This window comes from uncultured Virgibacillus sp. (assembly GCF_947495635.1).
Classification (GTDB): Bacteria; Bacillota; Bacilli; order Bacillales; family Amphibacillaceae; genus Virgibacillus; species Virgibacillus salarius.
The window spans coordinates 1-57,671 of record NZ_CANMAB010000013.1; the positions used below are offsets into that span (position 1 = coordinate 1).

A 57,671-nucleotide genomic window follows, 5' to 3' on the forward strand; every position below is an offset into this window, starting at 1 on the left:
AATATACATCAAACATTTCAAAATAACTACTTGGCTTAACGCAGTCATTGCACTGATTTTATACTTTCTTAACTTAGTACAAAAACAATTCAATTAGGCTATCAATTTAGTAAGGGGGTAAATTCCTTTTGCTTTTCATGAAATAGGAACTCTAACGCATTGTCTTTTTTAAAGGTGGCAGGAGCCTCATTCATGGAACGAATTCTATGACACAAGCACAAAATTTCTATAAGAAACTAGTAGTTTAGGAGGTTACAATAATGGTTGAACGTCGAAAATCAATTAAAGTGAACGAAGCATTAAAACGTGTAATCAAATATGCTCCCCAGGGAAGTATCCATTACATCCCTATCCATCAAAGCTACGGACATTTCCTTGGAGACGATTTGGTAGCTGATCATCCCATCCCTCCTTTTGATCGCTCGCCCTATGATGGGTTTGCAGTTCGTTCTAAGGATACAGAAGCTGCTGCTAGTACCCATCCTCAAAACTATGAAGTTATTGCAGAAATTGGTGCAGGGAGCGTATTTACTGGGAAGGTTGGCAAAATGCAAGCCGTACGAATCATGACAGGTGCGCAAGTCCCCAATGGTTGCGATGCCGTTATTATGTTTGAATCTGTAAAAGAGTATGAAGCTTGTGGAAAACGATACATCCAAATTAAACGAAGGCTACAACAAGGAGAGAATATTTCCTTTACCGGTGAGGATGCCAAATCTGGAGAGGTTCTAGCTAAAAAAGGCACCTATATCAGTCCAGGAATAGTTGCCTTATTAGCCACCTTCGGTTATAAGCAGGTTCCCACAAGCAAAAAACCGACTGTCGGAATTATTGCAACTGGTAGTGAACTATTAGAGTTAGATGAAGAAATACAGCCAGGTAAAATTAGAAATAGTAATGCTTATATGGTTCAATCACAAGTAATACGAGCAGGAGGGGAACCCTATTATTTTGGTCAGTTCAGTGATCATTTCACAGCCTGCTTTGAGCAAGTGAAACAGGCATTGGATCAGGTCGATATTTTAATAACTACCGGTGGTGTTTCAGTCGGAGATTACGATTATATGCAGGATATCTATAAAGAACTGGGAGCAGAAATTCTATTTAATAAAGTGGGAATGCGTCCTGGCAGTGTCACAACTGTTGCAAAAAAAACAGGCAAGCTGTTATTTGGTTTATCAGGGAATCCATCTGCCTGTTTTGTAGGTTTTGAACTTTTTACAAGGCCGGCAATTCGAAAATTCCTCCATGCTTTTCATCCACTTTTAAAAAAGGAAACGGCAATATTGGGTGCTGATTTCTCCAAACCAAATCCGTTTGACAGATTTGTCAGGGGCCGTCTAACTTTTCATCAAGGAAAGTTAGTCGCGACCCCAATTGGGTTGGATAAATCCAACGTTGTCTCCTCGCTTGGGGCTGCCAATGTATTTATCGAATTTCCTGCTGGTACAAGGGGATACAAACAGGGTAGTGAAATTTCGGTAATTTTATTAGATGATATGTAAGTATTATTTTAATATTGTAGAATAACCAATTCAGGTCGATGCCTTAGTTAAAAGGAAAGCTGATGCAATAACAACATTTATTGGTACTGTCCGAGAATGGGCAGAGGGAACGTACCCTTTATTTGGAATATCAAGTTTACGGTTAGACAAATAACAATTACAGATTTTAAAGAAAAACTAAAGAACATGCATCCTCTCGGATTAGATCAAACAATGTAGCGATTAACGAAGGATATGCTAGAAACGAAGGCGTAGTAAAATCTGGGATACGGTTGCTTTCATCCCATCTGTAAGCAGTGGTTGAGGAGGATTCATATGAAAATTATTCAAGTTGTCGGATATAAAAACAGCGGAAAAACAACCCTTGTATCCAGAATGATTAAAACGTTCTCCAAACAAGGATTCCGAGTAGCCTCCTTAAAACATCACGGCCATGGTGGTTATCCATTGGGAATGGAGAACAAAGATAGTGAAAAACACGTAAAGGCAGGCGCAATTATCTCAGGAGTGGAAGGAGATGGTATGCTTCAATTATCTTATCAAAATCCTGTATATGTAGATCAAATAGTGAAAATCTATCAAATGATGGGGATAGAGCTGTTGATCATAGAAGGATACAAGCAAGCGAACTATAGCAAAATTGTCTTCATTAGGAGTGAACAAGACCTTCACCTCTTGGATCAAATGACAAACATTCAGGCAGTCATAACATCACTACCATTACAGCAACGCTCCGATCCGTATCCAATATTTAATCATATCGAGGCGTTCATGAGGTGGCTTCTTAATAACTTTGATTAAAGAATAGCACAGTGTGATCGCCAATACAGGCAATAGGCATGCCATTCTTCATCAGCCTGTACTAGCGTAATACTGTGCTATATAATTTCCCAGAAGCGACTCGGTGTTGTCCTCACTTACCATAAACGTTCCTATACGTACGCTTAAAAACACTCATCTATTTAGTTAATGTTGCATATTTCAATCGGACAATCCTCACAGCCAATTTCATCTCTTAGGAACTGAATATCCTTTATGAGAATTTTTCCGCTACTATTAATGGATATGATGTCCATTTTCCTAAGTCTACTAAGCATCCGATTGACGCTTTCCCTACTTGCTGCGCAAAACAAAGCCATCTCTTGATTAGTAAAAGCCATGTCAATAAGAATACCATTAGAACAAGTTACACCATAGCTGTTTGATAAACGAATAAGCGTAGAGTATAATGCACCTTTTTTGCCATTCAAGAGCAGATCTCTAATTTTAGATTGGAATTTCCGCATATGGTTTCCCGACCACTTCATAAATTCAAGTGTTAAGGCAGCATTAGAGAGGAGTTCTTTTTCCAATTTATCCTTATTAATGATTACGACCTCACCAGACTCCACAACCTTCGCGCTGAGAAAGTATCTGGCATTCTCACTAAATAATGTAAGCTCACCTACAATATCGTCATGATTACATATACGAAGAGATAATTCCTTGCCGTCTGCAGTAAGCTTATTAATTTGAATCAGACCAGACTTAATCAGGTAAATTTCATGAGCTTCCATTCCTTCATGAAAAAGATGGGAGTCCTTATACATTTTTTTCTTTGAACCAATTTCTTCTAGTAGGGCATACAGCTCATGGGATATACGCTCTCTACCATGAGGTGATTTTTCAAGCAAACTGGTTTGCATATATATCAGCCCCTTTCAATAGTATCAAAGGTTTTACATATATCATTTTATCATGAACATTTATGATGTAGAGACGTAATAATTTACAATATATTGAATGAACTCCGTTATCGTTTTATGTGATCATGCAAAAGACGGAAAGTGTGGGACTAGCCAGATGGCATTGCCAAGAAGTATATGACCAACTTCGTGGAACAACGGGTTTATTTGATTTTATGATGAATGCAATTAGCTAGTAGGAGGCTTTGGTTAATCCCCCACTGATTGCTAGTACCACAAGGATATGATCTAAGGCCTTTAAATCCATCGGACATTTACTGGCAATTTACCCTATTGCTTGAAATGAGGTCTTACTGCTAGTTTATATGCGGGTTACATAAACGCCTTACCCTTCCTTTATCCATATGTTCATCGAATAAACGTTGGATATACTCTGATAACACCCAAAAAATTTTATTTTGCTCATGATAGCAAATCCATTTTTTCACTAGAGCTGATTCGTTGCTCATGCTCCAATAGCCATTCCTTCCGCCATAAACCACCAGCATAGCCTGTTAGCTTCCCATTTGCTCCAATAATTCGATGACATGGGATGGCAATACTAATTTTATTTTTACCATTGGCACTTCCAACTGCGCGAACAGCCTTTTCTCTACCGATAGTCCGTGCAATATCACGATAACTAGCCGTTTTTGCATATGGAATGGTCGTCAATGCCTGCCATACCTCTCTTTGAAACGCTGTTCCGCTCACTTCATAAGGAAACGTGAATTCCAATCGTTTTCCAGCAAAGTACTCCTCTAGCTGCTGATAGCAAATTTCAATAGCCTGTGGCGTATTCGAAGTTTGAGCATATTCAACAATTTCACGATCAGCAAATAACACAGAATAAACAGTGTCTTTTGTTCCAGCAATCTCTATTACACCAATCGGTGATGGAAAATCAACTTTATACAGGTTCATCATATAAAGACCTCCAAAGATAGAAGGTAGCATAAGCCTGCCAGCCTTCCCAATTCGTTGCTATTACTTCAATTTCCTTTATTGATGGCTTTTTATCTAAGCCTAGCTGAATTTTTAGAGCATTGTGCAAGCCGACATCGGCGATTGGTAATGCATTGGCTCTCCGAAAACATTTCATCAACACATAGTCGGCTGTCCAGTTCCCAATACCTCTAATAGCTACTAGCGCCTGCTTTATCGTATCGTAATCCTTTCCCTGTAAGTCATCCTTGGTTACATAACCATCACGTATTAACCTAGCAACTCCGATAACATATTCTGCCTTTCTAGTAGAAAATTGCAGGGCTCTTAGCTCTTTGACAGTTAGTATAGCAATCTTTTCTGGCTGTGGAAACAGCCAGAACGTTTTTCCCTTAAATGTCATATATTCCCCATACTTCTCTGTAAATCGCCTTTTTAATTTGTAAGCAAAGGTTAAATTAATTTGCTGACCAATAATTGCCCAGATTAATGCTTCAAAGAGATCGGGAATACCAATCATGCGTAAGCCCCGATACGTTAATGTAAGTCGGCTGAGCAACTGATCCTGTTCTGCAGCTTGATAAAACAATTCTACGTTCCTATCTAAATCAAACCATTCACAAATAAAGCGCACTACCTCTCGCTTTTCTTCGGTAGAAGGAACCTCTATTGGAAAATGGACGGCTAATACCTGATCATTATAAACAATGCGACATAGTATTATAGAATCGTTTATTTTTAACAGCTTATATACACCTTCCTCATGAATAACATGTACAATCTCTTGATCTGACCTGTTAAGGAATAGCAAACATTCATGAAAATTAAAATGTTCCGGAGGGGTTATTTCTATATATGTTTGGCAATCGCACCATTTCATTCTTATTGTTCCCCTCCTTGCTGAATTAGGCCATCTCGATATTCACTAGGTGAACAATGCTGATGTTTACGAAAGACTTTATAAAAATTAGATGGGCTATGAAACCCTACTCGATAACAAATTTCCAAATTCTTCAAATCAGTATTTTTTAATAAATACGCCGCCTTATCCATCCGAATTTTTTCTAAATACGTGCGAGGTGTTTCCGATGTTTCCTCTTTGAACACTCGTTCTAAATAATAGGAGCTCATACCAATGTGATCAGCAATATCCTGCAAGACAATTCGTTGCCTATAATGCTGTAGCAAATACGAGATAACGCTCTGCACAAGTGCCACATGCGGGGAGTGCTCTACCTCTGGCTGACATCTTTTACATGGCCTATATCCCGCCGCTTCTACTTGATCCATTCGATCATAAAATTCTACATTACATTTTTTGGGCTTACGCGATCTACAAGATGGGCGACAATAAATCTTTGTGGTCTTGACAGCTGTGTAAAATTGTCCATCATATATTCGATCACAAGCGACGATCCGCTCCCACATTTCTTCAAAGGAAAGATCGATCATGGAAAGCTCACTCCCTTCACGTTTCTACCTTATTCCTAGTTTAACAAAAAATTCACTTGCTTATCGTCCTCAATCTTGCGGTTACCGTCTTTCGCAAATCTATTGAAACAAATCGAACATCATATTCGTAATAAAAGACAAGCAATTTTATTATTTCGATGATAGAAGGTGACAAACATATGTATGCAAACATGAAAGAACCTGATCAACACATTTCCAAAGACGCCATTCGCGTCTGGCGGATCTCTAATTGCATTATCCATATAAGCTTTATACTGATGGCAATAATCCTACTTATACTTGATAATCATTTTGACTGGTATAATTGGGTCACTTATGTCCTATGGATTGTTCTTACTTTAGATATTATCACTGCGATCTGGTCCATCTTTTTCGAGCCTGTATTGCTACAAAAATATTGGCGATACGGGGTAGACGAAGCGTATGTAAAATTACGGCACGGTAAATGGCACATTCATAATCAAGTGATTCCGATGACCAAAGTACAGTATGTCGGATTGGAACAAGGTCCATTATTACGAAAATACAATTTGTATACGATTTCTATCGGGACGATGGCGTCCACCCACCAGATTCCTGCACTATCCGAACAAGAGGCAATATCGCTAAGAAATCAAATTGCAACACTAGCGCGGATAAAGGAAGTGGAATACTAATGGATTTAAGCAAGCGAATGCATCCACTGATGATACCCGTTTCCTATATTAAATCTCTAAAGAATACATTCTTCATATTCTTTATTTTATTTATTATTAACTTATCTAATGATGCTATGTGGGTGAAAATAGGCAGAATTCTATTTATCGTTTATTTGGTTTACGCATTATTTTCTATCATTCTAAAATGGTGGAAAACAACCTATACGCTAAAAAAGGATGCTGTTGAAATAGAGGAAGGCGTATTTACCAAAAAACACCACACTATTCCATACCAACGTATCCAAAATGTCCAATCACATACGCCATTTTATTTACGCATGTTTCAATTAACGTCCTTAACGTTAGAAACTGGGGCTGAAAGTAATGATGCTTCATTTACATTTACCGCTCTAGCAATAAAAGAAGCACAACGTATGGAAGATACGTTGGATCAATTTAAACAACAAGATGCAGAAAAAGATTGTGTGAGAACAGAGTCCTCTGAGGACTTGGTTAATCATGAAAAAAGAACGATCCATTTTAATCCAAGCAAGAATGATATTTTGAAGGCCTCCGTGTTGTCCTTTAGTTATTTATTGCTTATTCCTTTACTCATTTCCGTCTTTCAGAATATCAATGAGGTTTACGATCTGACAGACTTCGCTGAGGGGACCTTCGACTTCCTCATCCATTCTTGGCTATTGTTAACAATCGTTATTATGTTGGTTATTCTTGCTGCGGTAGTCTTTGGATTAGTACGAACCTACCTTCAGTATGGAAAATATGAAATAGCTTCTGATGAAAACCGTATTTATATTAGAAAGGGCATACTCAATGAACAGCATTTTTCGATACGAAAACAAAACGTGCAAGCTGTCCATATCGAACAATCCTTATTTAAACGAATACTACATCTAGCAGAAGTTAAGCTCATTAGCGCAGGTGGAGTTGATTTTTCCGGGGATGAGGTTAATTCCTTGTATCCATTCTTGCCAACTAAACGAGCGATTACACTAATCGAAGAGCTGCTTCCTGATTTTGAAATGAAAACAGAAATGGAACGTTTACCGAAGAAGTCACTTATCGTACGATTATGTCGCATTCCGTGGCTTTGGTTAATTGTTACAGCAATACTAATGATTTGGAAGCCTGAGTGGTGGATTATTTCGCCGATTCTCTTTGTATTAACATATACTTCTCGTATATTAGATTTCTATTTTACACGCTTTTTGATTCATGACGAATTTCTACAGATTCGTTCCGGTGGCTTTTCGTTAACTACTGTCATAACAACTCGTGAAAAAATTATCGAATTTGACTTATCTCAATCACTACTAAAAAAACGTTTAGGACTTGCCACCATTACAACAACAAACCGAGGGAAACCGATCCATGTGGAGACATTAGATGATCTATCCTATGATCAGGCAAAGGGAGCGTTTATTTGGTATACCGGACGTAAACCAGCATTAGATATGGAAGGTGACAGCTATGGAGAACAATAATGTTTTTATTTCCGATAACTTTTTATCATTCGGCTACACTACTATGAAGAATAAGCATAATGAGAAGATAGGCTATCTTGATTTAAAGACTGCTTTCTCCTCTGGAGCTGCCGTATATGATGACAAGCAGGTCAAACAAGCCTCAGGAAAGCTTGCGTCCTTTTCTAATCAATGGACGGTATATGATCACAATGCGAAGTGCTTGGTGTAGTGAGCTACTCCCACCACTTACCACCCTTACCGTTGGGCTACGCCCTTCACACGCTTGAAGATGGAGACTTCTTTCGGAATTGTATTAAAAACAAGCTGGTTCTCATTCTCAAAAAAATATAGCTACAAAACTACTGGCAGGGGGACTTATACGATAACTTCTCCTACCTTCTCAAAAGCATTCACTGTTGTCGATACGAAGGGTAATGAAATTGCTATGTTTAAGCGAATGAATCATTTCTTTTCTTCCCCTGCTTATGAACTAGTTAAACACACGAACCATATAAGCATGGCAGAACTCGTCATTGTAGTCATGGGAGTGAATGCAATTGAAAAAAGGAAACAGTCAAGCTCCACAAACAGTGCGGGTGGAAGTATATAATGTATTTCCATCCATAAGAAGCTAAACCATGGAAAAGTTATAACCATCCATCCTATTGGTTAATAAAGTGAAGATTCAATCCGTAAGGGTTTTGTTGACCCCAACGGATTGTTTGTACCACAAGGGTATGACCTAAAGGCCTTTAAACAAATCGGACATTTACTGTCGATTCCCCACTTATCCATATTAGCTTCACTTGCATGAAGTGTGGTTCTTCTTGCCAGTTATATGTGGGATAAATCCTTGTACAACAGACTTATCTAAACGGGCGGGTGTTATATCACCATTCGTTCAGGAGGGTATGTGCTACGACTATTTTACAACCTCAAAAAAATCAGTATAACTAGTAAGGTAGAAATCAGCTGAAATATATTGATTTTGGAAGCTGCATGTTTTTATTCCTAGTTTCTTTGCTGGGATCAGATCAATTTCGCGATCACCTACAGCTAAATCAAGCAGATATTTCTCATGTAAATAAACATATGAGGAAGTATCCGGCTTACGAGGAAAACCATCATCGATCGTCACCACATCCGTGAAATATGACGCTAAACCATGGTAGTTTAATACACGTAGCAAATTTTTACGATCCTTATGCGTCATAATGACATTGGTATCAGCAAATTGCAAGACATGTTCTAACCCCTCAAAAGGATTTACTTCTTCGGGCGAGATATGATCTATGAGACGTCTCACCTCTTCTTCTTGTTCTCTTGTCATCCTAAAATAGGTAATAGCATGACCAAACGAAATCTTTAATTGTTGATAAATTTCGTGTTCATCCGCTTTGTCCTGTAAAACCTCCTTAAAACATTCCGTATAACGAGGGTATGTATCTATTAATGTACCATCAAAATCCCATAATATATTCAATTAAATCATTCCTTTGCTTCTTAATCGGCTGCTAAACGATGGCGACATTAATACCCTTTTTCCAGGTTAACAACATTCATATTTGGTAATTCTCCCTTAGCATAGCGCTGTAAGTTGGGCAAAAAAATATCATCGATGACGCGCTTAGCATAATGCTCAGTAGAACCAGCTGTATGTGGTGTTATAATGACGTTTTCCATATCCCAAAGTGGGCTTTCTGATGGTAATGGCTCCGTTGTAAATACATCCAGCCCCGCTCCAGCAATTTGCTTTTGTTGCAGAGCATGGACAAGATCCTGCTCATTAATAATTGGACCACGTCCAATATTAATTAATATGGCGGTTTCCTTCATTTGTTGGAATTGCTGAGCTGCAAACATCTGCTTCGTCTCCTCGGTTAACGGTAAGGTTATTACGACAAAATCACATTGCGGAAGTACTTCAGCTAATTGATCAGCTCGATACATCTGTTCCACATCATCTGTCGGCTTTCCGGAATGTCGTACACCAAGTACACGCATCCCAAATGCCTTCGCAATTTTAGCTGTTTCTAAACCGATTGCTCCAACGCCGATGATTCCAATGGTCTTGCCATGGATCTCTTGGTTGAGGTGAGCATGATGCCATAGCTTTGCTTGCTGCTGACGAACATACGTATGAATTTTACGAGTAAGTCCAAGCATTAAAGCAAATATAGTCTCTGAAATTGGATAAGCATGCACACCATTCGCACTTGTTACTACAATATTCCTTTCTTTTAAAGTAGCAAGCGGAAGACTGTTCACCCCTGCACTCCATGTTTGTACCCATTGCAAATTCGTATTTTGCTCCAGTATGGTTGGGGCAATCGCTTTCTTCCAATGCAGAATCACTTCCGCCTCTGATAATTGCTCCAATACGTTCTCAGAATGTTTATCTGCAATTACCCTCCATTCTGGAATTATTTCTTTTATTGTGTTTATCTGTGTTTCGTCCAAATCAAGATTTATCACTAAGGTTCGCTTCTTCATCATTTCCTCCTATATGAAGTGGCTAGCCGGCCCCTCTAGTTTAAAGAAATAGTTACTTTAGTTCCGTTCTCTTACATAACCAGACTCTAATTCAGGCTCTTGTTGTATCGTAGACTTAGGAAAAATAAATGTCCACGGCATACTGCATCTAGGCTCAAGCGTTAACCTTGCATCTGAAAAGGTATGGGTAGCAATTGCATAACCTTTTTCATCGTAGGTCAAACGCACACCATCCAATGTCAGAATATCGTCCGTTAGATTTTGAATGATTACTGTAATAAGAAGGTCATCACGGTGATTACGCGCTTGCCAAAATGGAATAAACCGTTCCGGATGATCTGCTTGATTTGCTTTTTCAAATGCTTTCACGAGGTCCTGTCTATCCTGTGAATCAATTGTCTTGTCCCACGCCTTTTCAAAGACTAAACGTTGCATGTTAACCACCTCATCCTTTCTTCCCTTAGTATACCATTTACATGAAAATTACTCTTCCACTGGCTACTGTGTAATGCACTTTTCCATTATTTTTTAACGACAAAAACAAATACCTTGCATTACAAGGTAAATAATCGTATACTTGCATTACCTTGTAATGCAAGGCAAAGAAAGAGGTGTTACTCCATTGTCTACAACTCAAATGATGAAAGGTATTCTCGATGGTTGTCTGCTAGCAATTATTAAGGATACAGAGGTATATGGATATGAGCTAGCTGAAAAGCTTGAAGACTACGGCTTCCATTCATTTAGCGAAGGAACGATCTATCCATTACTTATGCGCATGCAAAAAGAAGAGCTAGTAACTTCAACCTTAAAAAAATCAACTGCTGGACCAAGAAGAAAATATTACTCACTGACAGAAAAAGGTGAAAGCGAATTACAACATTTTATGGAGCGGTGGCAAACGTTGCAAGCAAACGTAAACCGTGTACTGAGCGATGAGACAAAATAAAGCCTATTTACATAAAGGGGATGTTGAAATGAATACAAATCGTATTGTACTTTCGAAAAAGAGTAAACGATTCTTAGAAGATTTACGCATCTATTTATTCTCAAGTGGAAAAAATGCAGATGAAATTGAGGATATCGTAGAGGAATTACAAGTGCACCTCATCGAGGCAGAGCGAGATGGCAAGTCAATTGATAACATTGTTGGGCAATCGCCTAAGGCATATATGGATCAAATCTCTGATGAAATGCTAACAGACTATCAGGAATGGTTTACGTATATTGTTATTATTGTTTTTGGCTCCTTTGGTTTTATTATCATGAATGACCTGTTTCAGGGGAGCGTGTCCTATTCTCTATTAGAAATCATTGGTTACTTAAGTATTGCTACTGTTTTTATCATTTGTGTATTTCAAGCATTTAAATATATTGCTGCACATAATCTTTCCAAAATAGTCGAATATGTCATTTTTTACGTACTTGGCCTATTGCCAATTAGTTTGTACATAGGTTTAATCTTTTTAAACGAAGTAATAGAAACACCCGTTATCCATCTAGAAATGCTTGGTATGATAATTACTGCAATCCTTACACTCGCCTTACTACTAGCTATTTCATATTGGGCAAAAACGTGGGCCATGTTGATTATTCTAGCATTACTAATCTTACCAGATACCGTTTTGCATTCCTTTCATATTTCTGAAACGCTTCACCTCCTTTTAGGAACATCCATCAGCTTCGTTGGTATTGCCATTTACCTTGTTATTCATAGCAAATTAAGCCGCGCTCATTCATAATGGGTACGGCTTCATTTCACACATACCCAGCACGCACATTCTATTAATACGCTCTCTATTTAGTCCAAAACCGCCGTTATTATTAGCCACCGTCACCATCTTTCATACTATTCAATCCTATTTCAACATAGTAAGTATGATAGAGTCCATGTTATAATCTATAATGGAAATTAAGCGATTATTATCAAATAAAGTGAAACTTCAATGCGTGGGGGGTTTTGTTTATCCCTCACCGATTGTTTGTACCACAGAAGTATGATCTAAAGGCCTTGGAACCAATCGGACATTTACGGGCAGTTGATCCATACTTATCCATTTTGGTTTCACTTTATTGCATAACCGGGGCTTACTACCAGTTATATGTGGGATAAATAGACAGATAGACAGCTAATGAATTGAAACAGCCAATAGAGATGGAGGATGGACATGTCAGACTTAGGGAGCTTTGTTGCACATTACGGTTATATAGGGATCTTTATTGTTCTTATCTTAGGTATTATTGGGTTACCAATACCTGATGAGTTTTTACTCACTTACGTTGGTTACAGCGTATTTGCAGGACGTATGTCACTATCCTTATCACTTCTTGTAGCAATATTAGGGTCTGTCATAGGTATCTCGATTAGTTATTTTCTTGGGCAAAAACTAGGGCTACCGTTTATTAAACGATTTGGTCCTAAAGTACATATAACGGAAAAAAATATTACATGGGTGCAACATAGCTTTAGAAAATTTGGTGGATTTTTTCTTTTAACCGGCTATTTCATCCCTGGGGTTAGACATATTACCGCCTATATGGCAGGTATAACAAGCTACCGCTATTTATATTTTTCTATTTTTGCTTATATTGGTGCAATGATATGGGTATCGACATTTATTTTTTTAGGAATGATTTTAGGTAATAACTGGGAAGTTATCAAGCACGTCTTTCTTCATAGCACCAAAATATTCTGGATCATGCTTTTTATCATTATTCTTTATATTTATGGGAAAAGATGGGCGAAAAAAAGGGAGAAAGCTAGTTAGCAATAACCCCAAGACTTTCTCCATATTTTATTTCACGCCATGCTGATACATCTTCTGCAAACTGAAAGTTGTCGTTTTCTATTAATAATATGACGGTGGACCCAAATGAGAAATAAGCTAACTCTTCTCCCGGTTCTACTTGTTCATGTTGATTGGTAAGATGGATACTATTTACATTTAGAGCGCCAACCTTAACAACTGCAATATTTTTCTTGTTACTTTCTATTTCTGTAATGGTGCGGTAATTTGTAGATAATGGGCGATTTCCATATTTTATACCAATCCTATTTACTGGATAGGATTTACCTCCAAGTGTCCAGTTCCCTTTAATATGCCCTTTGATTGGACTATGAATTCTGTGATAATGCTGCGGAGATAAATATAGAATGATATACTTTCCGTCCTTATATTGATTAGCTTTTTCTTTACTTCCCAGCATTTCTTCTAATAAAATCTGCCTATCTTTCACCTCATATGTTTCTGTCTCGCTTATCGAGCCAAACGCACGAATAACACCATCAACTGGGCTGACAAGAGCCCCTTCATGATTGTCGATTGGTCGACTTCCCGGCTTCAGTACTCTAGTAAAAAAATGATGAAGACTCTGGTATTCTGAAAGTGGAAGCTTGATCTCTGCTAGATTAATCCGATACACTTTTACAAACAAAGGAATTAGCATTCGACTAGATTTTGATGTTGTCACAGCTATTAGTAACTTAGATATATATCGATTTCCGGTTAGTTCTACAAGTAGCTTAAGTAGTGCCTTTAACAATGTGTGTCCCTCCAATACCATAAAGTGAAAACTTCCATCCGTAGGGTTTTCTTTATCCACCACGAATTGGCAGTTGAACTAATCGGACATTTACTGGCAGTCTCCCCCCCTTCCCCATGCTTGACCGGGGGCTTACTACCAGTTGTATGCGGGATAAAGTGAAACTTCAATCCGTGGGTTTTTCTTTTCTCCCACGGATTGGTAGTTAAACCAATCGGACATTTACTGGCAGTTGATCCTCACTTACCCTTATTGTTTCATTTTATTGCTTGAAGTGCGGATCTTACTGCCAGTTATATGCGGGATAAAGTGAAACTCCAATCCGTGGGTTTTTCTTTTCTCCCACGGATTGGTAGTACCACAAGGGTATGACCTAAAGGCCCTTAAACCAATCGGACATTTACTGGCAGTTGATCCTCACTTACCCTTATTGTTTCACTTTATTGCTTGAAGTGCGGATCTTACTGCCAGTTATATGCGGGATAAAGCAACTTTGTAAATCTCTTTCGACAAAATATAGTATAATTTTCTTTAACAGCAAAGTAAATGGGGAACGCGTTGTATTCTGTTTTTAAATGAATTAATTTCAATTATTCGTGCACGAGCAATGACGCTCATTCCATACATACAAACGATAGGCGGTTATTCCTACGGGATAGCGCGTTCAGACAAGCCCCCGTAGAAGCAACGTGGAAACTCGCGAAGCCATACACAGAAAGTAATTGACTTGTAGTGGCCATCAACTATATTTTCACTAGTTACATACAGATTTTTAGATTCTACAAGACTAGTTACATGACGAAATTCACCCAACTATATTGATAGACTTATTAGGAGGACATCATGAATATAAGGAAACAAATACCAAATATCTTTACACTAGGAAATCTTTATTGCGGCTTTCTATCCATTGGTTATGCCGCTTCAGGTCAATATAAAAATGCTGCTGTTCTCGTTCTTATCGGCATGATGCTAGACAGCATGGATGGCCGGATCGCTAGAATGCTTCATGCTGAAAGTTCATTAGGTAAAGAATTAGACTCTTTAGCCGATATAGTAACTTTTGGTGTAGCTCCATGCTTTTTAGTATACTATACGGTATTTTTTAATAATGGCATGCTAGGATTTGCAGTTTCCGGATTATTTCCCTTATTCGGCGCATACCGATTAGCACGATTTAATATTACATCTGAGCAACAATCCATGAATCATTTCACTGGTGTACCAATCACCGCTGCTGGCGGCATATTAGCACTATTAACCTTGTTTAATAATGAAGTTCCTAGTATTGTAACAACGGTTGTCTTTACTGCTTTATGTTTTTTAATGATTAGTACGATTAAAATTCCAAGCTTTAAAAAAATTCCTTTACCTCGCTACGGAACTATTGTGACTGTCTTTTTAGGTGCATTATTAATTATAGTGAATATCGAGTCACATGGCCGATTTCCATATTTACTTTATGTAGCAACACCTATCTATTTAATTTATGTAGCTTATCGATTTGTCAAAGTAAGAGAAACAAGATAATACATGTAAAGATACTATGTATCTAGGACGCTACTATAAAGCTGTTATGGATTTAGGAAATGGGTTGTAAAGAATAATCAGACTAATTTAGGCAAAAGGGGAATGTCACCGGTCAACCTTCATCACTCATATGTTAGTAACGGTACATGAGTCTAGAGGGGAGGAAGAAAGATGTATTATCCAAATGATCACTATAAGAGTAAACGTCCCCATCCAGCCTATCCTTTTACACAAGCTCCATATTATAGCTATAGCGACATATACACCGCACACCCATATAACCAAGATCGGCAGCAGCCAGTTAGAGGGCAGGCTACATGGACGGATGGAGGACAAATTACACAATGTGGTATTCCATGGTCAGATAATCTGTATATGACGGCGGCGGTAGGGGAAAACTCTCCTTACCAATGCGGACAAACGCTAAAAATAAGAAATCTATCCATACCTGGTCAACGAGAAATTCTAGTAACGGTCGTTGACCAGGTTCCAAACTATCCTCCAAATAGGATTAATCTTCATCGCAAAGCATTCGAAACATTAGGAGCAAATGTCAATATGGGTGTCATTCATATTGACATTATACCCTCTCCTGAATTAGATGAAGAAAAATGGGGGAAATATCTGTTGGAAATAACTCAAACTGCTTACCCTAATTACCAAATAACAGAGTATAGTAAGGTAAGAAAAACAGAGGTTTCCGCAACACGAACAGAGGAAGTATATGAATATGTGTTACAAGCACCGCAGGATAAAATCACCGTTAGAGGGACCGTCGTTTATAATCCAAAAACAGATAAAGTGATATCGTTTGATATAAAAGAAATTTGATGAAATATGAACAGATACAACTTCGGTATGATACCGAAGTTGTTTTTTAGGAAGAAAAAGGAAAAAACTAATGGAAGCATTGATGGATCTGGAATATTTCATATATGGTTACTCTTCATTTGCTCTTCTTTTCTGATAATTAAAGGTTGTACAAGCTTCATTTTGGAATAGAATAGTATTATAAGCTATTAAGAACTTCTCGATAGCTATACAACAAGCTTTTCATTAAATAATACCACCCAAAAATTGTAAACCGCATAACCGCATTTTTTAAATAGGGAGGGGAGCCACTTATGAACACCTTTTTTAGCTATATACTTCTTGGACTATCTTTATCTGCTCCAGTAGGTCCTATTAACGCTGCTCAATTAAATAAAGGAATACATCATGGCTTTCTTCATGCTTGGCTCGTGGGCTTGGGAGCAATGCTTGGTGACCTCCTATTTATGGTGCTTATCTATTTTGGTGTTGCCCAGTTTTTGACTACACCCTTGATGAAAACCTTTCTCTGGTTATTTGGCTTCTTCATTTTAATCTATACGGGTATTGAAAGTATTTTAAGTGCTAGAAAAGCTTTACGAGAAGATAAAGCGCTGGCTGCATCAACAAAAGGAAAATCATTTAGGACAGGCTTTTTTATGGCAATCTCTAATCCGCTAAATATCGTTTTTTGGTTGGGGATTTACGGAGCAGTATTAGCGAAGACTAGTGACCAATATAGCAATCAGCAGCTTCTCCTATTTAGTAGCGGCATATTTCTAGGAATCCTCATATGGGACGTGTTTATGGCTGGGCTAGCAAGTACGTTTCGTAAGTTTTTTCAATCAAAGACCCTTAATTACATATCGGTGATTGCCGGCATCATTCTAATTGGGTTTGGTTTATATTTCGGGTATCAAGCATATATTCTTTTAGCGAATTAGCATAGGCATGCACCCAATTTCTCCTTCGATAATACAGTATGGTAGAAGGAGGAAAAACAAATGGGATTACTTTATGATAAGCAGCAGCTAGATGAACAGCTGGAAATACTTCCGAAATGGCAACAGGAAGCCTTTCAATCCTTCTCTTCCATGATTGCTGATACAAACACCTATCCATGTGTCCCTGCACGTCAAGGGTTTCTAGCTAATCATTTACGATTTCTTTTTGCAGGTGATCCAAACAAAGAAAGTACTGTAAAGCAGCTTGCTGATGCTTTAAGAGAGTATAGCGATTGTTCACGAAATGCAGGAAACTATACATCGTTAGCCGTATTTTTTCAAACCTCTAAGGAAATTAGAAATCGTTACGCGGAAGCGGATTATCGAGAGCTGTTCTGGTCCATTTTAAACCATGTAACAGCATTTGATGAAGCAGCATGGCCCAAGGATATTCCGACAGATCCCGCTCATCATAAATGGGAATTTTGCTTTCATGGCGAGCCGTACTTTGCCTTTTGTGCTACACCAGCTCACCATCAAAGGAAAAGCCGCCACTTCCCCTTTTTCCTCATGGCTTTTCAGCCAAGATGGGTATTTGCAGAAATGAACGAGTCCACTGCTTTTGGACGTAAAATGAAAAGCATTATCCGCAAGCGACTCACAGACTATGACGGCATTCCTGGGCATCCTGATCTCAAATGGTATGGCCAAGAGGATAACCATGAATGGAAGCAGTACTTTCTAAATGATGATGACACGAGCCCGAACAATTGTCCATTTCAACGTATGAAAAGCAAGCTTACAACGTTTTTTAAATAAAGTGAACCTTCCATCCGTGGGGGGTTTTATTTTTCCCACGGATGGTTAGATGAACCTAGAATGATTATGTTGATTCTCTTATGATTAGTTTAGTGGGAAGCTTCATAACTTCACGCTTCAGTTCAACACCCTCTTCAATATGTTTTAGTAATTCTAAAACAACCTGTTGACCTAGTTCTATTATTGGTATTTCGATAGTTGTAATTGTTGGAGTTGTAACCTCACAAATCAGCTGATTATCATAGCCAATAACAGCTAAGTCATCAGGGACTTTGTATCCGGATAAAATTGCTTTTTTAATAACACCTGCAGCAACCTGATCATTCCCTGTATACAAAGCTGTAGGTTTTTCTTTTACATTTATCAGCTCTTCAAAAATTCGTAAGCCATCTTCAATATTAAATGCCTTACCAAAAAACCATTCATCTACATACGGAAGATCATAATCGGATAAAGCTTTTAAATAGCCTGCTTTTCTTTCTTTTTGCGCTTGACTATAAGACAGATCATAGCAAAACCCAATTTTTCTATGTCCCTTTTTGATTAAATATTTAACTGCTTTATAGGAGGCATCAAATTCATCATACCCTATAATTGGGATTGGAGCTGAATCGTGATACTCATTACACAATAAAATTGGACCCTCTTTTAAATAAGGTTCAATAAGTCCCCATTTATTTTCTAAAGAACACAAAATTACCCCATCAATCTCTTTCTTTTTTAGTAAATCCAAGACTTTTAATTCTATTTTTTTGTTATAAAAAGTTTGAAAGATAAGAACTTTATAATTTTTCTCTAATGCATTAAAGGAGACAGCACCTTTGATTAATTGGGCAAAGAAGGGATGATCTATTCTCGGAATAGATATTGCAATAATATAGTTCTTTTTGGCCCGAAAATTACGAGCAAGACCGCTTGGCGTATAATCAAGCTGATTTATTACATGTAATATCTGTTCACGCTTTTCCTTGGAAACATAAGGCTGATTATTCAGTACTCGTGATACCGTGGTTCTAGATACATTACACAATCTAGCTATTTCATTTATTGTAGCCATTATTTCCCTCCTTAAAAAAAGTTGTTGACATGATATCGATTCCATATATTAGGATAAATACGACTTAATCATATTATATAGGGAGGGAGCAGTTGTTGAAAACTATTGTCCAAGTTACTGGTAAAAGCGACACAAATTTGTGGTTATTAAAGAATCTAAGTAGTAAATTACAAGGAGATTATTTTGAGATTCAAGATAGCATCGTAAATCAGAAGTTACATGCAACATTTTGTAGTGAAAAAGATTTTGATTTGGAAAAGGATATTTTGAATCATAAATCAGAACCACTAGATAAGGTTCCATTCATGCCTGTAAATCGTCTGATATCTGAAGATGAGGTAAATGATATTCTAGAAACTTTATCAAACGTATTACCGACTGGACAATATACAAGTGGTCCATATTTAACAGAATTTGAAGACGTCTTATCATCTTACTTACAAAAAAAGTATGTGATAGCAACAAGTAGTGGTACAGATGCGTTAATGATTAGCTTATTAGCATCCGGTCTAAAGCAAGGAGACGAAGTTATAATGCCAGCTAATAGCTTCGCCGCCACCGAGAATGCCGTGCTTGCAACTGGAGGTGTACCAGTATATGTAGATATACATCCGCACACTTATTGCATCGATAGCAATAGAATTGAATCAGCTATTACGGGTAAAACGAAGTTTATCTTGCCAGTACATATTTATGGCAAACATGCAGATATGCTTTCTATTAGAAATATAGCTGATCAGTTTAACTTAAAGGTCGTTGAAGATGCATGTCAAGCAATAGGTATAGCTAATCTAGGTGAAAAGGCAGACATTACCACATTAAGTTTTAATCCCTATAAAAACATTGGAGTATGTGGAAAAGGTGGAGCAATTGCCACAGACAATAAAGAACTTGCTGAGAAATGTATCCAATATAGCTATCATGGATTTGCAGCAGGTAAAAAAAATGTGAAAGCAATAGATTACGGTTTAAATTCAAAAATGGATAATTTACAAGCAGCTATCGGATTACAGAGAATCAAGTATTTATCATTAAATAATTTTAAGCGACTTTTGTTGGCAAATAGATATATTACTAAATTGAGTACCTTACAGAATGAGGGACTAATAGAAATTCCTGAATTAAATGGAGATAACGTTTGGCACTTGTTTCCGATCAAAATTAAAAACGATCGTAGGGATCACGTTATGAAAGCAATGAAAGAGAAATTCAATGTTGAAACTGACTTATTCTATCCAGTATTGGCACACAAACAAGATACGGATTTAGTTAAAGTAAATTATCAGGAAGTGCATTTACCTAAGACAGAATTAGCACATAGGGAGATAGTGCATTTACCACTATATCCTGACTTAGCCGTAGAAGAGCAAAACTTGGTATTGGAAGGTTTATACCATGTTATCAAGTAGTAAAGGGGGATTTAGACTATTACCGACTGTTGATTCTCCTAAATACATTGTTTTCAGTGATTTTGATGAGACGTATTTCCCTCATGAAATGACTAATGAAAGACAAAAGGCATTGTATGAACTTGAAGATTACTTAGAGGAGAAAAGCCAGCAAGGATTACTATTAATTGGATGGGTTACAGGAAGCAGCTTGGAATCTGTATTGCATAAAATGGAAAAAGGGAAATTCAGGTCATTTCCTCATTTTATCGCTAGTGATCTAGGAACAGAAATCACCTATTTTCTTGACCATAATTTTCTTCTACAGGATCTGGATTGGCAGTCAACCATCGACCAAACAAACTTTAACAAAAAAAATATTGATGAGATCATATCTCTATTAAACAAGGAAGACATTGAATTAAGTCCACAAACCCAATTAGGAAGTTCTCGTTATAAAAAAAATTTTTACTATCGATCTTCCATGGATACAAAGATGGATAAGAGGAATTTATCAAAGATTAAAGAGGTTGTTAAGAAATTTGGTCTTAACGTAAATATCAACCGTTGCAACCCGCTTGCTGGGGATCCGGAAGACAGTTACGATATAGATTTCATCCCAACAGGTACTGGGAAGGATGAAATTGTGAGGTTTATGTTAGAAAAATATAAAGTACATCCAGAATATGCTATTGCATTTGGTGATAGTGGAAACGACTTAAAAATGCTAAAAGCGGTAAAACATGGTTACTTAGTAGAAAATGCAGTTAAAGAGGCTAAGGATAATCACACGCATATATCTACTGGTCCATATTCTCAAGGTATCATGAATGCTTTAAAATCAATTATTCAATAAGGTAGTGTAAAAAGTTTTATGAAAACAACATGACAGACGCAAACGGCAGCGTCTTGACGTTAATCGATTTCTATTTTTGGAAATGATTTACGAACGGGTTCATTACATGAAGGTACTATTAGTTACATCCTTTTATTGGATTGCGGGTCACCTCATGAATAACCTCGTTTATTAGCGGGACGTTTTTATAAAGAAACTTTTGACAGCACGTTAAATAATTAGGAGGAATAATGATGAAAAGAATCGGGATAGTTGGGGCTGGAGGTATAGCTAAAGCACATGCAATAGCATTATCTACTATTAAAAATGTTGAACTAGTTGGTGTACATGACATCAATAATCATCATTCTGAACAACTTGTAAGAAGCTTCGGTGGAAAATCATATCCTGATTACACTGAGCTGATGCAAGATGTAGATGGTATTATCGTTACATCTCCGAACTTTTGTCATAAGGAACATACATTACAGGCATTGTATGAAAATAAGCATGTATTATGCGAAAAGCCCATGGCAATATCTATTGAAGAAGCGAACCTAATGAGAAAAACGGCAGAACAAAACAGCGCCTTAGCTGTTATGGGTTTTAACTACCGCTATTTAGAAATAGTTAATATCCTTAGAAGCCTAATTATCAGTAACGAACTCGGGCACGTACTAGCAATAAAAATTCATTTTAAAAAGAACAGTGCATTAAGGAGAAAAAAGTATACTTGGAGGGACGACGCTAATAGTAAAAAAACAAGTGGAACGCTAGGAGATCTGGGAATTCACCTTATTGATTTAATTTGGTACTTATTTAAAAGTAACTTCAAAGAAGAAACCGTAAATGTCAAAATAGAAACAAATGTTAAAACAAAAGAAGATAAACATGTACACGTAGATGATTATGCTGAAGTCTTCGGACAGCTGGAAAACCAAGTTTTTGTTAACTTAATTACTTCGAAAATATCTGATATAGAAGAATGCGGTTTTGGTATAGAGGTTATTGGTCATAAAAAGGAATTTAAATACCATACCAAAAATCCTCTTGTATATGAATTAAAAGCTGGTATAGACAAGGAAGAATATTCCGTACCGCCTACTTTACTATACAACCCTCCAACTGAGTTTTATGGGTGGGCTGATTCATTTAGAAATGAGTTAATTGCATGGATTAACAAAGCAAACCAGAAACCTTTAGTCGATATACCAACTTTTGCAGATGGATATCGTTCTCAAGAAATATTAGAGATGTTCTTCCAGAAGGAAAAAACAAACAAATATCAGGAGCTTGTAACGAGTTAAAGAACAAAAGCACAAGCGAAACGTAGGACTGAAGCGAATCAACGAAGGTAAAGGAATCACAGTGAGCTTGCGAGCCGATGTTGATTTAGATTAGGGGTTTCGTGAAGTCCTAACGTTTCTGGGCGCTGGAACTGGACACAGCTCAATACGCGCCTATGTATTCACACAGGCAAATTTTATAATTTCCTAAACCAATAAAAAAACAGGGATTTAAAAGTCCCTGTTTTTTCAATAGGAGTGATACCGTGAGAGGGATATTCATCTTTGGATGTATGTTTTACTTCGTTGTTGGTGTAATTCATATAAGTATAGGAAGCCTCACACCTTACTTATTAGATCATTTCAACATTGCAGCAAATGACCTATCTGTTATTATATTTTTTCAGTTTTTCGGTTTTGTAAATGGGGTAATACTATCTCCAATGATCGTAAAAAGATATAACCATCTTCAGATCATTACGTTTGGTTTAATCGTTTTAATCCTTGTATTAAGCGGATTCTTTATCATAAAGGATTGGTACTATATTGGTATCATGATGTTTTTATTAGGGTATGGTGCTGGAACTCTAGAAACGACAATAGGCTCTTTAATCATAGCAACTTACAAAGATAATGTAGAAAAAATGAGTAAATTAGAAGTATTTTTCGGGTTAGGTGCATTTACTTTCCCTATTTTGGTACACATTTTTATAGACATAGAAAACTGGTTCTTACCTTTCTACGTTCTTTTTGCCCTACTACTAGTAATGCTAGTCGGATGGTCTATGTTATTGTCAAAAAATCAATTTGAAATAAACGACATGAAACATCAATTTCATATAGCACCGGATAATAATAAAGTTATTCAACACTTTATTCATCATCCGAGAAAATTTAAATTTTTATTTTTAATTGCATGTTTTGCTTTTTTATATGCAGGAATTGAAACGAACCTGGCGAATTTTTTACCCGTAATCATGATAAATCTAGGCTTTGAGAATTATAGCTTAATTAGTGTATCTGTTTTCTGGAGTGGGATTGTATTAGGGAGATTAGTTATCGGGAATTTGAGTAAAAAGATTACTTATTCAAACTATCTAATTGTAAGCTGTTTGTTATTGATCGTTTTCTTGAATCTTTTTCCTTATATTGCATACCCGTTACTACAGTTAGTAAATATTTTCCTAATCGCATTCAGTATTGCGGGGATATTCCCTATCGTTTTGACTTTGAGCTCTATTATCATTGGTAAATATGTTGATGAGGTTACGAGTATATTTATAGCCGCTGCTAGTTTTGGTGGAGCGATAATATCTCTTTTGATTGGCTGGAGTATAGAAAATGGCCATACGTTGCTTATCTTTACGATTATGGCTGCTATTTTGATATGGATATCAACAAAGATAAAATATGAAGATACAGTGAAAGTCAATTCAACGCAAAAGCTCTCTTAATGTATTATTTGTCTGATGATATTAATACGAGCAGCCACGATAATTTATATCTTTTGCTTTATTTCATATTCTGTTACAGATTCTACCAGAAATTTCGCGAAAGAGATTGAAAATCTGTTAGGGACACATAACTCCTTAAGCTCCATTCTAAAGACGAACAATCAACTACGCTATCTCCGGAAACGTAGAGACGTGCAGAAGGAAAGGCAGTGGTGAAATCCTAAAGCCCGCACCATGAGAAGGCTCACCAGCCGACCGATGAAAGCAGAGTATAGTTTCCGGAGACACTTTCATATGTGAACCATTCTTGCTAGTTGATCGTTTTTTTGATGCAAACACTTTAGTCCTCATGGTTCAATATTGCCTTCGTTTATGAATGATACTAGCAGCAATGGCAATGAGTAACAGAAAAATCAAGCTCACGATAAACCCTACCCTACTTGCCTTCTCCATCACGGTGCCCAAAACTGTGACAGTAATGAGTAGCATACCTATTGTTGTTTTGATCCAATCCATCACTGATGGCTGCATTAGCTTCGTATACGTCGCTAAAATAAATACCCAATTATAAATCAGCATTAAGCCAGCAGCAGTCGTCACATATTCAAAGATTTTCTCTGGCAATAAAATTGCAATAATCGTTGAAATAAAAAGACCTGCTGCGGTAAATAAAAAAGCTGGTATCGGAATTTTCCACTTCCCCTTTTTAGCGATCCGTGCTGGTGCATCGTGATCCTCTGCAAGGGATGTTAAAATCGTTACTACTGCATAAAGAGCTGCTACCATTGTTGAAAAACCAGCAATGATTAAGATCCCATTTAATATGTCTGTTACGTAAGGGACATGAAAAGTGGAAAGCGCTGTTATAAACGGGCTTTCATCTGGGTTTATTTCATGCCAGGAAACTAGCGACAAAGCAAGTGCAAGCGACATTACATAAATAAATGTAAGTCCTATTATCATAATTCTGCCTGCTTTCGGCGCAGACTTTGGCTCTTTTAAATCAACAACTAATAGACCCATAACCTCTATTCCTCCAAAAGCGTAAAACGCATAAAGCATAGCATTCCACATTCCCAAGGTACCCTCGGAAAAGAAATTACCATCTTTTTCAAGAAGCGTTGCTTCACCGATCAATCCCCGGATAATAAGCGTAATGGCGACAATAATAAACATGAGAATAGCTGCTGTCTTCACAACGCCAAATACGTTCTCAAACTTCTCAAAGCCTTTCATACCAGTTAAAATAACAAGCAACCCTAGTACCGAATAAATCGCAGCCAGCAACCATAAGGGTATGCTAGGAAACCAGAATTGCGTAAAGATGCCTAATGCAATGAGCTGACTGCCCATAATCAACATTTCAGATATGCAATACACCCAGCCATTACTGAATCCGGCCCATCTCCCAAAGGCTCGTCTGGCATAAACGCGAAACGAACCCTTATCTGGATGCTCCACAGACATCTTTGCTAATGCATCATACACGATGTACGTTCCTATTGCCGCCAAAATAAATGGAATTAAAACAGCTGGGCCGCTTTTTTGGATCGCAATACTGGAGCCAAGAAAAAAGCCCGTTCCTATGGTGCAGCCTACGCCAAGCAGAGACAGCTGCCACCACTTCATATTCCCCCTACTTCTACGCATCAACAGCGTCACCCCCCATAAGATTATTACATTGAGCTTTTCCGTTGAAGGGGGAGCGTCATGCAACGTATGCCTCCACCAGCCTTTTCTAACTCAGTAACTTCAATTTCGATGATGTTCTTCCTTTGTAATTTCGGATGACTTCTTAACCTTTGTTTATGTGCTTGCTTACTAATAAGAATGGTTTCTGGATTAAGATTAAGAAAATTAATATCAGGAATCGTATTATATTCTTCAAGCCAGTAAACCTCAAAACCATGACGATTTAGGAATTGCTCTGGCATCTCATATCTTGATGCTCGCTCTGTCCAAACATGAATAGGAAAATGGCGAACGAAGCTTTTGGACACGACCACATCCTTACTAGCTACATTGCAATTCATATCTAAATGTAGTGTATCTGTACGTCTTGGTAAGCTAATAATTCCTATTTCAGAAAAACCCGCAGCAAATATACTCTGCTTTATCTGCTCCACACTTTCTATACTTGTCCGCATGCCAACATTAATCCAAACGGCATCTCGATTAAGCAAAAGCACATCCCCATACTCTAGTGCTTTTATGTAGTTATTTTCATGCATTCTAAAGGAATTTGGAAACCATTTGTCCATTAATACATGTGCTTGTACATATTCTGGACGTCTCATCGACGTACCTGCTTCTCCAGGTAGAATGGTATTCCCAAATACACAGGCTAAATCTCTCACAAAAAAACGATTGATGAGTTGGTCACTTAGCTGTTGATCCTCTTTAGTTAAATACGCTGAATAATCAATAACCTGAACGCCGGCATTTTGTAAAGCTGCTTTCAATTCAAGAAAATTTTCATGTGCTTTTTTATAATTAACAGGCGCACTCCACTGTACTTCCTCAGCTGTCTTTATATCTGGAATACTTACCATTGATGGTGCACATACTAGCACCGTTTCCAACACATCATGCTCCGACCAACAATTAGGCTCAAATGCTAACATGGCATATCCTACCTTCTATTATGTATTCATCTTATCGTTTCCAACTCGAAAAAAATTTATGTGGAGGATATACCGAAAAGAAAAAATGACATTTATACATGAAAATTCCTAAATCGGAGAATCTAAGCATGGACAAAATTAACATAGGAGGTATTAGGATGGAAAATATGAATAATATGAATCAACAAGGAAATCAACAGCAGCCCAGCAACATGCCACAAAATCAGCCGATGCAAAACCATGGAGGACATGAATTATTTGATGCGCATGAGGTAATTGCTGGCATCATTAGCATGCTCGATCAATATCAAATGTACGATCAGCACATTCAAGATCCGGAGTTAAAGGAAATCCTACAACGCCAATCGACATTTGTTACACAAGCATACAATACAATTGTACAAGCGTTCCAGACAGGACAAGATCCACAAGTCCCGACACAACAATACGAAATGGAGCAGAACAACAATACCGTCTATGGCATCAAGCCAGGGCAGCCTAAAAAACCAAACGCCTCAATTAATGAGCTTTCTGATCAAGGGCTTTCCGCTTACATGCTAGGACAAACAAAATCCCTAACTTCTCTACTAGCGATGACTGCGGTGGAAATGACCAACCCGGTCTTACGCCGTGTAATCGCCGATACCGTTCCGAACTTTATTGAGCTAAGTTATGAAATATTCCTTTATCAAAACAAGCATGGGTACTACCAAGTACCTCAGCTAAGCCAACAGGATATGAACCAAATGCTAAACAGCTACACAACCGTTCCTCAACAAGGAACTAACTTGCAATAAGAATAGGTGGAACAAAGGCAAAACATTAGCAAAAACGAACTCTTTATTGCCCAACACCACAACGAGCTACTTCTTTAAAAGAGGAGTAGCTTTTTCTATTGCAATATATCATCATCAAACTAACCTGTTGCCTGTGAGCTTAAATGATAGCACATGAATATCGGTTCGGTTGATCGTAATTTCATCTCTTTCTTCAATGAATCCTCAAAACCCTTATCCCATTACTAATTTTTAATACGGCAAATCAGTTCCTCTATTGCTTTTTTAATAATCAAATGATATAATAAGATTTAATTATTTTTGTTCGGTGTAAAGGATAGCATGAGTAATCACTTTTCGTCTTGAGATTCGCTTTGGGCAAGGATAGTAATATAATGTGCGAGAACGCACTAGGAGGCAACATAATGGAACAAGGTATTGTTAAATGGTTTAACGCAGAAAAAGGGTTTGGTTTTATCGAGCGCGAAGGTAATGACGATGTATTCGTACACTTCTCTGCAATCCAAAGTGAAGGGTTTAAATCTTTAGACGAAGGTCAAAAAGTTACTTTTGATGTTGAGCAAGGTGCTCGCGGACCGCAAGCTGCTAGCGTTCAAAAAGCTTAGGTGGAACAAAGAGGCTGAGACAAACGAATAAAGAAACAATTAAAACGAACGATAATTAGTTGAAATTAATTATCGTTCGTTTTTTGATTAGAATCATTCATTTAGCACTTGAAATAAGCGAGACTTCGGCGGGAACAGCACGAGTCCGAAGCTCCACGTGGTAACGTGTTTTTCTTTACCAAGTTAGCTGAGTCCGTGCCCGCTGAAAGCGCGTATAGTTTCACGGTGAGCGATGATACTCCTATGGACAACATGATTATTCGTATTTTAAACAAAGAAGTTGTGTTTTGTCCCAGTCTTTTTTTGTAGTCTAGGAATTTATAAAATTTTCCCGTGCGGATACATAGACGCGTGTTGAGCCACGTCCAGCGCCAGCACCCACAAACTAGTCTACTTCACGAATCGCCCTCTAAGTCATCATCGGTTCCAAGCTCACCTTGATTCCTTTTATCACCGCACTCCAGTCATTACATTTCTAATCGGGCGCTTGCGCTTTTGTTCTCGACTAAGTTCCTATATAGTTGATTTCCTAGAACATCAGTATCTCACGAATATCTTCCTCAGTAATGGATGAGGCTAATTTATTCTGGGGATCAATCATTTCTTCAATCAGATGCTTTTTCTTCGCTTGTAGTTCATTCATTTTTTCCTCAATGGTACCCTTTGAAACTAGCTTAATCACTTGCACGACATTCTCTTGTCCCATGCGATGAGCGCGGTCAGCAGCTTGCTGTTCTACTGCTGGATTCCACCACATATCATATAATATCACTGTATCAGCACCTGTTAAATTAAGACCCGTTCCCCCTGCTTTCATAGAGATAAGAAAGAAATCACGTTCTCCCATATTAAACCGACGACATCGGTCCACTCGTTCTTTTGACGGCGTCTCTCCATCTAGATAAAAATAAGGAATCCCTTGATGTACTAAATCTTTCCCTATCAGATCTAGCATTTTCGTAAACTGAGAAAAGATCAATACCCTTCTACCGGCAAGACTTGACTCTTTGATCAGCTGTTTAAGCTGCTCTAATTTTGCTGAGGAACCTTTATAGCCTTCAACAAATAATCCTGGATGGCAGCAAATCTGACGGAGCCTTGTTAATCCGGCAAGTATTTTGATACGATTTTTCCGTAATGTATCTCTATCTAAGTGCTTTAAGGTATCCTGCCGCAGCTTCGCTAAGTAAGCTGCATAAAGCCTTTTTTGATCAGGCAACAACTCTATAGATTCTATCGCCTCCATTTTTTCCGGCAGCTCTGCTAACACATCTTTTTTTATTCTACGAAGTAAAAATGGGCGCATTCGTCGGATAATCTGTTTCCTCGTTAGATTGTGAAAGTCCTTCAATCCCTGAAAAAGCACAGGAAAGACGACGTGAAAAATGGACCATAATTCCTCTAGGTTATTTTCCATTGGTGTTCCCGTTAGAGCAAAACGATAATCGGCCTGAAGTTTCTTTACCGCCCTAGCTGTCTGCGTCACTGGATTCTTAAACGCTTGTGCTTCATCAAAAAATATAGTGTGAAAGAGCTGCTTCTCAAACCAATGTATATCTCTGCGTAAAAGCGGATACGAGGTAATCACAACATCCATTTCCATAATCCGTTTACGTTTTTCCACGCGCGTCTTTTGATTGCCATCGATAATAGCTGCTTGGATCTCCGGGGTGAACGTATTCAATTCATGAAGCCAATTATAGGTTAACGAAGATGGACAAATGACTAATACGGGAAGACCACGTTTTCGAATTGTGTTAAGCTCTGACTGTATAAACGTCATACTTTGCATCGTTTTCCCTAGCCCCATATCATCTGCCAAAACCCCACCAAATCCATAGCTGGACAGTGTTTTCATCCAACGAAATCCATACTTTTGATATTCACGTAACACCGACTGTAAACGTGCTGGGATCGGATATTGATTTAGATCAGGATTCTCTATCCTCTTCAAAAACTGCCGGAACGATTCCTCTAAGGTAAAGACTGTATCGGAAGCAGCATCCAATAGTTCAAATCCTTTGGTTACTGGTACATGTAGTCCTGCTTCTAGATCATCATCCTGGTTTGGAACTGCCTGTAAAAATCGCTGTATTTCTTCAAATTCACTTGTTTCTAACGTGAGTAGCGAACCATCTCGTAACCGATAATACTTTCTTTTTTCTTCAAGCGTCGCTAACAAATCGCGAATATCTTGTTCCGGAAAACCTTCAATTTCAAACTTAAATTCCAGCCAATTCATCCTATCCTTATGTGCCTTCACTTTAATTCTTGGCGGAACAGGGCTCTTTATAACCCGAGCTCGAACCGCTGACGTCGCATAGACGTTGACCAGCTTCTGTAGCTTCGGGAGTTTATGATATAAAAATTCATATTCGAGTGCTTCATTATGCAGGTAGTATCCTTCTTCTGTAACAGCAAATTGACTGTCCTTCATCCATTGGAGGATAGCCTCCTCCTTTTCCCTATCCCTAATAATTATCGTACCCGTTGGAATAGGACGATTCTCTAACGGATTAATCACGATATTTTCATAATGAAACTCGATACTTGCCAATAGTCTATTTTTTACACGATCCAAATACAGCTTGCCACGAAGTGGTGTTTGGGTTAGAACAGATGATAATTTAGCAGACAAATGTAAGGAACCTAATTTTCGTAGTCTAGGAACGACGTTTTCCATAAATACTGCAACCTGTTCAGTAGTGATCAATATATGCTTTGCTTTTGTTGCATGTAGCATTTGCTTAAGCTCTCCCAAATACGTCATATCCTCCCGATCCAAAGGCATGAAACTGCGATCAAACAGAACCATTTGATATATAGTTAGGATTTCTACACGATTAAGCCCGTCTATTTCTAGCAGAAAACCATCGCCAGTATTCGTTTCTTTCACAGAAAATTGGATTGGCAGGGCCTCCCTTTCTATACGCAGACCTACGAATGCTTTTCCATTCATATGAAGTGTTACATCTGATAATCCGGTAAGTAATGGCAGCAATTGTTGCCAAGCAGTCGTAGGAATCGGTAAGAGATCCTCCCTTTGCATGTGTGCGGTACTTACATAGACATTCTCATCCGTCATCACCTGAATCAACTGCTGCAGCACTGCATCTTTATCAATGGTAAAACAATGAAGCTCTGGATCATAAGAAGGTAGAAAATAGGGATTTCCTTCTCCCACAGCCGACAGAAAATCGCGAACATGTTGTATTCGCTCCGCACCTAACTGTATGCCAATACCAATCATGCTCTGCCCTTTGCTATTTGAGATTATTTCACAATTAAAGCCAAGAGAAAGCACCTGTCTATCTTCAAAATGCCGTTGTCTACCACTAGGCCTAGCAGTACGCTGATCAAACATATTGATAAATCCTTCTGCTAGCTGTTGGTTCGAAAGATTCGCCTGCTTCTCCTGCTGTCGATCAGCTATCGCCAGCAAGACAGCGGCAATATGCTGACAATTCTTTGAAAATGAGGCTAACGACGGACAGCTACAGCTTGTATGTACTTCATTTTTATCTGTTCTTTCGATGGATACCTGAAAGTCTTCGTTACCAGTAACTGTTGCCTCACAGTAATTGTCCGTATAGGTGTTTAAGGTCACTTTATTTGCTCGAAAAAAAGAGACTCCTTTTTTCAAGGAGGATGTTCCGCACATTTCTTCTATTTTTTTATGAGTTAGTTTGATATCCACTAGTATCGCCTGCTTCTCTCTAACGTCCATTTATTACTAAGTAAGATTGTATCATATGCAAAGGTTGTTACCTAACGTTCTAATAGTGATAACAGATGAGATATTAACTTACAGCATATTGGTAAAAAAAGGAGTCAGTTGTGAAAGCTACAGGTTGACGGATTGTTCAAGCCGATGACTAAAATTTGACTACATAAAAAAGAGGGTACTCAATATGAAGGAGAATATGGAGAACCAATATTGCATAAGCAAATTTTAGATATAAATTTAAAGGGATAATACTTTAGTGCCATATGTTTTCTGAGTAAAGAAAGTAATATACAATAATTTAAAAATCTATTAATAATAGGCGGATTTAAAATGAAAGTAGTTAGAAATCCTGAAAGCGTTCATAAACCGTTAGCACCATATAACCATCAAATAGAGACAACAGGAAATATGAGGTGGCTGACTTTATCCGTCAACTTGGTATGGACGTTAAGGAGAATGTACCAGAAGATTCCTCAGAACAGTTAAAATTGGCTTTTCAAAATATAAAACTTAATTTACAAGAGGCAAATATGGATGTAAAGGATCTCACTAAACTTGTGTTTTATATTGTTGGAGAAATGGATGCAGGCAAAAGAAGAGAGATGATTGGTGAATTCCTAGGGGAGTATTTACCTTGAACAACAATGGTGTTTGTAGTAGCTTTAGCCGCTCCTCCATTTAAAGTGGATGTTGATGCATGGGCATGTAAAGAAGAATGAAATAAAAGTATAATTAGGCCCAAAAAGGAAAACCTTTTTGGGGAATCGTCAGGATTGTGAATTTACAACAAGACACTTTTCCCATGTTTAACAACATTAAGAAAGTACTAATCCGTCTTAACTATCAAGCTATTATTTAATTTGCGACGTATTAATTATCATTTCATATATTCAATGTTTTCAGTAATATTATCAAGGACTTCGTCAGGTTGCTTTGAATAATAAACCCAATACTTGACTTCTTTTGAAAAATCCTCCGTAATTTCTATTGTGAACTTAGTCATTCTTGCTGATTTGCCAAAGATTTTAACATCTTTCACATCGGCGTCCTCTGGTTGAACGATAGTAACAATCGGTGCATCCCCTGCGCTAAGGGAACTTGTTTGAATAGCATCCCAGCTCTTTATCCAAACAAGCTTGTCTTTTTCATTTTTTAAAATCGCTGGACTTAATCCATTTGTAGGATTATACAAAAATACATAAATGTAGTCTTGTTTAAGATCATAATCCACGATATCTTCGGGATTATAGCTATTCGCTTTTATTACTTTTTGAATTTTCTCCTCGAAAGAGAGCGTTTCAGAAGCATTTTCATCTACACCCTCAGATACAACGCTTTCATTTTTGGTATGATCATTACTTTTTTCATTGGAGCAGCTAAAAAGGAATAGGAGTACAGTAACGGATAACAGTAGCTTCTGCAAACAAACCTCTCCTTTTCTTTTAAGCCTCGTTTACTTATTTAAAATTATTTTCATATTAAGTGAAACTTCAATCCATGGGAGTTTTGTTAGCTCCCACGGATTGTTCGTACCTCAAGGGTATGACCGACATTTACGCAGTTGATCCCACACTTATCAACATTAGTTTTATAGTTAATATGATCATACCATACAATAAGTATAACGTTCATGACAATTATCAAATTCTCTTATAGTGTCACCTCTATCTCACCTTCCATCCCCGCTTCTTTATGTCCGGGGATCGTGCAAATATAACGATATGTACCTGGTATAAGCGGGGTAAATGTAGTAACTTGATTCTCACCCGCATCACTATGCAGCTGAATCGAATAATTCGATTCCTGATGATGAGCAGAGGATGTACCCTGTGCTTTCAATCCGATAATTACTAAATGATGCTCCATCGTCCCACGGTTAGCTAAGACAAGATTTATTGTTTCTCCAACTGCTACCGTCGCTCGGTTTGGCAAAAACGTATATTCATCAGCCTCTATCTGTAGATGCTTTGCCTGAAGCTGGCTATGGCTATTGTTATAATCATTGGCTGAATAAGGCATAACCGGACCTAATTGCTGATACGCCATAAAAAATAGGGGAATTATCACAATAAGTGTTAAGGGATGGAGGAACCAGCCACTTGCTTTTGTAGTAGATTCTTGCTTCATTAAATAATAAAGAATGAGCACGGTACCTACAAACAATGCAACTATGATTCGAATCATTGCCTCCTGGTTTTCTGCAGCAATCATATCCCCTAGCATCGCTCCCATCATCCCTCCCATGATACCCGCTAAAGCCCCATCAATTACTGCCATCATGCTTATTGGCATACCAGCCAAATAACCAGTAGCCATTCCTACTAGTATTCCAATCACTGTCGAATCAAACAAATTCCCAGATAGAAAGGCTCCTATGATTACACCAATAGCTAATCCAGCACTCATTCCAAGGGCCATTGCCACCATCATCCCAGACATCACAGCAATCTTATTTCGATAATAGATTGTATTCCAGATAATAAAGGCAGAAAGTAAAGCAATAACTAGTATGGTTATAAACATTGAAATTGTCATTTTCCATTCTCCTCGCAAACTTGTCCTATTGCTTCATTATATGAATCGTTAAGCTATTCATTCACTATAAAGTTCAACTAATCGGACATTTACTGGCAGTCGATCCCCGCTTACCAATTTTGATTTCATTTTATTGCTTGAGGTGGGGGCTTACTGCCAGTTATATGCAGGATAATAAATCAATCGTAGTTGTCACAGAAAATTTTGATTTCATGCATCGTTTCTTCACACATTTTTTTTAGACTTTATAGAGTGAAGCTTCAATCAGTGGAAGTTTTATTGATCCCACACTTATCCATATTGATTTCACTTTATTACTTGAAGTGGGGTCTCACTAGCAGTTATATGCGGATAACTAGAAGGAGGAGATACTTTGAGAATCACTCACTTACTTATTGCTATTTTACTGATTAGTTTTTTGTCTGCGTGTTCGCAACAGGGATCAGAAACCAATGCGAATCAAGAAAAAGGGGATACGGCACACGTTAAAGAGGAGAATTTTACCGGAAAGAAAGTAAATGAATTCGATTTGACAGCTATGGAGACCACATGGAAATTAACTGCTGAAAATACAATAAATGCTTGGACCTATAATGACACTGTTCCAGGTGAACAACTACGTGTCAAAGAAGGGGAAGTCGTTAAAGTTAATCTAACGAACGAATTACAGGAGCCGGTTTCTATCCATTGGCATGGCATCCCTGTACCCAATACAGAGGATGGTATTCCAGGGATAACACAGGATGCTGTTTTACCAGGTGAATCTTACACATATGAGTTTGTTGCAAACGATCCCGGAACCTATTGGTACCATTCCCATCAAAATGGCGTAGACCAGCTTGATAAGGGATTGTATGGAACGATCATTGTAGAACCTACAGATCCTAAAGAAGAAGCTGACATAGATCGAGATTATACATTAGTACTCGATGAGTGGGAATCTGGAAATTATCAAGTAGAGAATACAGATAATACAGATCACGATAACATGGACATGAACAATAAGAGCGGAATGATGGATGGAAAAGGAATGGGACATGACATGTCTTCCTATGACATCTTTACTATTAACGGCAGATCCTATGAAAATAGTAAACCACTAAAGGTGAGAAAAGGGGATTTAGTAAAGCTTCGTTTCATAAATGCAGGGTACATGGTTCATCAAATACATATTCCAATAGACTACAAAATTACTCATGTAGATGGACAAAAGGTGAATAAACCGCAATCCGTAAACAAATCGTTGTTTGAAATTGCCCCCGGAGAGCGTATAGACGTTGAATTTACAGCTGATGGCAGTAGTAACTTTACCATTGACCGTCATGGAGAGGCAGAAGCATCACAGGCCATGAAAATAGATGTTGTATATGAGGACAGAAACGTTCAGGATAACAAGCATGAAACAACGACCAATACAGTGGATATTACCCAGCTTGGAAAACAAAGGGAATCCCAATTCTCCATTAATGATAACTTTGATGTAGAATATGAAATGGATTTAGCTACACAGATGAGCATGGATGCTGAGATGGGCATGGTTTGGACAATTAATGGGAAGACCTTCCCAGATGTATCTCCTTTAAAAGTAAATAAGGGGGATAAAGTGAAGGTTACCTTAACAAATAATAGTATGGATAAAGCTACGCACCCCATGCATCTTCATGGACACTTTTTTCAAGTTTTAAGTAAGAACGGAGAACCACTTAGCCATTCACCTATTATGAAGGATACGTTAAACGTAAAACCAGGAGAAACTTACGAGGTAGCATTTCTAGCAGATAATCCAGGAAATTGGTTGTTTCACTGTCACGACCTACACCACGCTTCCAATGGAATGGTAAGCATGGTCAACTATAATAACTTTAAAGCATTTTATCAAGACAACGGAAACGTAGATAATCAGCCGGAATAAATTAGCGGCTGAGACAAAACACAACTTCTTTCCTCAAAATACGAATAATCATGTTATCACGCCGCACCGTGAAACTATACGCTCTTTCCGCGAGCACGGCCTCAGCTAACTTGGTAAAGAAAAGCACGTTACCAAGTGGATCTTCGGACTCGTGCTGTCCCCGCCGGAGTCTCGCTTATTTCAGGTACTATATGAATGATTCTAATCAAAAAACGAGCGATAATTAATTTCAACTAATTATCGCTCATTTTTATTTGTTTCTCATTCGTTTGTCTCATGATTTAAAAAACGATTCTTTCAGAATGGAATACATATACAAATCATCAAACTTTCCACATGTAAATTCGTAATGTCGCAATAAGCCTTCCCTTATAAATCCCTGTTTTTCCACTAATCGTTGGGACGGACGATTTAGAGGTTCAATTAAAGCCTCAATTCGCTCCAGTTCAAAATGCTTATACCCATAGTCTAGGACAGCTTTTAGTGCTTCTTTAGCAATGCCCTTTCCCCAATACAGCTTACTTAACTCAAATCCTACCTCTGCACGATAATGCTTGGGATGCATGTTCAAAAAACCACAGCTTCCGATAACTGTATCCATATTTTTTAGAGTTATACCCCAGCGAATTCCCGTTCCTTCTTCTCGTATTAACTGATACCAGTTAATTTCCTCCAGAACTTCGGTTGGTGTTTTATATGGCTCCAAGCCCATATGTTTGACCACGTCTTGATCAGATAAGTAGTCAAACATAGCTAGTGCATCTTCATTTGTTACTTCCCTTAAAATAAGCCGTTCCGTTTCAATGATTGGAAATGTATTCATTGCTAATTCTCCTTTTGTAATGGGGGATATCCTTCTCCAGCTCCACCCTTTGCCTTGTATGAATGAATGCTATCTTAATTGTACCTTATGAACTCATTAAAAAGCTGCTAGAATCTTGACAATAGGGTTTTAGAACTCATCCCTTACAATGTAAAAAAAGAACCTTTAATCTTAACATAGATCAAAGGTTCTGCGTTTACGTTAAATGCTGTCCTGTTATCAGAATCCCAGTATACACAACCAATATGAATAAGTGGGGGGATAAACACCCCCCCTACCGATTGAAGTTTCACTTTATGTGAATGGATGTTCCAGCTTAACTATGCACCTTTTCTTTTTCACTAAGTCCAAGTGTCTGTGCTGTTGATGTATGAATCTCTTGAAGAAGCTCCGGATTTTCTGCTAGTGAGACACCATAAGAAGGAATCATCTCTTTTATTTTTGGCTCCCAGTCTTTTACATGTTGAGAGAAACATTTTTCGATTACCTCAAGCATGACGTGAACCGCAGTAGACGCACCTGGCGAAGCTCCTAGCAATGCAGCTATCGAGCCATCTGCAGAGCTGACAACCTCCGTACCAAATTGAAGTGTTCCTTTGCCATTCTCCGTATCCTTGATAACTTGCACCCGTTGCCCAGCTACTACTAGACCCCAGTCCTCACTCTTAGCATCCGGAATAAATGCCCGTAATTCTTCCATGCGCTTTTCTTTCGAAGATATCACTTGTTCAATCAAATATTTTGTCAAGGAAGCATTTTTCACACCAGCCGCTGACATTGTCACGAGATTATCTGTTTTAACCGAAGCTAACAGGTCTAGCATGGATCCCGTTTTCAAGAACTTCGGTGAAAAGCCTGCGAACGGTCCGAAAAGCAATGATTTTTCATGGTCGATAAATCTTGTATCAAGGTGTGGCATAGACATCGGTGGAGCTCCTACCTTAGCTTTACCATACACTTTTGCATGATGCTGTGCGATCACCTCTTGGTTATTACATACCATGAATAGTCCACTTACAGGGAAGCCACCAATATGCTTCGATTCAGGAATCCCGGTTTTTTGCAGTAAATGCAGACTGCCTCCACCACCGCCGATAAAAAGAAAGTCTGTCGTATGGTACTCAATTTTCCCATTATCGATGTCATGGACTTTTACTTCCCATGTACCGTCACTCAAACGTTGAATGTCCTCAACCGTATGTCTATAGTTCACCTCAACGTCTTGACTTTCTAAGTGATCGAACATTTTACGTGTTATTTCTCCAAAATTGACATCGGTTCCAGAATCAATCTTTGTTGCTGCAATTGGTTCATCCGCTATCCTATCTTTCATCATGAGTGGAATCCACTTCTTAAGCTGTTCCTGATCATCGGAAAACTCCATATCCTGAAACAACGGATGATCCGACATGGTTTTGTAGCGCTTTCTTAAAAATTCTACGTTCTTCTCCCCTTGCACAAAACTCATGTGAGGCAAAGGCATAATAAAATCCTTTGGATTACGTATCAGATTGCTGTTTACAAGGTAAGACCAAAATTGTTTTGAAACCTGGAATTGCTCGTTTACTTTAATTGCTTTCGTCATATCTATCGAGCCATCAGGTTGTTCATGCGTATAGTTCAGCTCGCACAATGCAGCATGCCCCGTACCTGCATTATTCCAAACGTTTGAACTCTCTTCTCCTGCTCTTTCCAGCTTTTCAAACACACGAATGTTCCAATCTGGTACCAATTCTTTTAACAATGATCCTAACGTTGCACTCATGATACCTGCACCAATTAACATAACATCTGTTTTCGTATAGTTTTTGCTCATTCCCATTCATTCTCCCTATTTTCAACAGAAAAGATGTAATCGCTCTTGTTGAATGATACATCAAACAAGACGTATCTCGTTACAAATCTTTCCTAGAAATATTTAACCCACTCTCTAGTTTACCACTATTAAAGAAATATTTAAATTTTATTTGGTAATTATAAGGAGGTAACAAGCGGACTAGAGTGCTAAAACGTTGAAGCTGCACTGACTAGATTCGAAATTCTATTTATTCTATATAACTGGCAGACATACCCCATAAACAGAACCCCTGATTGAAGTTTCACTTTATGATGTTGGTCTGTGTTTCACACCCTGTGATACCCTGCATCATTTTGCATTATTTACGCTTCTTCTATTTGCTTTTGCTTCGCTTCTCTTTTAAGTTTTATCGGCGCATAGATCAAACCTAATATTAATACAAGTCCCATATATCCAATGGTTGGATAGAAAAGAGAGACTAGATCGGTAAACCCGATAAAACTTACGATAAATCCAACGAGTAGGATGATCGTATAAAAGATTTTAAACTTGCTTGTCTCTACTTTCGTAAAGCGAGCAGCAAACGAATAAAACATACTTATCGCTGTATTAAATATCATAGCAAAGATCACAATTGCCATAATTGTACCTAGTATTGGCGAGATATCGTTGACAATCGCAAGCATTGGCATATCCACATCGCCAACCTCCTCGATTTTAGAGAAGATGGCTAGATGACTCAAAATAATAAGTAATCCAAGCACGAAGCCACCAACTAGTCCTCCTAAAGCTGCTGCCCTTCTATCTTTTTCAGCACCACCCATTACTAATGCCATCGATGCACCTACTGCTGTATTGAAGGATGCATAATTCACCCCTGCAATAAACCAATTTGGCAATGTTGTCGGCTGTTGCTTCGCTAAGTCATCCAAGGAACTGAACGACACATCCATCGTTAAAAAGCTATAGACTGAAATCATCACAATAAATAGAATTAAGAAAGGAGTAATCCCACCAATAACAGAAACAACCTTGTCCACATTCATCATCCCAAGTACCAAGACAAGTACTGTCATAAGGATCGTACCTAAAATTGCTGGCAGTCCAAATTGTTGAGCTAAGTTAGAACCCGCCCCAGCCAACATAACCACACCAACACCAAATAGAGTAAAAATAAGAATATAATCAATAACTGTCCCTATCACGCGACCAAAAATGGTCTTCCCACTTATTGTATAAATAACATCCTTATGTGAATTCGTTTTCATTTTACTACCGACCCAGACGAGTGCCATCCCAACATACGCAAATAAAGCGGTTGCAATAACTCCCCCAATAATCCCCATCAGGCCGAAGCTAGTAAAGTATTGTAGCACTTCCTGTCCAGAAGCGAAACCTGCACCAACAATCACCCCAATAAAAGCGCTTCCAATTAACAGGATTTTTTTCATTGTATTTCCTCCCATCGTGTTGCATGATTACTATAACATCTTCACTATGAAATCGATTTGTGTATATACTAAAATAATAGAATAAAATTTTGTTTATTTGTTCAAACCATACACGGAGGAATAAGGTCTATGTCCCAACAGAAAGATATACTGAATAGCTTAAAGGAAAAGATAACATCCCTCGATCAGCTTGCAGACCAGATTGCAGATATCTTCGGATGTCCAATTACAATAGAAGATTCCAATCATCATGTCGTATCCTACAGCAAACATAAAGACAATATCGACCAAGTCCGCATTTCCACGATTATCAACCGAAAGGTCCCAGATAAGGTAATAAATGCATTGTGGAAAAAGGGTGTGATGCCAAAATTAATTGACAGTGATAATCCTGTTCGTATTCCCAAAATTAACGAGATTGGTCTTGGCAATCGCGTTGCTATTTCCGTACGCAACCAAAATGAAATATTAGGATTTGTGTGGGCCCACACATCCGACAAAGCCTTTACAGACGAGGATTTAATATTATTCAAAGAAGCGGCTGCTTACGTGAAGAAATTCTTCATCAAAGATCTACAGCGCCATCGCAAGCTGGAAGAAGGATATCGAGACTTCTTTTGGCAGCTGTTACGTGGAGATTTGCAAGATACGGACGCTATTAAACAACGGGAAAAGAAATACAATATGCACTTGGATGGTAATAAAGCGATTGTCATTATTCGCTTTACAGATGAAATAACCGAACAAATGGAAAAGCATGCCTTTTACTTATCAGAATCGCAGGTCAAGCTACATGTGATTACAAGTCTCTTTGACAATAATGATTTTATTATGCTCGTACATCTAAAGGATGCATTCGATTACAAGCAAACGATGTATGCCTTTATGGACGACTTCATTACACTAATTAGCCAACAACTAGACTTAGCGGACATATTTGCAGCAGCAGGACTAGTTTATCAACCGGCGCAACAGATCCAAAACTCCTACCAACAGGCTAGAGAAGTATTAAAATTACAAGAAAAGCTACCAGATACCATCGCTCCTGTAAAACTCTACGAAGATTTAGGGGTGTACCAATTTATCGAGCAATTAGCAGTTGCACGGAAGATGAATCAATACAAGAACCCATTTATCGAAAAACTACGGGCTTATGACCAAATTCACGGGACTTCCCTTCTAGCGACATTAGAAATGTATTTTCACTGTGATAGCAATGTCTATAACACAGCCAAAAGGCTATTTATTCATCCCAATACAATGAATTATCGCTTAAAGCGAATTAAAGAGGTTAGTGGCATTGATTTAAAAGACCCAAACCAAAAAGCAAATTCCTATCTTGATCTAATTATAGAAAGCATACGAAAAGCATGATTTGTGCATTTACACAAATCATGTTTTTGCCTTTTATATTTTTTCATAATGAAACCGTTTTACATAAACGTTATGATACAAGAACAGATTGATTGAGAAGGAGTTGGATAATGATGATTATCGGTGTACCAAAAGAAATTAAAAACAACGAGAACCGTGTTGCTATGACACCCGCTGGGGTGATTCACTTAATAAATGCTGGTCATACCGTCTATATCGAAAAAGACGCAGGTATGGGAAGTAATTTTACAGATGCGGAATACCAAGAAGCTGGAGCAGAGATGATCGCTAACGCTGCAGATGTTTGGGAAAAAGCAGATATGATTATGAAGGTAAAAGAACCACTTGCATCAGAATACAAATACTTCCGCAAAGGACTTATTCTATTCACATACCTTCATTTGGCTGCAGAACCAGAACTAGCCAAAGCATTAGTGGAAACTGGCGTAACTGCCATCGCTTATGAAACCATTACAGCAAACGGCACATTGCCATTGTTGACACCAATGAGCGAAGTAGCTGGACGAATGGCTACACAAATTGGCGCACAATATCTTGAAAAATCGGAAGGCGGAAAAGGCATCCTCCTTGGTGGAATTCCCGGGGTAAAACGCGGAAAAGTAACCGTCATTGGTGGGGGCGTTGTTGGGACAAATGCTGCAAAAATTGCACTTGGCTTTGGTGCAGAAGTAACCATCATCGACTTAAACCCAGTACGTCTTCGTCAACTAGACGATATCTTTGGTTCAAGCATCCAAACATTAATGTCGAATCCGTACAATATCGCAGAAGCGGTGAAAGAATCGGATCTCGTTATCGGTTCTGTGCTCATTCCAGGAAGAAAGGCTCCCAAATTAGTAACAGATAAAATGGTTCAATCCATGCAGCCAGGTTCTGTGATTGTTGACGTTGCCATCGATCAGGGAGGTAACTTTGAAACAGTGGACCACCCGACCACGCATGATGATCCAATCTATGTAAAGCATGATGTTCTCCATTATGCGGTTGCCAACATCCCTGGTTCCGTACCACGTGCGTCCACGGTTGGTTTGACAAACGTAACCGTTCCATATGCTGTACAAATTGCATTGAAGGGCGCTGTGAAAGCGATTCAGGATAATCCAGCAATCCTTTCCGGTGTCAATGTGATGAATGGAAAAGTAACATACGAAGCAGTAGCAGCAGATCTTGGGTACGATTTCGTATCACCGGAAGATGTATTGAAAGACGCATAAGTAAATAGCAGCTATGTGCCCTTCTACCTTGGTATGAAGGGTGCTTTTATTCACATATAACTAACTGCCAGTAAATGTACGATTGGTTCTAGGGCCTTTAGGTCATATCCTTGTCGTACGAACTATCCGTGGGGGGATACCCCCCAACTGATTGAAGTTTTACTTTATATTATGTATGATCGAAAAGTGCGTTGCCTCATTGCAGAAATTCAACATCGGCAGTCACCTAAGGAGAGATGCAAAATGAAGCTTGGAAGTTACCGCGATACATGGGCAGAAGTTTCGTTAGATGCGATTAAGAATAATGTCAGCGCCTTTAGAAATCATATCGGCAAGCAAACCAAACTGATGGCTGTCGTCAAGGCAGATGGCTATGGGCACGGAGCCGTAGAAGTTGCAAATGAAGCTATTGCAGCCGGTGCTGACTATCTCGCTGTCGCCTTATTAGATGAGGCGATTCAGTTGCGGCGAGCAGGAATTGATTTCCCTATTCTCGTACTTGGATATACACACCCAGCTGGTGTGAGAACAGCGATCGAGCAGGATATTACCTTGACAATTTTCACGGAAGAAGCAGCTATAAAAGTGAAGCATGAAGCAGAGGTGCTGCAGAAGCCCGCACGTATTCACTTAAAGATCGAAAGTGGTATGAATCGAATTGGTGTGAACAGTAAAGAACAAGCCATTCAAGTAGTCGAAGCAGCTACATCCGACTATGTCATACTGGAGGGTGCCTTCACACACTTTGCCGATGCAGATAATACCGATCCAACTTATACAGAGAAGCAATTCCATCAATTTTGTTTAGTTATTTCATTTCTCAAGCAATACCGCCATATTCCAATTATTCACTGCTGTAATACCGCAGCAACCATCGCCTATCCAGCTATGCATCTAGACATGGTACGTGTCGGTATTGGGCTTTATGGTTTATATCCAAAGAAACATCTCAAGGAAAAGATTAACTTGACCCAGGCCATGAGCTTCAAAACCAAGCCTATCCATATCAAGACATTAGCTCGCAATGAATTGATAAGTTATGGACTAACCTTTCAGACTACAAGGGAAAGTAAGATAGCAACCATTCCCGTTGGCTATGCAGATGGCTTTTCGCGCTTACTATCCAATCGTGGCGATGTAACCGTCCACGGAAAACGCGTACCGATCGTCGGCAGAATCTGTATGGATCAATCAATGATTGATATTACCGAGGTTAATAAGAATGTCAGCTTAGAGGATGTGATTACCATTTTTGGTGAGCCTAGCGAAGGCTATGTCGCCATGGAGGAGGTTGCTGATTTAATGGGAACTATTCATTATGAAACAGCCTGTTTAATGGGGAAACGCGTCCCACGTGTTTATGTAAGAGGCGGGAAAGCCATGGAGTTTAGAGGAATGGTTGAAGAAGGAGTTATTACTGGTAGTTGAAAAAAAGCAAAAAGAATACAAATGTGACTTTCTCCGCTTTACGTAAAAGTTCCATTAAGAACGAAAAGCGGATTTTTATATTGTAGAACAAAAGCAGATGGTATAGATGTAACCTATTCCAATTGACTTCTATTATCGCTTCTGCTAGATTATAGATAATTCATATACGTAACGAAAAGGAATGTTACCTTTAGTGGGCATAACCTGACGAATAAGGAGCACCATTGCTGTGTCCCTTGCATTCGTCAGGTTTTTTTATTGCCGTTATGAAAATATGGAACGTAAAGGAGCAGAGATAATGGAAAATTATACATTTCCAGATGGGTTCTTATGGGGTGGCGCAATTGCAGCAAACCAAGCTGAAGGGGCTTATCAAACAGATAATAAGGGCTTAACCATTGTTGATTTATTGCCGACAGGAGATAGTCGTCGCGCAATCATGAAGGGGGATGTTCCTTCCTTACAACCATTGGCTGGCGAGTTCTATCCGGCTCATGAGGCGATTGATTTTTATCATAATTATAAAGAGGATATTGCTTTATTTGCAGAAATGGGCTTTAAAGCACTACGTGTGTCAATTGCTTGGGCACGGATCTTTCCAACTGGAGAAGATGCAACACCAAATGAAGCAGGATTAGCATTCTATGATTCGTTATTCGACGAGCTACGAAAGCATGATATAGAGCCAGTCGTAACGCTTGCACACTTTGATGTGCCTGTTCACTTAATTGATACGTATGGAAGCTGGCGCTCTCGTAAGCTTGTGAGCCTATTCGAACGCTATGCAAAAACAGTGTTTGAACGTTACCAAGACAAGGTGACATATTGGATGACCTTTAATGAAATAAACATGCTGCTTCACCTTCCATTTCTCGGTGCTGGACTGGTCTTCGCTGAAGGAGATAATCAAAAACAAATTCAATATCAAGCAGCCCATCATCAATTAGTGGCTAGTGCCTTAGCAGTAAAAGCATGTCATGAAATCATTCCAGATGCACAAATTGGCTGTATGCTAGCAGCAGGGATGTTCTATCCATACAGTTGTAATCCAGAAGATGTAAAGCTGGCGATGGATAAGGATCGTGAATCCTTCTTCTTTATCGATGTACAAGCACGTGGGGAATATCCAGGCTATGCAAACCGCTTCTTCAACGAAAATAACATTCACATTGCGATGGAGCCTGGAGATCTTGAAATCCTCAAGAATCATACAGTCGATTACATCGGATTTAGCTATTATTCCAGTAGAACGATCAGCTCTGACAAAGAAGTGATGAAAAAAGCGACAAGCGGGAACGTATTCGGTTCAGCAGTGAACCCTTATGTATCTAAATCAGAATGGGGCTGGACGATTGACCCAGTTGGATTTCGCATCACCGCAAATCAATTGTATGATCGCTATCAAAAACCGTTGTTCGTAGTAGAAAATGGCTTAGGTGCTATTGACCAAGTAACTGAGGCTGGAACGATTGAAGATGATTACCGTATTGCATATTTACGTAGACACATTGCCGAAATGGCTGAAGCGATCGAAGATGGCGTACCAATTATTGGTTATACAAGCTGGGGGCCTATCGATATTGTCAGTGCCTCTTCCGGAGAAATGAAAAAGCGATATGGCTATATTTATGTCGATCGCGACAATGAAGGAAATGGTACTGGTAAGCGAATCAAAAAGAAGAGCTTTGACTGGTATAAACGCGTTATTTCATCTAATGGTCAGCAACTTGATTAGCATTTTAACGAATAAGAACTTTGGTATGCTCTTTCTTTTATGAAAGCGTTGACGTATGAAAAGAAATAGGCTTATAATACTAGTAAGTTATGAATAACTATAGATATGATGATTAGGGTTGTAACTGGTCAGCAGGCAAAACCTAAGTCACCTTTTATAGACCTGTATTAGGTTTATTTCAAAGTGGCTTAGGTTCTTTTACTTTTCACGAACGTTGTATGTGAAGGAAGGATAGCGAATGAAGATTCATAAAGTACTAAATAACAATGTTGTCAGTGCATTTGATGAAGAGGGCATGGAATTGGTTGTCATGGGAAGAGGGCTAGCATTTCAAAAGAAAGCTGGTCAAGAAATCGAAGCGGATAAAATTGAAAAGGTGTTCACCTTAAAGGATCAGCAAACCTTTGATAACTTTAAGCTATTGCTACGAGAAATTCCGGCTGAGCTCATGTCTGAGGTTGAGCTGATCATTAAGGATGCTAAGGAAGCCTTGAATACAGAGCTCAATGAAAAAATTTATTTATCCCTTCCAGACCATATTCATTTTTCTATCGAGCGTTATCAGCAAGGGATTACCATACGAAATGATATTCTTTGGGAAATTAAGCAGTTGTATAAGGATGAATTTGCGGTTGGAAAAAGAGCAGTAGCACGCATTAATCAACGGTTTGATGTCGAGCTGCCCGAGGATGAGGCAGCGTTTATCGCCATTCATATTATTGAAGCAAATATGAATGAGGACACAGAAAATACGTTTAACACGACGAAGTTTATTCAACAGATTATCAATATCGTCAAATATCATTTTAATGTGGAGTTCAATGAAGATTCGTTGAACTACGGACGCTTTATTACACACCTCAAATATTTTGCCCAACGTGTATTTAATGGTTCTCATTATAAAAATGATGATGATTACTTATATATCATGATTAAGCAAAAGCATAAAGAAGCATCCAAATGCACCGAGAAGATTAAAAGCTATATTAAAAGGCAATATAATCACGAGCTGACAAATGAAGAAATGCTTTATTTAACGATTCATATCGAACGTGTCGTGAACCGTTAAAATCCAGATGGATAGCCCTGTCATCATGAAATATCTTAACAAATAAATCATAAAAGCGATTAGGATTGTTACTGATTAAGCAGGCAAAACCTAAGTCATGGAAGAGGAACACGAGTATGTTCTAGCTCTTCTATTGGCTTAGGTTTTTTTCATACTCTTTTCGCTCAAACGCCTAGAGGAGGTTTACTATGGATAACCAAGCATTAGCTAAAGAAATTATACATCATGTGGGCGGCGAGGATAATGTACAATCACTTGTTCATTGTGCTACGCGTCTACGCTTTACCTTACAGGATCCTTCGAAGCCTAATAAGGACAAATTAGAAAATACAGAGGGTATTATTACAGTGAAGGAGAGCGGTGGACAATTCCAAGTGGTTATAGGAAACACCGTGCCCGAAGTGTACCAAGCAATTGGTGCGATTTCTAATATTCTAGAAGATGATAAAAAAACGACAGATGCTTCCACTAATGAATCAAAGGGGAATATTGTCGGACGTGTCGTAGATGTCATTTCTAGTATTTTTGCACCATTGTTAGGCGTAATGGCTGGAGCAGGTATTTTGAAGGGGCTACTATTAATTGCTGATAACCTAAATTGGTTAGACCCAGCCGGAAGCACCTACACGATTTTATATGCAGCTTCAGATAGCTTATTTTATTTCCTACCACTACTATTAGCGGTAACCACCGCACGTAAATTTGGTGCGAATGTTTTTACCGCATTGACAGTAGCTGGCGCACTTGTCTATCCAACCATTGTAGAATTAGAAGCACAGGATGCTGCTATCGATTTCTTCGGCATTCCTGTCGTGATGATGCCTTATTCATCAACGGTTATACCGATTATTCTATCTGTAATTATGATGAGTTATGTAGAAAAGCTCTCGAATCGCTATATTCACCAAAGCGTGAAAAACTTTTTAACACCGTTAATCTCTTTAGTCGTACTGGTGCCAATTACCTTAATTGTCTTCGGACCAATCGGTGTATCGATTGGTAATGGGATTGCCGACGCACTACTTGCTGGATTTAATTTTAGCCCATTACTTGCAGGAGCAGCATTAGGGGCTGGCTGGCAGCTATTCGTTATCTTTGGGGTGCACTGGGGACTTGTTCCTGTCTTTATCAATAACATCGCTGTTTACGGACAGGATGGAATTAAACCAGCAGCTACCGCTTCGGTATTCGCTCAAACTGGAGCAGCCTTTGGGGTATTCTTAAAAACGAAAAACAAAAAATTAAAAGCACTTTCCGGTTCAGCCACGATTACCGCATTATTCGGGATTACCGAGCCTGCGGTTTACGGAGTAACCTTACGATTGAAGAAACCCTTTATCGCCGGCATTATCGGTGGGGCCGTTGGTGGGGCAATTATCGGATACGGTGGTACACAAGCATTTGCCTCCGGTGCACCAGGGTTATTAACCCTACCGATCTTCTTCGGGCCAGGTGGCGAAGGATTTTTCGCCTTAATTCTTGGAATTACCGCTTCCTTCATAATCTCTGCCGTGCTAACCTATATGCTAGGCTTTGATGATCCAGTGGAAGAAACTGTTGAGGAAGCAAACACAGCTATAAAAGACGATAATATAGAATCGGTAGATGAGCAAATTTTTAGCCCATTGGAAGGAGAGGCAATTGCATTGACCAATGTAGCTGATCCTACCTTCGCTTCAGAGGCAATGGGTCAAGGGATTGCGATTAAGCCTCAGACAGGTCGGGTTGTTTCTCCAGTTAATGGAACCATCTCCGTTGCCTTTAAAACCAAGCATGCGATTGGTATCGTTTCGGAGAATGGTGCTGAACTATTGATCCACGTTGGTATAGATACCGTACAGTTAGATGGGCAGTACTTCACTTCTCACATCCAACAGGGAGATGTAGTGAACATTGGTGATGTTTTAGTAGAATTTGATATAAATAAAATCAAGGAGGCCGGTTATGATGTAACCACTCCAATCATTGTCACCAACTCGAACCAATACAGTACAGTCGATGCTACAGCTGAAAATCAAGTAAAAGAAAAAGATTCGATCCTGACACTTGTTGCAAAGGACTAAACAAATAAAACCCTCTATTGTAATAAACTAACCTAGTAATATGAGACAAGAAAACGCACCTATACTGCCTTTGCCCTGAATGGAACAGGGGGAAGGCAGTTTAGTTTTGAAAAAGGCCGTATATAGTTGTATATCGTACAGTACAATTCTATTTTTTCTAGTACAATAGTATTTGTAAGACACACCCTTTGGAAGGATACAATGATGGTATTATCAAAGCAACTCCCTTTCCGGGACATGCTTACGTAGTATAATCAGGTTGAATCTCCAGTAACTGGAGAACGTAAAATAAGATATTGGAGGTGAGTCATGTGCATGCAAACAGCGGCATGGATTTTCAGAAGGTTTTAGATTCTAAAGCTGTGACGGATACGTTTTCCATTGGGCAAGTGGCGAAAATGATTGGAACTAAGGTCAGAACCGTCCGTTATTACGATGAAATTGGGTTAATAAAGCCTACGAGCCATACGGATGGTGGACATCGATTATATACGGCAGAAGATATATGGCGTTTAGAGTTAACGATTACCTTGCGCTATCTTGATTTTAGTATTGATGAAATAAGCCAGCTCATTTCTGGGGAATTGCCGGTTGAAAAGGCACTCGATTGGCAGATCGAATCGCTTTCGACACAGGCTAGCGCACTCACCAATATGATTGCGATTTTACGTCAGGCGAAGCAGCACCAAGGGGATTCACTGCGTTATGTTTACGACCTCGTTCATGAAAAAGAATTAACTATCGAGAAACGAAAACAGTTCATTTCTGAGAAGGTGGAAACCTTGAACATTTTTGCAGAGATTCCTTCAGAATGGAAGGAGCCAATGTTATATTTTTTCAATAAATATATTGTCAATCAAGCGAGGGTAACAGCAAAACAAACAGCCGCTTGGAATGAGCTTCAGGAGCTGATAAACGATCCCCAATTTATCAAGGAACTGAATAATATTGAGTTTTTCTTCTTACATACAGGTTATAAACCTCGTTACAGTGTAGCCACATGGATGAAAAAGCTTGAGAATATACAATATCGATTGAATCATGCGGTGGATAAAAAACATGCTGCCGACAGTCCTTATGTACAGGCCATTGTCGAGGATATGATTATGCTTTATGTCAATACAGAGCAAGCATTTAATAAGGAAGATTTTATCCGTTCTTTTGCAGAATATGTTCAGCAAACGAGGGCGCCACTGCTCGAACGCTGCAATACACTATGTTCCATTATAAGTCCTTCATTTCATTTGCTTGCAAAAGGTAATCTCGTACTTTATCAGAGCTTACAGCTAAAGCTAGAGCAACTGTCAGATCAATCATGCGAACAGCCTGAAGGCTAACGTCCCCTGGCTGTTCACCTGTACCATTTAGCCTTTTTCCAGCTCAAACGCCGGGTGTTCCCCCATATTTTGCTCCAATAGCTTAAATGGCTGCTGCTTTAAATAATGATCGAAGAAATCCTGCGTGTAATCGTTAATGAGCCGATGAGCCTTTCGGGCATCAACCCTCTCCAGTTTTTCATATATTGGTGAAAACAGATATAAATCAGAGAAGCCCATATGCTTCATGTCTTTTATTTTCATCCAGTAATTTCCACCTACAGCCACATGTTTATACCGCGGTAACGTTTCCTCTATAATTTGGACAGACACTGTATCTGCGGTGTTTTTCACCTCTATGGAGTCATCGGCACTCATCATCATAAAGGGCTTTTTCATCCCTTCTGCTGGAATCCGTTGTTTTCCATATAAAATGCCATCCATATTAATTGCAGCCTTTATTCTAGAATCCGACATTAGCATCTGTGCACTTGTCGCCCCTCCAAAAGAGTGGCCAAACATCCCTACATTGCTCATATCCATGCGACCCGTAAAACGACGATCCGGATCATTATTGGCTAGCTTCTCTACTTGATCCAGCACAAACTTGGCATCTGCTACCCAGCCTTCATTCGCTTTATCCAAGTAAGCGATTGATTCGGTATCTTGTGGCACAAAGTTTGCAACACGACCATCAGCAAAAACAGATGCTGTACTACTGTACGTATGATCTATGCCCACCACTATATATCCATGACTCACTAAATGCTCGATCTGAAAAGTATTCTGATTCTTATGCCCACTAAATCCATGCGAGAAAATAAGAACCGGATAAGATGGCTCCCGATTGGAAATCGCCGCGTTCTCAATGGCATGTGTTTTAACATAAGCGAACGTCGTAAACAACAGTTTCGGCATATTCAGAAGCTTACTATACCCCTCCACAAACACATCTGGGTTAGAAAAATAGAGCTCTGTTTCTCCTTCTGCTTGAGCATCTGCAGGATACCAGATCTGCACCATTAACTCTCGCTTGTCACCCGGATCTGGCGTGAAGGTTTCATCCCGCGCCTGATCCTTCCAGTCGTAGGTAACGGTGCCGATTTTGTACGGACCTGTCGGCTCCTCAAAGGTGAAGACCGGAAGTATAAGCGGCAGCGCAACGGCCACGGAAGAATAGATTACAGCTAACGTTATCAGTGCTATTCGTTTTACGCGGGATGCTTTTGTCACCACTCGCTCAGCAGACTGTTCGGATTTGAACAGCAATCTACCGGCTACAGCCACTAACGGAACTACTGTCATAACATAAGCCGGAATCATCTGCCAGCGCCAGCCTTCAATAACTCCATGTATCAGTATTAGAATGGTGGAAACACCGAAACCAATAAGCAACCAAGGCACAGGCTTTTTCTTGGCAACTAGAATCCAACCGATCAGCAAAAGGTTGAAGACAATAACGACTATCTCAAAAAATCTCATATGCATAGAACCTCCTCGTTTACGTTAGCTTCTAGCTTCAAATGCTAGCTGCTTGCTAATATAAACAATACATTATCCAGTAGGTGGAGATTCAAGGACTATTTTATTCATTCAATCACTGCAACTTAACGGAAAGGCGAAGTTGGTGAATGGCGAATTTCGTCTCTAGATATTCTGTACGAGGCTCTTTAAGCAAGTATTAACTTTATTTTTTAATGATTGCTTAAAAGAAGTACATGGTATAGGCGTTAATAATATAGGTGACCTCTGAGCGGGCAGTGGATACATTGCTTTCTTACTCATGATTAAGTTTAAAGTTAGAATATGTTCAGATTAATTTATGATTCATTATAACCATATCCTTTAATAGCCCTTTGCGTAAGTCACTCCAATTATATTAATCTTAAGTCTTCTTTTAGAATAATTACTTTCATTCTTGTTTTTGTCGCCTTTGAAAGCGAGTAACTTTTTCACGATTTCCGCATATTCTCATTGAACACCATTTTCGCCTTCCACGAGTATCGATAAACAATAAAACGCAACTTGGATTCGCACAACGATGTATAGAGGATAATTTATTGCTTGTATAAAGTTTAATAGCATCCAGTGCTACTAGCGAAATTAAAACATTAGATGGTTGTCCAATGGGGACAGGTATTAACTCATTATTTTCTACCTTATAAGTGAATGGTGCCTTTTCAATAACTGTTTCCAGATAATTAATCCACCCTTCAGAAAGATCTTCTCCATCGGCTAAACTTTCATATCCCTTACGCAAAAATGAGCGAATCTCTCTTAAGATTGGTAAGACCTGACTAGACCACTCTTGTACATTATCTGAAATTTGTTTAGTTAGAAGAATATTCTCCTCTAGTAAAGTATTCACCCAATTAATTACATCTTCTGATTTTGTCAACAAATCATATCGGGTTCCATTCCGAACCACTTCTGTATTTACCAAATCCAAAGATAGATAACCAGAAATTAGTGGGAAGTTACTTTCACTAACCATTATAATCCCTCATTTCTATAATTATTTTAATATTAACCTATTGTAGCACACTTGACAGGTTAATTATAATTGTATATTGTATTAACCATTAAAACTGAAATTTAATGGTTAATACATTTATAGGAGGAGATTTTTTGCAACATTCTTTTATGGGTAATCGAGTTATTCTGATTACATTTATCACACTTATGGGAGCATTTGGTCTAAACCTGACAGCAGGGCAATTTTTTGCTCCACTGAATAACACCTACGGATGGGACATAACAACACTTAGTTTAGCAGTGTCTCTCAATATGATAACTTGGGGGATTTTCCAACCGATTATGGGAAAATTGATTGATAGGTTTGGTCCTAAGTCAGTAATTGCTAGTAGTGCAGCGTTAATGGGAATTGCATTTTTGCTATCCGCAACAATCACTGAAGTATGGCAATTCTTTATTTATTATGGGGTTTTTACCGCAATTGGTTTTGCAGGCTGTGGTTCTATGGCCAACTCAGTATTAGTATCGAGATGGTTTGTGAAGAAACGGGCTAAAATGCTTTCAAGAAGTTCAATGGGAATGAACATTGGTCAACTTTTGCTATTACCTTTAACTGGTTATCTAATTGCTAACACTGGTTTCCGCTCTGCATTTGTGGTACTTGGAATGATTATTCTGGTTGTTGTCGTGCCTTTAGTTTTATTTGCAGTTAAAAATAATCCAGAAGATGTTGGTCAATTGCCAGATGGAGATTCTACGGCAATATTTTCACCACCTCAGAGTGCAAAATTGTCAGAGGCATTAAGAAGTGGTCAGTTTTGGATTGCAAGCCTAGGATTTGCTTCTTGTGGTTTTACACTATACTTAGTAACCATGCATCTTCCAAATTTCGCAGTTGATCTAGGGGGGGATACCTCACTTGGGGGGCAATTACTTGGTATTGCTGCTTTTGCGAGTGCAGTTTCAATGTTTGTAACAGGACAATTAACTCGTAATTTTGGAAAGAAAAATTTGTTGATTATGCTTTATATTATTCGCCTGATAGCATTTATTTGGCTAGCAATATCACCGGGGATATGGCAGTTATATGTATTTTCAATTGTTTATGGAGTTTCATCAATGCCAATCATTCCACTAGTTACGGGGATTATTGGTGATCGATTTGGTAAAAATGCAATGGGAAGTATTCTAGGGTTTAGTTGGCTTCTTCACCAAATATTTGCTGCATTAGGTGTATTCCTTGGTGGGTACCTTCGAACAATAAGTGGAGATTACTCTTATGCATTTGGAATGGGTGGCTTAATATTAGCAATCGGTGCAGTAATTACATTTTTTATGCATCCAGAATAATCATATTATAGTTAAGCTCTTATAAACTATGAAATATAGCAAATTGACAAGATTAAAGATAATATAGTAGCATGTTACTATATTGATGTAGTAATTAATTATAATGTAAAATGCAATTTAATACGAGGTGTATAAATTGAATGATTTCCAAAGTCTATCTGAAACGGAAATGAAAATAATGAAAGAAATTTGGAAAATAAATCGTCCCTTTAAATCGAATGAATTATTGGAAGTTTTTCTAGTAAAAGAAGGTAAAAAATGGAAAGGGCAAACAATCGCAACCTTTCTTTCTAGGTTAGAAGATAAAGGGATGCTTGCTGTAAAGAGAGAAGGACGGTCAAATGTTTATAGCCCAAGATTATCGTTTGAAATGTACGAAAAAAAGAAAGCACAGGGTTTTTTAAATACGATGTATAAAGGATCTGTGAAAAATTTTTTAGCGACACTTTATGATGACGATATTAATTCTGAAGAATTGGATGAAATCAAAAAATGGTTTGATGATAAGTAGGTTTGATAATGGTGGAATATCTAACTATAATTATTGGTCTATCTATAGCAGGAAGCAGTGTATTGTTATTTTCACTATTTATAACATATCTTTCTAAAAGGACTCTTTCATCAAAGTGGTATTATCGGAATAGAAAATTATCTTTATTCTTTTTTCTTGTTCCAGTCTTTCTAGTGTCAGATTTATTATCGGTAATTAACAGCGAAGATGTGACTACTCAATATATAGAACAATCTATTATTTTTCAACCTGTCTTATCTTTAACAACGGCTTTTTTTCAAGTCGTTGTTGTAGTTTGGGTTATTGGCGTAACGATTAGTAGTTTAAGATTTATATATATATTTATGCGATTCACGAAAAAACTTAAAGCGAGTTGCTTTTCTGTTCCAAAAGAAAATATTGTATACGATGTTCTACGCAAACAGATGGAGAATATGAATCTAAACTCTCCTGTCGAAATCGTATTTTGTCGTTTAAATATCAGTCCCATAATTATTGGTGTTTTTAAGCCTACTATTGTATTACCGATGCATGATATTCTACCAGATGAGTTAGAAATGATAATTAAGCATGAATTAATACATTATAAGCGAAAAGATTTATGGGTAAAGAGAGCTGCGTTGCTCGCAACCATACTCCATTGGTATAACCCATTTGTTTATATATTACAAAAAGAAATCAATAAATGGAGTGAACTTTCCTGCGATGAAGATGTCGTGATAAAAATGTCTCACAGAGAGAGAAAAAAATATGGTGAAACCATTTTAAATATGATCTACCGTTCCAATCAAGAGACAAACCCATATCTTTTGGGTACTTTTTTTGCGACAGGTCAAGTCAATTTAAGAAAAAGATTATTGAGAATATTAGAAGCAAAAAAGGTTAGTAAATCTATTGTATTCCTATCCTTCATAATATTTATAGCTATCGGAAGCGGTAGTGTTGTAAGTGCTAACTTAATTCACAAAAATATAAATAGAGTATCAGAAGTGGTGCTTTTTAAAGCTGGTATTGACAAGTCAACAGAAGAACAAGAAGAAGGGAGTAATTATGAAATAAATTCAGTCAAGAAATCTGATGAATCTAAATTCTCGAGAGAAGATTGGGAAGAAATTCTTAAACAAGTTGAAAATGGTGAAATAGTTTTAGAAGACGAATGAATAGAATAAAGTAAAACATCATTAATTATAATAAATCACTTATACGAGAAATCATATTCTTTAATACTCAAAGAAAGCGGCTTATACATGCATTGCATAAGTCGCCTTCTTTTTAGTATTATCTATCTACCAGCAACATTTGCTCACAAAGGGTTGAAGTTTTATCTTTTCTTTTTTTTTCTTTTTTTAGTTAACAAATAACGAAATAGGAAAAAAACTATTAAAGCCCCTACCCCTACAAATATTATTTGAGAAAAGAACGTATTGAGTTCAAAGCCACCCATAAAAATAACTCCTTTTATTTTGAAGATTTAGAGCTAGAAGTCCATTTCACTTTTGAATTAGTGGCACTTGTGATTTTTAAAGTAGTTGTTAAATCAAAAGACTCGCTAAACCCGATTGGTTGACCTCCAATAACTATCCCATTTACTCTAGTAAATGAACCACGACTTTTTACTGTTTTCTTATTATTAGTGACTTTTTTCAATGAGTCAACTACTATGGTTGTTGGTGCATTTGCTTTTGTGCCAGCTTTAGTAACGTCAGTTATCTTAATAGAACTTTTGTTGACTGTGTAACTAGTATTTATTTTAGCTCTGGCCGCTAAATAAAATCCCCAAAAGTCAACTTTATAACTTGTTTTCCATTTTGAACCTGGTTTTCCACTATGACTAGCAAATGTTGAAACAGAATCTGAGTTATCTTCACTAACAGTAGCAGTTTCGGCAACTACAAGGGTGCACCGACTGGCCTCAAAAGTGTAGCAGGGGGATTCTTCACGACAAAAAGACTTCGTTTTTTTCTCCGTCATAAACCATTCTCTTTATTTAGGCTAAATCCTTGGCCACTTATCCTTACTTTATACTATATAATGAGTTTATTCCCCTAAATATTTCTTATTCCCTAATTTCTACCCAAAAATAGAACTTAGGAGGGGTTTTATGCAAGATACATTAGTTCTTATCATAATTATAATGATACCTAATCAAAAAGAGTAACTTTTAAGTTACTCTTTTTGGTCAATCATACTACTATTATCTCTTTTAATCAGTCTTCTAAACAAATAAATTAATCCAGCCAAAACTGAAAATGTAATAATAGATCCAATAATCCCAAAACTACTTAACATGATTATCCTCCCACTATTTTATTTTGGAGTAACTGTAAAAGTACCGCCAGAATGCTTAACAGTAGCAGTAGCCCATGTTGAAGCATATGCAACAACTGCAGTGTATCTCTTAGTTCCAGTCAATGTACTATTTTTTCCAGAAGTAGATAAAGTTCCAGAATATACTTTACCAACTCCTCCACTTCCTATTAAACCATAAGCAGTATGATGAACTGTTGTTTTTACAGACTTTACTTTACTAGCACCTTTTGTTGTACTAGTTTTTAGGTTAGAAGCTCCAAAGCTTTGATTAATAACATTTTGAATGTCATCTTTAATTGTACCACTTACTTTAACGGTTACGCCATTTTGACTCTTAGATCCAGAAATTTTCTTTGATTTAAACGGAGTTATTTCCCAAGAATCAACTGGTTTTGCATACATTTCAATAAAAGCTTGGTCTTTTAGTGAAAATTCCTCCCCAATATCATATTCTTGATCAATTTTTATAAAGTTTTCATATATTTCTTCTTGAGTTAAATTAGACATTTCCTTTTTATATTTTTCTTTCTCTGAGGACTCAATCAATCCCATCAATTCTTTATAATCTTTCTCCATTGTATTTTTCGATGTTAAATCAGATG

General features: G+C 38.1%; 53 protein-coding genes and 2 pseudogenes (1 of these 55 running past the window's edge). 33 read left to right on the top strand and 22 right to left on the bottom strand.

Annotation, left to right across the window (positions count from 1 at the left end; genetic code table 11):
* Positions 1-260 precede the first annotated feature (260 nt).
* The 3 genes and pseudogenes from glp (at position 261) to mobB (ending at position 2,306) form a co-directional block, all read left to right on the top strand.
* On the top strand, positions 261-1,505 hold the full coding sequence (gene glp, locus Q1A47_RS04745) for a gephyrin-like molybdotransferase Glp (protein ID WP_166529985.1): 1,245 nt from the start codon (positions 261-263) through the stop codon (positions 1,503-1,505).
* A 28-nt stretch (positions 1,506-1,533) separates the two neighbouring features.
* A pseudogene (locus tag Q1A47_RS04750) lies at positions 1,534-1,645 on the top strand (molybdenum cofactor biosynthesis protein MoaE); the annotation flags it as partial.
* 175 nt (positions 1,646-1,820) lie between these two features.
* A complete protein-coding gene (gene mobB / locus Q1A47_RS04755; RefSeq protein ID WP_034679445.1) occupies positions 1,821-2,306 on the top strand; it encodes a molybdopterin-guanine dinucleotide biosynthesis protein B in 486 nt (161 codons plus the stop codon).
* Positions 2,307-2,467: 161 nt separating this feature from the next.
* On the opposite strand, the gene Q1A47_RS04760 is transcribed toward mobB, so the two are convergent.
* The 4 genes from Q1A47_RS04760 to Q1A47_RS04775 form a co-directional block, all read right to left on the bottom strand.
* Positions 2,468-3,190, bottom strand: coding sequence for a Crp/Fnr family transcriptional regulator (locus Q1A47_RS04760; protein WP_051388403.1), 723 nt, complete (start codon positions 3,188-3,190; stop codon positions 2,468-2,470).
* Between the two features lie 462 nt (positions 3,191-3,652).
* Positions 3,653-4,156, bottom strand: coding sequence for a methylated-DNA--[protein]-cysteine S-methyltransferase (locus tag Q1A47_RS04765; protein WP_211911246.1), 504 nt, complete (start codon positions 4,154-4,156; stop codon positions 3,653-3,655).
* Positions 4,140-5,054: a DNA-3-methyladenine glycosylase gene (locus Q1A47_RS04770; protein ID WP_166529984.1), complete on the bottom strand. Its 915-nt coding sequence runs from the start codon at positions 5,052-5,054 to the stop codon at positions 4,140-4,142. Before Q1A47_RS04770 ends, Q1A47_RS04765 begins: the two co-directional genes overlap by 17 nt.
* 2 nt (positions 5,055-5,056) lie before the next feature.
* The gene (locus Q1A47_RS04775; RefSeq protein WP_034679446.1) at positions 5,057-5,626 is read right to left on the bottom strand and encodes a bifunctional transcriptional activator/DNA repair enzyme AdaA; all 570 of its coding nucleotides are present in this window, start codon (positions 5,624-5,626) and stop codon (positions 5,057-5,059) included.
* 179 nt (positions 5,627-5,805) lie between these two features.
* On the opposite strand from Q1A47_RS04775, the gene Q1A47_RS04780 reads away from it, so the two are divergent.
* Genes Q1A47_RS04780 through Q1A47_RS04795 form a run of 4 tightly spaced genes read left to right on the top strand, consistent with a single transcriptional unit; the run spans position 5,806 to position 8,382 of the window.
* Positions 5,806-6,303, top strand: a complete 498-nt coding sequence (locus tag Q1A47_RS04780; RefSeq protein WP_026682342.1) for a PH domain-containing protein — start codon at positions 5,806-5,808, stop codon at positions 6,301-6,303.
* On the top strand, positions 6,303-7,790 hold the full coding sequence (locus Q1A47_RS04785) for a PH domain-containing protein (RefSeq protein ID WP_166529983.1): 1,488 nt from the start codon (positions 6,303-6,305) through the stop codon (positions 7,788-7,790). Before Q1A47_RS04780 ends, Q1A47_RS04785 begins: the two co-directional genes overlap by 1 nt.
* Entirely contained in the window at positions 7,777-8,001 is a 225-nt protein-coding gene (locus tag Q1A47_RS04790; protein WP_166529982.1) for a hypothetical protein, read from the top strand. Before Q1A47_RS04785 ends, Q1A47_RS04790 begins: the two co-directional genes overlap by 14 nt.
* A gap of 60 nt (positions 8,002-8,061) precedes the next feature.
* Positions 8,062-8,382 (top strand): hypothetical protein, encoded by a 321-nt coding sequence (locus Q1A47_RS04795; protein ID WP_026682344.1) that lies wholly within the window; start codon positions 8,062-8,064, stop codon positions 8,380-8,382.
* A 312-nt stretch (positions 8,383-8,694) separates the two neighbouring features.
* On the opposite strand, the gene Q1A47_RS04800 is transcribed toward Q1A47_RS04795, so the two are convergent.
* The 3 genes from Q1A47_RS04800 to Q1A47_RS04810 are packed head-to-tail and all read right to left on the bottom strand — an operon-like array spanning position 8,695 to position 10,700.
* Positions 8,695-9,255 carry an HAD-IA family hydrolase gene (locus Q1A47_RS04800; protein ID WP_026682345.1) on the bottom strand — a complete coding sequence of 187 codons (561 nt, stop codon included), beginning with the start codon at positions 9,253-9,255 and terminating at the stop codon, positions 8,695-8,697.
* Between the two features lie 47 nt (positions 9,256-9,302).
* The gene (locus tag Q1A47_RS04805) at positions 9,303-10,265 is read right to left on the bottom strand and encodes a D-2-hydroxyacid dehydrogenase (protein ID WP_166529981.1); all 963 of its coding nucleotides are present in this window, start codon (positions 10,263-10,265) and stop codon (positions 9,303-9,305) included.
* Between the two features lie 57 nt (positions 10,266-10,322).
* Positions 10,323-10,700, bottom strand: coding sequence for an SLAP domain-containing protein (locus Q1A47_RS04810; RefSeq protein WP_051388404.1), 378 nt, complete (start codon positions 10,698-10,700; stop codon positions 10,323-10,325).
* Positions 10,701-10,902: 202 nt separating this feature from the next.
* Between Q1A47_RS04810 and Q1A47_RS04815 the strand changes: the two genes are divergently transcribed.
* The 4 genes from Q1A47_RS04815 to Q1A47_RS04830 all read left to right on the top strand — a co-directional run bounded on the left by Q1A47_RS04815 (position 10,903) and on the right by Q1A47_RS04830 (position 13,033).
* Positions 10,903-11,214, top strand: a complete 312-nt coding sequence (locus Q1A47_RS04815; RefSeq protein WP_121605812.1) for a PadR family transcriptional regulator — start codon at positions 10,903-10,905, stop codon at positions 11,212-11,214.
* A gap of 28 nt (positions 11,215-11,242) precedes the next feature.
* The gene (locus Q1A47_RS04820; RefSeq protein ID WP_121604128.1) at positions 11,243-12,007 is read left to right on the top strand and encodes an HAAS domain-containing protein; all 765 of its coding nucleotides are present in this window, start codon (positions 11,243-11,245) and stop codon (positions 12,005-12,007) included.
* Positions 12,008-12,243: 236 nt separating this feature from the next.
* Positions 12,244-12,378, top strand: a complete 135-nt coding sequence (locus tag Q1A47_RS04825) for a hypothetical protein (RefSeq protein WP_299630943.1) — start codon at positions 12,244-12,246, stop codon at positions 12,376-12,378.
* 55 nt (positions 12,379-12,433) lie between these two features.
* Positions 12,434-13,033: a DedA family protein gene (locus Q1A47_RS04830; RefSeq protein WP_308036003.1), complete on the top strand. Its 600-nt coding sequence runs from the start codon at positions 12,434-12,436 to the stop codon at positions 13,031-13,033.
* On the opposite strand, the gene Q1A47_RS04835 is transcribed toward Q1A47_RS04830, so the two are convergent.
* Entirely contained in the window at positions 13,026-13,808 is a 783-nt protein-coding gene (locus tag Q1A47_RS04835) for a phosphatidylserine decarboxylase (protein WP_026682348.1), read from the bottom strand. The two genes, Q1A47_RS04830 and Q1A47_RS04835, sit on opposite strands and share 8 nt — an antisense overlap.
* Before the next feature lie 843 nt (positions 13,809-14,651).
* Between Q1A47_RS04835 and pssA the strand changes: the two genes are divergently transcribed.
* The 4 genes from pssA to Q1A47_RS04855 all read left to right on the top strand — a co-directional run bounded on the left by pssA (position 14,652) and on the right by Q1A47_RS04855 (position 17,911).
* Positions 14,652-15,338: a CDP-diacylglycerol--serine O-phosphatidyltransferase gene (pssA, locus tag Q1A47_RS04840; RefSeq protein WP_026682349.1), complete on the top strand. Its 687-nt coding sequence runs from the start codon at positions 14,652-14,654 to the stop codon at positions 15,336-15,338.
* 171 nt (positions 15,339-15,509) lie between these two features.
* Entirely contained in the window at positions 15,510-16,169 is a 660-nt protein-coding gene (locus Q1A47_RS04845) for a DUF3889 domain-containing protein (RefSeq protein ID WP_166529980.1), read from the top strand.
* A gap of 293 nt (positions 16,170-16,462) precedes the next feature.
* A complete protein-coding gene (locus Q1A47_RS04850; RefSeq protein ID WP_166529979.1) occupies positions 16,463-17,092 on the top strand; it encodes a LysE family translocator in 630 nt (209 codons plus the stop codon).
* A 60-nt stretch (positions 17,093-17,152) separates the two neighbouring features.
* Entirely contained in the window at positions 17,153-17,911 is a 759-nt protein-coding gene (locus tag Q1A47_RS04855; protein WP_166529978.1) for a YqcI/YcgG family protein, read from the top strand.
* 64 nt (positions 17,912-17,975) lie between these two features.
* On the opposite strand, the gene Q1A47_RS04860 is transcribed toward Q1A47_RS04855, so the two are convergent.
* Complete coding sequence (locus Q1A47_RS04860; RefSeq protein ID WP_166529977.1) at positions 17,976-18,968, bottom strand: LacI family DNA-binding transcriptional regulator; 993 nt, start codon at positions 18,966-18,968, stop codon at positions 17,976-17,978.
* A 95-nt stretch (positions 18,969-19,063) separates the two neighbouring features.
* Here Q1A47_RS04860 and Q1A47_RS04865 point away from each other — a divergent pair, with 95 nt between their 5' ends.
* The 4 genes from Q1A47_RS04865 (at position 19,064) to Q1A47_RS04880 (ending at position 23,931) form a co-directional block, all read left to right on the top strand.
* Positions 19,064-20,377 carry a DegT/DnrJ/EryC1/StrS family aminotransferase gene (locus tag Q1A47_RS04865; protein ID WP_166529976.1) on the top strand — a complete coding sequence of 438 codons (1,314 nt, stop codon included), beginning with the start codon at positions 19,064-19,066 and terminating at the stop codon, positions 20,375-20,377.
* Entirely contained in the window at positions 20,364-21,212 is an 849-nt protein-coding gene (locus Q1A47_RS04870) for an HAD-IIB family hydrolase (RefSeq protein ID WP_166529975.1), read from the top strand. Before Q1A47_RS04865 ends, Q1A47_RS04870 begins: the two co-directional genes overlap by 14 nt.
* A gap of 233 nt (positions 21,213-21,445) precedes the next feature.
* Positions 21,446-22,498 carry a Gfo/Idh/MocA family protein gene (locus tag Q1A47_RS04875; protein WP_166529974.1) on the top strand — a complete coding sequence of 351 codons (1,053 nt, stop codon included), beginning with the start codon at positions 21,446-21,448 and terminating at the stop codon, positions 22,496-22,498.
* A gap of 272 nt (positions 22,499-22,770) precedes the next feature.
* Complete coding sequence (locus Q1A47_RS04880; protein WP_166529996.1) at positions 22,771-23,931, top strand: MFS transporter; 1,161 nt, start codon at positions 22,771-22,773, stop codon at positions 23,929-23,931.
* A gap of 354 nt (positions 23,932-24,285) precedes the next feature.
* On the opposite strand, the gene Q1A47_RS04885 is transcribed toward Q1A47_RS04880, so the two are convergent.
* Together Q1A47_RS04885 and Q1A47_RS04890 are read right to left on the bottom strand one after the other, a co-directional pair.
* On the bottom strand, positions 24,286-25,581 hold the full coding sequence (locus Q1A47_RS04885; protein WP_026682357.1) for an amino acid permease: 1,296 nt from the start codon (positions 25,579-25,581) through the stop codon (positions 24,286-24,288).
* Positions 25,582-25,607: 26 nt separating this feature from the next.
* Positions 25,608-26,555, bottom strand: a complete 948-nt coding sequence (locus Q1A47_RS04890) for an arginine deiminase family protein (protein WP_026682358.1) — start codon at positions 26,553-26,555, stop codon at positions 25,608-25,610.
* 176 nt (positions 26,556-26,731) lie between these two features.
* On the opposite strand from Q1A47_RS04890, the gene Q1A47_RS04895 reads away from it, so the two are divergent.
* Positions 26,732-27,352 (top strand): spore coat protein, encoded by a 621-nt coding sequence (locus Q1A47_RS04895; protein ID WP_121605814.1) that lies wholly within the window; start codon positions 26,732-26,734, stop codon positions 27,350-27,352.
* 404 nt (positions 27,353-27,756) lie between these two features.
* Entirely contained in the window at positions 27,757-27,957 is a 201-nt protein-coding gene (locus Q1A47_RS04900; RefSeq protein WP_026682360.1) for a cold-shock protein, read from the top strand.
* 529 nt (positions 27,958-28,486) lie between these two features.
* Here Q1A47_RS04900 and Q1A47_RS04905 read toward each other — a convergent pair.
* Positions 28,487-31,654 carry a DEAD/DEAH box helicase gene (locus tag Q1A47_RS04905; RefSeq protein WP_026682361.1) on the bottom strand — a complete coding sequence of 1,056 codons (3,168 nt, stop codon included), beginning with the start codon at positions 31,652-31,654 and terminating at the stop codon, positions 28,487-28,489.
* A 360-nt stretch (positions 31,655-32,014) separates the two neighbouring features.
* Between Q1A47_RS04905 and Q1A47_RS04910 the strand changes: the two are divergent.
* Positions 32,015-32,403 (top strand): annotated as a pseudogene (locus tag Q1A47_RS04910) (Rid family hydrolase).
* A gap of 158 nt (positions 32,404-32,561) precedes the next feature.
* Here the strand turns inward: Q1A47_RS04910 and Q1A47_RS04915 are convergent.
* The gene (locus Q1A47_RS04915; protein WP_026682362.1) at positions 32,562-33,107 is read right to left on the bottom strand and encodes a hypothetical protein; all 546 of its coding nucleotides are present in this window, start codon (positions 33,105-33,107) and stop codon (positions 32,562-32,564) included.
* 227 nt (positions 33,108-33,334) lie between these two features.
* Positions 33,335-34,219: a cupredoxin domain-containing protein gene (locus Q1A47_RS04920; RefSeq protein WP_026682363.1), complete on the bottom strand. Its 885-nt coding sequence runs from the start codon at positions 34,217-34,219 to the stop codon at positions 33,335-33,337.
* 373 nt (positions 34,220-34,592) lie between these two features.
* On the opposite strand from Q1A47_RS04920, the gene Q1A47_RS04925 reads away from it, so the two are divergent.
* A complete protein-coding gene (locus Q1A47_RS04925; protein WP_026682364.1) occupies positions 34,593-36,131 on the top strand; it encodes a multicopper oxidase family protein in 1,539 nt (512 codons plus the stop codon).
* A 274-nt stretch (positions 36,132-36,405) separates the two neighbouring features.
* On the opposite strand, the gene Q1A47_RS04930 is transcribed toward Q1A47_RS04925, so the two are convergent.
* The 3 genes from Q1A47_RS04930 to Q1A47_RS04940 form a co-directional block, all read right to left on the bottom strand.
* On the bottom strand, positions 36,406-36,954 hold the full coding sequence (locus tag Q1A47_RS04930; RefSeq protein ID WP_026682365.1) for a GNAT family N-acetyltransferase: 549 nt from the start codon (positions 36,952-36,954) through the stop codon (positions 36,406-36,408).
* A 316-nt stretch (positions 36,955-37,270) separates the two neighbouring features.
* Positions 37,271-38,770 carry a malate dehydrogenase (quinone) gene (gene mqo, locus Q1A47_RS04935; protein WP_026682366.1) on the bottom strand — a complete coding sequence of 500 codons (1,500 nt, stop codon included), beginning with the start codon at positions 38,768-38,770 and terminating at the stop codon, positions 37,271-37,273.
* 344 nt (positions 38,771-39,114) lie between these two features.
* On the bottom strand, positions 39,115-40,203 hold the full coding sequence (locus tag Q1A47_RS04940; protein ID WP_166529973.1) for a hypothetical protein: 1,089 nt from the start codon (positions 40,201-40,203) through the stop codon (positions 39,115-39,117).
* Between the two features lie 129 nt (positions 40,204-40,332).
* On the opposite strand from Q1A47_RS04940, the gene Q1A47_RS04945 reads away from it, so the two are divergent.
* The 7 genes from Q1A47_RS04945 (at position 40,333) to Q1A47_RS04975 (ending at position 50,444) form a co-directional block, all read left to right on the top strand.
* Entirely contained in the window at positions 40,333-41,577 is a 1,245-nt protein-coding gene (locus tag Q1A47_RS04945; RefSeq protein ID WP_166529972.1) for a CdaR family transcriptional regulator, read from the top strand.
* A gap of 113 nt (positions 41,578-41,690) precedes the next feature.
* Positions 41,691-42,812, top strand: coding sequence for an alanine dehydrogenase (ald, locus tag Q1A47_RS04950; protein ID WP_166529995.1), 1,122 nt, complete (start codon positions 41,691-41,693; stop codon positions 42,810-42,812).
* A 243-nt stretch (positions 42,813-43,055) separates the two neighbouring features.
* A complete protein-coding gene (gene alr, locus Q1A47_RS04955; protein ID WP_166529971.1) occupies positions 43,056-44,240 on the top strand; it encodes an alanine racemase in 1,185 nt (394 codons plus the stop codon).
* Positions 44,241-44,538: 298 nt separating this feature from the next.
* A complete protein-coding gene (gene ascB, locus Q1A47_RS04960) occupies positions 44,539-45,975 on the top strand; it encodes a 6-phospho-beta-glucosidase (RefSeq protein ID WP_166529970.1) in 1,437 nt (478 codons plus the stop codon).
* 238 nt (positions 45,976-46,213) lie between these two features.
* Positions 46,214-47,044, top strand: a complete 831-nt coding sequence (gene licT / locus Q1A47_RS04965) for a BglG family transcription antiterminator LicT (protein WP_026682372.1) — start codon at positions 46,214-46,216, stop codon at positions 47,042-47,044.
* 188 nt (positions 47,045-47,232) lie between these two features.
* Entirely contained in the window at positions 47,233-49,107 is a 1,875-nt protein-coding gene (locus Q1A47_RS04970) for a beta-glucoside-specific PTS transporter subunit IIABC (RefSeq protein WP_166529969.1), read from the top strand.
* 311 nt (positions 49,108-49,418) lie between these two features.
* The gene (locus Q1A47_RS04975) at positions 49,419-50,444 is read left to right on the top strand and encodes a MerR family transcriptional regulator (protein ID WP_026682374.1); all 1,026 of its coding nucleotides are present in this window, start codon (positions 49,419-49,421) and stop codon (positions 50,442-50,444) included.
* A gap of 27 nt (positions 50,445-50,471) precedes the next feature.
* Here Q1A47_RS04975 and Q1A47_RS04980 read toward each other — a convergent pair whose 3' ends face one another.
* Complete coding sequence (locus Q1A47_RS04980; RefSeq protein WP_166529968.1) at positions 50,472-51,905, bottom strand: acetylhydrolase; 1,434 nt, start codon at positions 51,903-51,905, stop codon at positions 50,472-50,474.
* A 430-nt stretch (positions 51,906-52,335) separates the two neighbouring features.
* Positions 52,336-52,917, bottom strand: a complete 582-nt coding sequence (locus tag Q1A47_RS04985; RefSeq protein ID WP_026682376.1) for a CGNR zinc finger domain-containing protein — start codon at positions 52,915-52,917, stop codon at positions 52,336-52,338.
* Between the two features lie 149 nt (positions 52,918-53,066).
* On the opposite strand from Q1A47_RS04985, the gene Q1A47_RS04990 reads away from it, so the two are divergent.
* The 3 genes from Q1A47_RS04990 to Q1A47_RS05000 all read left to right on the top strand — a co-directional run bounded on the left by Q1A47_RS04990 (position 53,067) and on the right by Q1A47_RS05000 (position 55,919).
* The gene (locus Q1A47_RS04990; protein ID WP_299630975.1) at positions 53,067-54,248 is read left to right on the top strand and encodes an MFS transporter; all 1,182 of its coding nucleotides are present in this window, start codon (positions 53,067-53,069) and stop codon (positions 54,246-54,248) included.
* Positions 54,249-54,375: 127 nt separating this feature from the next.
* On the top strand, positions 54,376-54,759 hold the full coding sequence (locus Q1A47_RS04995) for a BlaI/MecI/CopY family transcriptional regulator (protein ID WP_226983584.1): 384 nt from the start codon (positions 54,376-54,378) through the stop codon (positions 54,757-54,759).
* A gap of 8 nt (positions 54,760-54,767) precedes the next feature.
* On the top strand, positions 54,768-55,919 hold the full coding sequence (locus Q1A47_RS05000) for a M56 family metallopeptidase (RefSeq protein WP_166529966.1): 1,152 nt from the start codon (positions 54,768-54,770) through the stop codon (positions 55,917-55,919).
* A 298-nt stretch (positions 55,920-56,217) separates the two neighbouring features.
* Here Q1A47_RS05000 and Q1A47_RS05005 read toward each other — a convergent pair whose 3' ends face one another.
* From Q1A47_RS05005 to Q1A47_RS05015, 3 genes are all read right to left on the bottom strand, one after another.
* Positions 56,218-56,730 carry a hypothetical protein gene (locus tag Q1A47_RS05005; protein ID WP_166529965.1) on the bottom strand — a complete coding sequence of 171 codons (513 nt, stop codon included), beginning with the start codon at positions 56,728-56,730 and terminating at the stop codon, positions 56,218-56,220.
* 195 nt (positions 56,731-56,925) lie between these two features.
* The gene (locus Q1A47_RS05010) at positions 56,926-57,048 is read right to left on the bottom strand and encodes a hypothetical protein (RefSeq protein ID WP_299630976.1); all 123 of its coding nucleotides are present in this window, start codon (positions 57,046-57,048) and stop codon (positions 56,926-56,928) included.
* Between the two features lie 18 nt (positions 57,049-57,066).
* A protein-coding gene (locus Q1A47_RS05015; protein ID WP_166529964.1) for a hypothetical protein crosses the window boundary here: on the bottom strand, positions 57,067-57,671 show its 3' portion. 73 nt of this gene lie beyond the right edge of the window; only the last 605 of its 678 coding nucleotides appear in the window; its start codon lies beyond the right edge, outside the window; it ends in the stop codon at positions 57,067-57,069.

Bases quoted from the DNA above. Each gene is read 5' to 3' on its own strand.
- Q1A47_RS04780 (WP_026682342.1), top strand. From the start codon at position 5,806: ATGTATGCAAACATGAAAGAACCTGATCAACACATTTCCAAAGACGCC.
- pssA (WP_026682349.1), top strand. From the start codon at position 14,652: ATGAATATAAGGAAACAAATACCAAATATCTTTACACTAGGAAATCTT.
- Q1A47_RS04870 (WP_166529975.1), top strand. From the start codon at position 20,364: ATGTTATCAAGTAGTAAAGGGGGATTTAGACTATTACCGACTGTTGAT.
- Q1A47_RS04880 (WP_166529996.1), top strand. From the start codon at position 22,771: ATGTTTTACTTCGTTGTTGGTGTAATTCATATAAGTATAGGAAGCCTC.
- Q1A47_RS04855 (WP_166529978.1), top strand. From the start codon at position 17,153: ATGGGATTACTTTATGATAAGCAGCAGCTAGATGAACAGCTGGAAATA.
- Q1A47_RS04890 (WP_026682358.1), bottom strand. From the start codon at position 26,555: ATGTTAGCATTTGAGCCTAATTGTTGGTCGGAGCATGATGTGTTGGAA.
- Q1A47_RS04930 (WP_026682365.1), bottom strand. From the start codon at position 36,954: ATGAATACATTTCCAATCATTGAAACGGAACGGCTTATTTTAAGGGAA.
- Q1A47_RS04820 (WP_121604128.1), top strand. From the start codon at position 11,243: ATGAATACAAATCGTATTGTACTTTCGAAAAAGAGTAAACGATTCTTA.
- mobB (WP_034679445.1), top strand. From the start codon at position 1,821: ATGAAAATTATTCAAGTTGTCGGATATAAAAACAGCGGAAAAACAACC.
- Q1A47_RS04860 (WP_166529977.1), bottom strand. From the start codon at position 18,968: ATGGCTACAATAAATGAAATAGCTAGATTGTGTAATGTATCTAGAACC.
- Q1A47_RS04785 (WP_166529983.1), top strand. From the start codon at position 6,303: ATGGATTTAAGCAAGCGAATGCATCCACTGATGATACCCGTTTCCTAT.
- Q1A47_RS04945 (WP_166529972.1), top strand. From the start codon at position 40,333: ATGTCCCAACAGAAAGATATACTGAATAGCTTAAAGGAAAAGATAACA.
- ald (WP_166529995.1), top strand. From the start codon at position 41,691: ATGATTATCGGTGTACCAAAAGAAATTAAAAACAACGAGAACCGTGTT.
- Q1A47_RS04850 (WP_166529979.1), top strand. From the start codon at position 16,463: ATGAACACCTTTTTTAGCTATATACTTCTTGGACTATCTTTATCTGCT.
- Q1A47_RS04990 (WP_299630975.1), top strand. From the start codon at position 53,067: ATGGGTAATCGAGTTATTCTGATTACATTTATCACACTTATGGGAGCA.
- Q1A47_RS04770 (WP_166529984.1), bottom strand. From the start codon at position 5,054: ATGAAATGGTGCGATTGCCAAACATATATAGAAATAACCCCTCCGGAA.
- Q1A47_RS04760 (WP_051388403.1), bottom strand. From the start codon at position 3,190: ATGCAAACCAGTTTGCTTGAAAAATCACCTCATGGTAGAGAGCGTATA.
- mqo (WP_026682366.1), bottom strand. From the start codon at position 38,770: ATGAGCAAAAACTATACGAAAACAGATGTTATGTTAATTGGTGCAGGT.
- Q1A47_RS05005 (WP_166529965.1), bottom strand. From the start codon at position 56,730: ATGACGGAGAAAAAAACGAAGTCTTTTTGTCGTGAAGAATCCCCCTGC.
- licT (WP_026682372.1), top strand. From the start codon at position 46,214: ATGAAGATTCATAAAGTACTAAATAACAATGTTGTCAGTGCATTTGAT.
- Q1A47_RS04895 (WP_121605814.1), top strand. From the start codon at position 26,732: ATGAATCAACAAGGAAATCAACAGCAGCCCAGCAACATGCCACAAAAT.
- glp (WP_166529985.1), top strand. From the start codon at position 261: ATGGTTGAACGTCGAAAATCAATTAAAGTGAACGAAGCATTAAAACGT.
- Q1A47_RS05010 (WP_299630976.1), bottom strand. From the start codon at position 57,048: ATGTTAAGTAGTTTTGGGATTATTGGATCTATTATTACATTTTCAGTT.
- Q1A47_RS04830 (WP_308036003.1), top strand. From the start codon at position 12,434: ATGTCAGACTTAGGGAGCTTTGTTGCACATTACGGTTATATAGGGATC.
- Q1A47_RS04920 (WP_026682363.1), bottom strand. From the start codon at position 34,219: ATGACAATTTCAATGTTTATAACCATACTAGTTATTGCTTTACTTTCT.
- Q1A47_RS04875 (WP_166529974.1), top strand. From the start codon at position 21,446: ATGAAAAGAATCGGGATAGTTGGGGCTGGAGGTATAGCTAAAGCACAT.
- alr (WP_166529971.1), top strand. From the start codon at position 43,056: ATGAAGCTTGGAAGTTACCGCGATACATGGGCAGAAGTTTCGTTAGAT.
- Q1A47_RS04805 (WP_166529981.1), bottom strand. From the start codon at position 10,265: ATGAAGAAGCGAACCTTAGTGATAAATCTTGATTTGGACGAAACACAG.
- Q1A47_RS04845 (WP_166529980.1), top strand. From the start codon at position 15,510: ATGTATTATCCAAATGATCACTATAAGAGTAAACGTCCCCATCCAGCC.
- ascB (WP_166529970.1), top strand. From the start codon at position 44,539: ATGGAAAATTATACATTTCCAGATGGGTTCTTATGGGGTGGCGCAATT.
- Q1A47_RS04815 (WP_121605812.1), top strand. From the start codon at position 10,903: ATGATGAAAGGTATTCTCGATGGTTGTCTGCTAGCAATTATTAAGGAT.
- Q1A47_RS04795 (WP_026682344.1), top strand. From the start codon at position 8,062: ATGGAGACTTCTTTCGGAATTGTATTAAAAACAAGCTGGTTCTCATTC.
- Q1A47_RS04790 (WP_166529982.1), top strand. From the start codon at position 7,777: ATGGAGAACAATAATGTTTTTATTTCCGATAACTTTTTATCATTCGGC.
- Q1A47_RS04970 (WP_166529969.1), top strand. From the start codon at position 47,233: ATGGATAACCAAGCATTAGCTAAAGAAATTATACATCATGTGGGCGGC.
- Q1A47_RS04985 (WP_026682376.1), bottom strand. From the start codon at position 52,917: ATGGTTAGTGAAAGTAACTTCCCACTAATTTCTGGTTATCTATCTTTG.
- Q1A47_RS05000 (WP_166529966.1), top strand. From the start codon at position 54,768: ATGGTGGAATATCTAACTATAATTATTGGTCTATCTATAGCAGGAAGC.
- Q1A47_RS04940 (WP_166529973.1), bottom strand. From the start codon at position 40,203: ATGAAAAAAATCCTGTTAATTGGAAGCGCTTTTATTGGGGTGATTGTT.
- Q1A47_RS04810 (WP_051388404.1), bottom strand. From the start codon at position 10,700: ATGCAACGTTTAGTCTTTGAAAAGGCGTGGGACAAGACAATTGATTCA.
- Q1A47_RS04775 (WP_034679446.1), bottom strand. From the start codon at position 5,626: ATGATCGATCTTTCCTTTGAAGAAATGTGGGAGCGGATCGTCGCTTGT.
- Q1A47_RS04980 (WP_166529968.1), bottom strand. From the start codon at position 51,905: ATGAGATTTTTTGAGATAGTCGTTATTGTCTTCAACCTTTTGCTGATC.
- Q1A47_RS04765 (WP_211911246.1), bottom strand. From the start codon at position 4,156: ATGATGAACCTGTATAAAGTTGATTTTCCATCACCGATTGGTGTAATA.
- Q1A47_RS04885 (WP_026682357.1), bottom strand. From the start codon at position 25,581: ATGCGTAGAAGTAGGGGGAATATGAAGTGGTGGCAGCTGTCTCTGCTT.
- Q1A47_RS04900 (WP_026682360.1), top strand. From the start codon at position 27,757: ATGGAACAAGGTATTGTTAAATGGTTTAACGCAGAAAAAGGGTTTGGT.